Annotated in this window: 52 protein-coding genes (2 of these 52 cut by a window edge); 15 read left to right on the top strand and 37 right to left on the bottom strand. The window is 50.4% G+C overall.

What is annotated here, in order from left to right:
• From BM184_RS08520 to BM184_RS08510, 3 genes are all read right to left on the bottom strand, one after another.
• Window positions 1–502, bottom strand: the 5' portion of a protein-coding gene (locus tag BM184_RS08520; protein ID WP_086943340.1) for a LytTR family transcriptional regulator DNA-binding domain-containing protein. 233 nt of this gene lie to the left of the window's left edge; only the first 502 of its 735 coding nucleotides appear in the window; the start codon lies at window positions 500–502; its stop codon lies beyond the left edge, outside the window.
• 2 nt (window positions 503–504) lie between these two features.
• The gene (locus BM184_RS08515) at window positions 505–2,253 is read right to left on the bottom strand and encodes a sensor histidine kinase (RefSeq protein ID WP_086943339.1); all 1,749 of its coding nucleotides are present in this window, start codon (window positions 2,251–2,253) and stop codon (window positions 505–507) included.
• A 116-nt stretch (window positions 2,254–2,369) separates the two neighbouring features.
• A complete protein-coding gene (locus BM184_RS08510; protein ID WP_245830745.1) occupies window positions 2,370–2,708 on the bottom strand; it encodes a thioredoxin family protein in 339 nt (112 codons plus the stop codon).
• Between the two features lie 177 nt (window positions 2,709–2,885).
• Here BM184_RS08510 and BM184_RS08505 point away from each other — a divergent pair, with 177 nt between their 5' ends.
• Window positions 2,886–3,440, top strand: a complete 555-nt coding sequence (locus BM184_RS08505; protein ID WP_143091129.1) for a plasmid pRiA4b ORF-3 family protein — start codon at window positions 2,886–2,888, stop codon at window positions 3,438–3,440.
• Window positions 3,441–3,499: 59 nt separating this feature from the next.
• On the opposite strand, the gene BM184_RS08500 is transcribed toward BM184_RS08505, so the two are convergent.
• The 3 genes from BM184_RS08500 to BM184_RS08490 all read right to left on the bottom strand — a co-directional run bounded on the left by BM184_RS08500 (window position 3,500) and on the right by BM184_RS08490 (window position 7,552).
• On the bottom strand, window positions 3,500–4,732 hold the full coding sequence (locus tag BM184_RS08500; protein WP_086943336.1) for an L-lactate MFS transporter: 1,233 nt from the start codon (window positions 4,730–4,732) through the stop codon (window positions 3,500–3,502).
• 13 nt (window positions 4,733–4,745) lie between these two features.
• Window positions 4,746–6,314, bottom strand: a complete 1,569-nt coding sequence (locus tag BM184_RS08495; protein ID WP_086943335.1) for an acyl CoA:acetate/3-ketoacid CoA transferase — start codon at window positions 6,312–6,314, stop codon at window positions 4,746–4,748.
• A gap of 302 nt (window positions 6,315–6,616) precedes the next feature.
• Complete coding sequence (locus tag BM184_RS08490) at window positions 6,617–7,552, bottom strand: nitronate monooxygenase (RefSeq protein WP_086943334.1); 936 nt, start codon at window positions 7,550–7,552, stop codon at window positions 6,617–6,619.
• Window positions 7,553–7,974: 422 nt separating this feature from the next.
• Here BM184_RS08490 and BM184_RS08485 point away from each other — a divergent pair, with 422 nt between their 5' ends.
• Complete coding sequence (locus tag BM184_RS08485) at window positions 7,975–8,904, top strand: LysR family transcriptional regulator (protein ID WP_086943333.1); 930 nt, start codon at window positions 7,975–7,977, stop codon at window positions 8,902–8,904.
• A gap of 156 nt (window positions 8,905–9,060) precedes the next feature.
• Window positions 9,061–9,294 carry a hypothetical protein gene (locus tag BM184_RS08480; protein ID WP_086943332.1) on the top strand — a complete coding sequence of 78 codons (234 nt, stop codon included), beginning with the start codon at window positions 9,061–9,063 and terminating at the stop codon, window positions 9,292–9,294.
• Window positions 9,295–9,388: 94 nt separating this feature from the next.
• Here the strand turns inward: BM184_RS08480 and BM184_RS08475 are convergent, their stop codons facing one another.
• On the bottom strand, window positions 9,389–9,736 hold the full coding sequence (locus BM184_RS08475; protein WP_086943331.1) for a hypothetical protein: 348 nt from the start codon (window positions 9,734–9,736) through the stop codon (window positions 9,389–9,391).
• Window positions 9,737–10,027: 291 nt separating this feature from the next.
• Between BM184_RS08475 and BM184_RS08470 the strand changes: the two genes are divergently transcribed.
• The gene (locus BM184_RS08470; RefSeq protein WP_086943330.1) at window positions 10,028–10,483 is read left to right on the top strand and encodes an OsmC family protein; all 456 of its coding nucleotides are present in this window, start codon (window positions 10,028–10,030) and stop codon (window positions 10,481–10,483) included.
• 398 nt (window positions 10,484–10,881) lie between these two features.
• Here BM184_RS08470 and BM184_RS08465 read toward each other — a convergent pair whose 3' ends face one another.
• Window positions 10,882–11,265: a MerR family transcriptional regulator gene (locus tag BM184_RS08465; RefSeq protein ID WP_177187609.1), complete on the bottom strand. Its 384-nt coding sequence runs from the start codon at window positions 11,263–11,265 to the stop codon at window positions 10,882–10,884.
• A gap of 130 nt (window positions 11,266–11,395) precedes the next feature.
• On the bottom strand, window positions 11,396–12,199 hold the full coding sequence (locus BM184_RS08460) for an HAD-IIB family hydrolase (RefSeq protein ID WP_086943328.1): 804 nt from the start codon (window positions 12,197–12,199) through the stop codon (window positions 11,396–11,398).
• 159 nt (window positions 12,200–12,358) lie between these two features.
• Between BM184_RS08460 and corA the strand changes: the two genes are divergently transcribed.
• Window positions 12,359–13,312, top strand: a complete 954-nt coding sequence (corA, locus tag BM184_RS08455) for a magnesium/cobalt transporter CorA (protein ID WP_086943327.1) — start codon at window positions 12,359–12,361, stop codon at window positions 13,310–13,312.
• Here the strand turns inward: corA and BM184_RS08450 are convergent, their stop codons facing one another.
• Complete coding sequence (locus tag BM184_RS08450) at window positions 13,313–13,615, bottom strand: hypothetical protein (protein WP_068561521.1); 303 nt, start codon at window positions 13,613–13,615, stop codon at window positions 13,313–13,315.
• Between the two features lie 33 nt (window positions 13,616–13,648).
• Window positions 13,649–13,891 (bottom strand): hypothetical protein, encoded by a 243-nt coding sequence (locus BM184_RS08445; protein WP_086943326.1) that lies wholly within the window; start codon window positions 13,889–13,891, stop codon window positions 13,649–13,651.
• A 201-nt stretch (window positions 13,892–14,092) separates the two neighbouring features.
• Between BM184_RS08445 and BM184_RS08440 the strand changes: the two genes are divergently transcribed.
• The gene (locus tag BM184_RS08440; protein ID WP_086943325.1) at window positions 14,093–14,896 is read left to right on the top strand and encodes a Cof-type HAD-IIB family hydrolase; all 804 of its coding nucleotides are present in this window, start codon (window positions 14,093–14,095) and stop codon (window positions 14,894–14,896) included.
• Between the two features lie 67 nt (window positions 14,897–14,963).
• Here the strand turns inward: BM184_RS08440 and BM184_RS08435 are convergent, their stop codons facing one another.
• Entirely contained in the window at window positions 14,964–15,257 is a 294-nt protein-coding gene (locus tag BM184_RS08435; RefSeq protein ID WP_086943324.1) for a helix-turn-helix domain-containing protein, read from the bottom strand.
• A gap of 230 nt (window positions 15,258–15,487) precedes the next feature.
• Here BM184_RS08435 and BM184_RS08430 point away from each other — a divergent pair, with 230 nt between their 5' ends.
• Window positions 15,488–16,927, top strand: a complete 1,440-nt coding sequence (locus BM184_RS08430; RefSeq protein ID WP_086943323.1) for a SulP family inorganic anion transporter — start codon at window positions 15,488–15,490, stop codon at window positions 16,925–16,927.
• Window positions 16,928–17,189: 262 nt separating this feature from the next.
• Here BM184_RS08430 and BM184_RS08425 read toward each other — a convergent pair whose 3' ends face one another.
• Window positions 17,190–17,876, bottom strand: coding sequence for a CBS domain-containing protein (locus BM184_RS08425; protein WP_086943322.1), 687 nt, complete (start codon window positions 17,874–17,876; stop codon window positions 17,190–17,192).
• A 179-nt stretch (window positions 17,877–18,055) separates the two neighbouring features.
• Between BM184_RS08425 and BM184_RS08420 the strand changes: the two genes are divergently transcribed.
• Window positions 18,056–18,424 (top strand): VOC family protein, encoded by a 369-nt coding sequence (locus BM184_RS08420; RefSeq protein WP_086943321.1) that lies wholly within the window; start codon window positions 18,056–18,058, stop codon window positions 18,422–18,424.
• A 104-nt stretch (window positions 18,425–18,528) separates the two neighbouring features.
• On the opposite strand, the gene BM184_RS08415 is transcribed toward BM184_RS08420, so the two are convergent.
• The 5 genes from BM184_RS08415 to chvE all read right to left on the bottom strand — a co-directional run bounded on the left by BM184_RS08415 (window position 18,529) and on the right by chvE (window position 23,841).
• A complete protein-coding gene (locus tag BM184_RS08415; RefSeq protein ID WP_086943320.1) occupies window positions 18,529–19,251 on the bottom strand; it encodes a dihydrofolate reductase family protein in 723 nt (240 codons plus the stop codon).
• 367 nt (window positions 19,252–19,618) lie between these two features.
• Window positions 19,619–19,942: a PTS sugar transporter subunit IIB gene (locus BM184_RS08410; RefSeq protein ID WP_086943319.1), complete on the bottom strand. Its 324-nt coding sequence runs from the start codon at window positions 19,940–19,942 to the stop codon at window positions 19,619–19,621.
• 12 nt (window positions 19,943–19,954) lie between these two features.
• Entirely contained in the window at window positions 19,955–21,154 is a 1,200-nt protein-coding gene (mmsB, locus tag BM184_RS08405; RefSeq protein WP_086943318.1) for a multiple monosaccharide ABC transporter permease, read from the bottom strand.
• The gene (mmsA, locus tag BM184_RS08400; RefSeq protein WP_086943317.1) at window positions 21,155–22,687 is read right to left on the bottom strand and encodes a multiple monosaccharide ABC transporter ATP-binding protein; all 1,533 of its coding nucleotides are present in this window, start codon (window positions 22,685–22,687) and stop codon (window positions 21,155–21,157) included.
• A gap of 65 nt (window positions 22,688–22,752) precedes the next feature.
• Window positions 22,753–23,841 carry a multiple monosaccharide ABC transporter substrate-binding protein gene (chvE, locus tag BM184_RS08395; protein ID WP_086943316.1) on the bottom strand — a complete coding sequence of 363 codons (1,089 nt, stop codon included), beginning with the start codon at window positions 23,839–23,841 and terminating at the stop codon, window positions 22,753–22,755.
• Window positions 23,842–24,071: 230 nt separating this feature from the next.
• Between chvE and BM184_RS08385 the strand changes: the two genes are divergently transcribed.
• Genes BM184_RS08385 through BM184_RS08375 form a run of 3 tightly spaced genes read left to right on the top strand, consistent with a single transcriptional unit; the run spans window position 24,072 to window position 28,067 of the window.
• Window positions 24,072–25,040: an ABC transporter substrate-binding protein gene (locus BM184_RS08385; protein ID WP_086943314.1), complete on the top strand. Its 969-nt coding sequence runs from the start codon at window positions 24,072–24,074 to the stop codon at window positions 25,038–25,040.
• 12 nt (window positions 25,041–25,052) lie between these two features.
• On the top strand, window positions 25,053–26,477 hold the full coding sequence (locus tag BM184_RS08380) for a sensor histidine kinase (RefSeq protein WP_086943313.1): 1,425 nt from the start codon (window positions 25,053–25,055) through the stop codon (window positions 26,475–26,477).
• Window positions 26,478–26,492: 15 nt separating this feature from the next.
• Entirely contained in the window at window positions 26,493–28,067 is a 1,575-nt protein-coding gene (locus tag BM184_RS08375; protein WP_086943312.1) for a response regulator transcription factor, read from the top strand.
• 387 nt (window positions 28,068–28,454) lie between these two features.
• Here the strand turns inward: BM184_RS08375 and BM184_RS08365 are convergent, their stop codons facing one another.
• Window positions 28,455–29,294, bottom strand: a complete 840-nt coding sequence (locus tag BM184_RS08365) for an AraC family transcriptional regulator (protein ID WP_086943310.1) — start codon at window positions 29,292–29,294, stop codon at window positions 28,455–28,457.
• Window positions 29,295–29,416: 122 nt separating this feature from the next.
• On the opposite strand from BM184_RS08365, the gene BM184_RS08360 reads away from it, so the two are divergent.
• Both BM184_RS08360 and BM184_RS08355 read left to right on the top strand, forming a co-directional pair.
• Window positions 29,417–31,174: an ABC transporter ATP-binding protein gene (locus BM184_RS08360; protein ID WP_086943309.1), complete on the top strand. Its 1,758-nt coding sequence runs from the start codon at window positions 29,417–29,419 to the stop codon at window positions 31,172–31,174.
• Window positions 31,155–32,936 (top strand): ABC transporter ATP-binding protein, encoded by a 1,782-nt coding sequence (locus tag BM184_RS08355; protein WP_086943308.1) that lies wholly within the window; start codon window positions 31,155–31,157, stop codon window positions 32,934–32,936. Before BM184_RS08360 ends, BM184_RS08355 begins: the two co-directional genes overlap by 20 nt.
• Window positions 32,937–33,269: 333 nt before the next feature.
• Here BM184_RS08355 and BM184_RS08350 read toward each other — a convergent pair whose 3' ends face one another.
• The 9 genes from BM184_RS08350 to BM184_RS08310 all read right to left on the bottom strand — a co-directional run bounded on the left by BM184_RS08350 (window position 33,270) and on the right by BM184_RS08310 (window position 46,533).
• On the bottom strand, window positions 33,270–35,675 hold the full coding sequence (locus BM184_RS08350) for a phosphoketolase family protein (RefSeq protein WP_086943307.1): 2,406 nt from the start codon (window positions 35,673–35,675) through the stop codon (window positions 33,270–33,272).
• A gap of 108 nt (window positions 35,676–35,783) precedes the next feature.
• The gene (gene araA / locus BM184_RS08345) at window positions 35,784–37,208 is read right to left on the bottom strand and encodes an L-arabinose isomerase (protein WP_086943306.1); all 1,425 of its coding nucleotides are present in this window, start codon (window positions 37,206–37,208) and stop codon (window positions 35,784–35,786) included.
• A 13-nt stretch (window positions 37,209–37,221) separates the two neighbouring features.
• Window positions 37,222–37,920 carry an L-ribulose-5-phosphate 4-epimerase gene (locus BM184_RS08340; protein ID WP_086943305.1) on the bottom strand — a complete coding sequence of 233 codons (699 nt, stop codon included), beginning with the start codon at window positions 37,918–37,920 and terminating at the stop codon, window positions 37,222–37,224.
• Between the two features lie 16 nt (window positions 37,921–37,936).
• A complete protein-coding gene (locus tag BM184_RS08335) occupies window positions 37,937–39,547 on the bottom strand; it encodes a xylulokinase (RefSeq protein ID WP_086943304.1) in 1,611 nt (536 codons plus the stop codon).
• Between the two features lie 252 nt (window positions 39,548–39,799).
• Window positions 39,800–40,876, bottom strand: a complete 1,077-nt coding sequence (locus BM184_RS08330) for a GntR family transcriptional regulator (RefSeq protein WP_086943303.1) — start codon at window positions 40,874–40,876, stop codon at window positions 39,800–39,802.
• 131 nt (window positions 40,877–41,007) lie between these two features.
• Window positions 41,008–42,120 (bottom strand): alanine dehydrogenase, encoded by a 1,113-nt coding sequence (ald, locus tag BM184_RS08325; RefSeq protein ID WP_086943302.1) that lies wholly within the window; start codon window positions 42,118–42,120, stop codon window positions 41,008–41,010.
• A 5-nt stretch (window positions 42,121–42,125) separates the two neighbouring features.
• Window positions 42,126–43,214, bottom strand: coding sequence for a glycerol dehydrogenase (locus BM184_RS08320; protein WP_086943301.1), 1,089 nt, complete (start codon window positions 43,212–43,214; stop codon window positions 42,126–42,128).
• 132 nt (window positions 43,215–43,346) lie between these two features.
• Window positions 43,347–46,007 carry a lipocalin-like domain-containing protein gene (locus tag BM184_RS08315; protein WP_218151010.1) on the bottom strand — a complete coding sequence of 887 codons (2,661 nt, stop codon included), beginning with the start codon at window positions 46,005–46,007 and terminating at the stop codon, window positions 43,347–43,349.
• A gap of 187 nt (window positions 46,008–46,194) precedes the next feature.
• A complete protein-coding gene (locus BM184_RS08310) occupies window positions 46,195–46,533 on the bottom strand; it encodes a winged helix-turn-helix transcriptional regulator (protein WP_083546523.1) in 339 nt (112 codons plus the stop codon).
• A 123-nt stretch (window positions 46,534–46,656) separates the two neighbouring features.
• Here BM184_RS08310 and BM184_RS08305 point away from each other — a divergent pair, with 123 nt between their 5' ends.
• Window positions 46,657–47,772, top strand: a complete 1,116-nt coding sequence (locus BM184_RS08305) for an S-(hydroxymethyl)glutathione dehydrogenase/class III alcohol dehydrogenase (protein WP_086943358.1) — start codon at window positions 46,657–46,659, stop codon at window positions 47,770–47,772.
• 4 nt (window positions 47,773–47,776) lie between these two features.
• The gene (fghA, locus tag BM184_RS08300; RefSeq protein WP_086943300.1) at window positions 47,777–48,607 is read left to right on the top strand and encodes an S-formylglutathione hydrolase; all 831 of its coding nucleotides are present in this window, start codon (window positions 47,777–47,779) and stop codon (window positions 48,605–48,607) included.
• A 98-nt stretch (window positions 48,608–48,705) separates the two neighbouring features.
• Here fghA and BM184_RS08295 read toward each other — a convergent pair whose 3' ends face one another.
• The 9 genes from BM184_RS08295 to BM184_RS08255 all read right to left on the bottom strand — a co-directional run.
• Entirely contained in the window at window positions 48,706–49,662 is a 957-nt protein-coding gene (locus BM184_RS08295; RefSeq protein ID WP_086943299.1) for a hypothetical protein, read from the bottom strand.
• 37 nt (window positions 49,663–49,699) lie between these two features.
• Window positions 49,700–50,992 (bottom strand): peptidase T, encoded by a 1,293-nt coding sequence (gene pepT / locus BM184_RS08290; protein ID WP_086943298.1) that lies wholly within the window; start codon window positions 50,990–50,992, stop codon window positions 49,700–49,702.
• A gap of 130 nt (window positions 50,993–51,122) precedes the next feature.
• Window positions 51,123–52,790 (bottom strand): peptide ABC transporter substrate-binding protein, encoded by a 1,668-nt coding sequence (locus BM184_RS08285; RefSeq protein ID WP_086943297.1) that lies wholly within the window; start codon window positions 52,788–52,790, stop codon window positions 51,123–51,125.
• Between the two features lie 216 nt (window positions 52,791–53,006).
• Complete coding sequence (locus BM184_RS08280) at window positions 53,007–53,747, bottom strand: amino acid ABC transporter ATP-binding protein (RefSeq protein WP_086943296.1); 741 nt, start codon at window positions 53,745–53,747, stop codon at window positions 53,007–53,009.
• The gene (locus BM184_RS08275; protein WP_375152990.1) at window positions 53,722–54,513 is read right to left on the bottom strand and encodes an amino acid ABC transporter permease; all 792 of its coding nucleotides are present in this window, start codon (window positions 54,511–54,513) and stop codon (window positions 53,722–53,724) included. Before BM184_RS08275 ends, BM184_RS08280 begins: the two co-directional genes overlap by 26 nt.
• Window positions 54,514–54,537: 24 nt before the next feature.
• The gene (locus tag BM184_RS08270) at window positions 54,538–55,248 is read right to left on the bottom strand and encodes an amino acid ABC transporter permease (RefSeq protein WP_086943294.1); all 711 of its coding nucleotides are present in this window, start codon (window positions 55,246–55,248) and stop codon (window positions 54,538–54,540) included.
• 51 nt (window positions 55,249–55,299) lie between these two features.
• The gene (locus tag BM184_RS08265) at window positions 55,300–56,172 is read right to left on the bottom strand and encodes a transporter substrate-binding domain-containing protein (protein ID WP_086943293.1); all 873 of its coding nucleotides are present in this window, start codon (window positions 56,170–56,172) and stop codon (window positions 55,300–55,302) included.
• A gap of 33 nt (window positions 56,173–56,205) precedes the next feature.
• Complete coding sequence (locus BM184_RS08260) at window positions 56,206–57,309, bottom strand: uroporphyrinogen decarboxylase family protein (protein ID WP_177208602.1); 1,104 nt, start codon at window positions 57,307–57,309, stop codon at window positions 56,206–56,208.
• A 1-nt stretch (window position 57,310) separates the two neighbouring features.
• Window positions 57,311–57,671, bottom strand: partial view of a Gfo/Idh/MocA family protein gene (locus BM184_RS08255; RefSeq protein WP_086943291.1) — the end only. It continues 680 nt past the right edge of the window; 361 of the gene's 1,041 nt are visible here — the last part of the coding sequence; the start codon falls outside the window, past its right edge — the gene reads right to left on this strand; its stop codon occupies window positions 57,311–57,313.

Raw genomic sequence — 57,671 nt, 5'->3', positions numbered from 1 at the left:
TGGTCGTTTCGCCGTTCTCGACTCCGATTGCGATGATTTCCGGGACCTGCAGCATATAGATACGTTCATCCATCTGGATGGGCAAGACCTGCAGTCCTATATCCTTCTGCTTCGGTACTTCCACTTCTCCGACCTGTTGCTTGCGGTACTGTCCGTAGGCTTTTTTGACCGCTTGCTGGATCCGCTCCATTTCAAAAGGCTTCAGGACGTAATCGGTCGCATTCAGTTCAAACGCTTTGACGGCATAATCATCATAGGCCGTAGCAAAAATGATCATCGGCGGTTTCTTCAGTTTATTGATTTTGCCAGCCAACGATAGGCCGCTCTCATTAGTCAGGTGAATGTCCAAAAAGATCAGATCCACAGGGTCCTCAAGCATCGCTCCCAGCGCTTCTTCGATCGAATCCGCTTGGGCGATGGCGCTCACGCCTTCGCATTTCCCAAGCAGGTAAGCCAGTTCATCCCTTGCCAATGGTTCGTCATCCACAATCAATACCCGCATACTCATCCCTGCCTTTCTTGATAAGGTACCGTGCAGTACACGGTCGTCCCTGTTGGTGAAGATACAAAATGCAGTTTGGCTGATTCGCCGAAAAGGCTGATCAGCCGTTTATTCAAGTTCTCCAATGCCGATCCTGTGCCTTCCTGGGACGGTACTGCTTCTTTTCCCAATTTCTCCAGACGCTCGGAATCGATGCCTTCCCCATTATCCCGGACGGAAATGAAGACCCCATCGGGACTGCTTCTCACGTCGATCCATACCCGATTGTCGGTTTTCCTGCTGCCGAAAGCATGCTTGAACGCATTCTCCAACAGAATCTGGATCAGGAAGGGCGGCAACAGCACTTCCTCCATGCCTTCCTCGACGGAAATGTCGACTTGGTAGCGATCAGGGAAACGGGCCTGCTCCAACGAACGGTAGGCTTCCACTTGCGCGAGTTCCTTCATCAACGGAATCAAGTTGGTGCGGGCCCCCTGCAGATTGGCACGGAAAAAGTTGCTGAGCTGGATCAGCAGCCTGCGCGCCTTCTCGCTGTCGACCCGGATCAAAGCAGAGACCGTATTAATGGCATTGAAGAAGAAATGCGGATTCACTTGCGCCTGCAAGGACTTGATTTCGGCATCCTGGAGCAGTTTGCTCTGAAGTTCGATTTCGCCCAATTCGATCTGGCTGGAGAAAATATTGCCTAACCCTTCCGCCAGCTGCCTTTCAACAAAGGTCAGCTTCGTGGCATCCGTGAAGTACAATTTCAAGGTACCGATCGTTTTTCCCTGAGCTTTCAACGGAATGACAAGCGCCGCTTCCAAGGGACAGCCCGGATGGTTGCAGCCGATTTCGTCGTGGGAATGGACTTCCCTGATTTCACCAGTCCGCAGCACTTCTTTGGACAATTCGGTCAATATTTCATTCGAAGCGATGTGGTGGTCGCTGGCCGCGCCGACATAGGCCAAAATCCGATCGGTGTTCGTGATGCTGACAGCGGACACTTTCATCAATTGTTGGATGATTTTTGCCGCTTCCGTGCACGAAGCTTCGTTCATGCCGGAACGGAAATAAGGCATCGTTCGGTTCGCCAATTGGAGCACATCATGCGTCTGCACCGCTTTCGTCTGTTCGACTTGACGCAGCGTGGAGCCGATGATGGAAAGGAAAATGCCGGTCCCCATGCTGTTGACGAGAATCATCGGAAACGCAATGAATGTCACCAGATCCCAAGCAGCCTGAAGATCGCGGCTCAAGACCAGGATGCTGAGCATTTGGACTCCTTCCGTTATGGCTCCTATCATAAAGCCTTCTTTAATCGTCGGATAGGTATTTTTCCGCATCGTTTTGGCGCCGTACAGGCCGGAAATGAGCCCGATCAAGATCGAAGAAATGACGTAAATATAAGCCTCTTCCCCGCCTTGGAAGAAGCGGATGATGCCCGAGATGATGCCGACAGATGTGCCGACCAACGGCCCGCCGATCAAGCCGGCGACGCCGATCGTGAGCACCCGCGTGTTCGCCAAGGATGCGCCTTCCGAAAGCTTCATCAGCACCTGATCGGATACGATGCGGTCCTGGCTGATCTCAACGCCTGTGTAGTTCGAGATGACGGCGAAGATGCCGAATACGACTATCAGCGTCAATTTGGTGCTCAAGCGTTGGCGTTCGCCCAATTCGTCCCTGAAATAATGGACATTCATCAGAAGATAGGCCAAAATGATGATCAGTCCGACCCGCTCCAATATCAAAATGAATAAATTAAACATGGCCGCTCCTCTCCGAAAAATGGTTATCTTCAGTTTACACCAGAAACAACTGATTTGCGCACAAAAAACGATAGCCCAGGCTTTGCGCTTCGGGCTATCGTTCCTTTATCAAGCTGTCAGAAATTATCCGCGATCCGCTGGAATTGGCGATGCAGCTCGTCCATCACCACAAAGCGTGCTTCACGGATCATCTCTTTGCCTTCAACGAACAACAGCAATGCCGGAACGGTGAAGACGGTGAATTCGCCCGCTACTTCCGGGATGTCATCGGCGTTCGCTTGGATCGCTTTGATTGCCGGGAATTCTTCCAGCATTTCCTGCACTTGCGGTTGGACCGCATGGCAGACGCCACAGTTCGTCCTGGAAATATAAACAAACGCCAATTTGTTAGCAGCGATGAAGTGACGGATTTCTTCTATCGAAGTTGCTTGTTGAAAATTATTTGGATAAAACACAGATTGACCTTCTTCCTCTTTCATTTTTTGTCATTATAGCACGTGAATCGGAATAAGTCCGTTTTGCGGATTTTACAGCACTGTCGGAAGAAAATCCCTTTGCGCTTCGGATACCCTTCTTATTTGAACTTGCTCTATGAAAACGTTATACTGAAAACAAAAAAGGTGGTTTTTCAGATGATGTTCGAACTCAGAATTACGCTTTTGGATGTCGGCACACCGGTTTGGCGGGATATACAATTGGATGACGACACCACTTTCTCCGATTTGCATTTCATTCTTCAAAGTGCATTCAATTGGTCCGATCTCCACCCTCATACTTTCAGGTTTGCCTCGCCGCATAAAGATGAATTGGCAGAAACCGATCGTCTTCGGGACCACATTCAAGGAAAAGACGATAAAATCATCTACACGTATAACATGGAAGAAAACTGGGAACATGAAATCGTCCTGCAAAAAGCATTTGAAGCGAAGGCGGACGTGCTCTATCCCCGTTGCGCGCGCGCAGAGAATCTGGCGCCTGAGGAAGACCATACCCGGTTGGACATCACGGACGGCACATTGGACCTTGCGTATACAGATTCCGGGGAAATCGCAAAAGCAATCAATGAAGAATTGGCCTACCTGAACGTCAGCGGCCTTGGCGAAGGACTGCCGGGGCTCGATGAAGATGAATGGATAGCTTTGGATGATGACGAAGATGAATGGGAAGATGACGGCGGCCATCTGTGAGAAGCAAAAAAAGCATCTCCTACGCTCGAATATGAGCGCAGGAGATGCTTTTTTTGTGTTTATTGAGCAGTTTCTGTGATCGACTTGGTTGCTGTTTTTTTCTTATAGACAAGATCCAGGATCAGACCTGCAGCCGCAACCACAATCGCGACATAGAAAGCTTTGGTGAAGTCACCGTTGTTTGCAGCAGCGATACCCGCTGTTACTTTAGGTGCAACGAAAGCGGATGTCGAGTAACCGATGAACACGATACCGTAGTTGACGCCTTGGAATCTCGGTCCGAAGTTATCCATGACTAATGAAGGGAACACGCCCATCACACCGCCGAAGCATAGGCCTAAACCAACGATTCCTAGTGTAAAACCGAAAATCGATTTGACGAAAATAAGGATCAAGAAAGTAAGAATGATGACACTGTACATAATGCTGATAGTCGTTGGTTGGCCAAGTTTGTCCGAAACAGCTCCCCAGATAATACGACCCATCGTATTACTTAACGAATACACGCTGACATATACTGCTGCCGCTGCTGCGGATAGGCCGAACATGGATTGTCCGATCGGTGAAGCATTTGAAGCGATCATCAAGCCTGAGAAAGCTCCCATCGCGAACATCAGGATGATCAGATAGAATTTTGGATCCTGCAGCATTTCTTTCCAGTTCTTGTTTACGACCGGTTTATTCGCTGCTGCAGTAGCCGCTGCGTTCATATTTTTTGGCATGTAATCTTTCGGTGCAACCTTGATGAAGAGGCTGCAAGTAAAGCTGATGATGGCATAGGCGATACCCATCCGCACGAAAGTGTCGGCAACACCAATACTTTGGATCAATTGGTTCGCGATCGGAGCTGCGATGATGGCCGCTCCGCCCATACCTGCTGTGATCAATCCGGAAGCCAAACCTTTTTTATCCGGGAAGAAACGGATCGTGTTGCTTAGGCAGCCTGAGTAAGCGAAACCTTGTCCGAAACCGGCCATCAAACCATAGTAGACGTACAATTCAGTCAAAGTTGTTGCTGTACCCGCCAAAGCAAAACCAACACCGAACAATACCGCTCCGGCCATCGTGCTCCATTTTGACCAACCTTTGTCAGTCAAGAAGCCGCCCAAGATCATCGGAATCGGCCCTAAAGCCGCGTTGATCGCGAAGGCCACCATGACCTCAGCCATTGTCCAACCTCTTGCAGCAGACAACGGTCCTGCCAATACGCTGAAAGCATAAACTGCACCCGTACACATCAAGATACCCATAGAGCTGATCAAGACAGCCCAACGATTAATTTCCTTTTTCATCAATAACACTCCCTTATTTTCCATTCGCCATGACGATGTTTTTTAGTTCTCCCCAATTTTCGCGGAACATGCCTTCGTTCATCACTTTCAGATCATCGGCAATGACCGGTTTGAAGCCCATTTGTCCCAAAATATCTTTTTCAAGATCGACACCAGGAGCGATTTCGATCAAGCGCAATTTGCCTTTCTCAAGGTCGAATACCGCACGTTCAGTCACATACAATACTTCCTGCTCCACTTCGGACGCATACTCCCCGCTGAAAGTCACTTGTTCGACTTCAGATACGAATTTCTTCGCTTTGCCTTCCTGGATGATCGTCAGACGGCCATCTTTGACCTCCTGCTGCAAACCGCCGGCAGTAAAGGTTCCTGCGAACACCAATTTTTTGGCAGCTTGGGAAATATTGATGAATCCGCCGCAACCAGCGACACGGTTTCCGAACTTGGATACATTCACGTTTCCGCAGGCATCGGTCTGGGCCAGTCCCAACACGGATAAGTCCAAGCCGCCACCATCATAGAAGTCGAATTGCGCATGATGATCCATGATTGCTTCACTGTTGAAGGCATGTCCGAAATCCCGCAATCCTGCCGGAACGCCGCCGATCGAACCTGCTTCGGTCGTCAACACCAATTGATCGCTGATGCCTTCTTCGGCACCGACTGTCGCGACATTAACCGGAATCCCTACGCCAAGGTTCAGGACAGCGGAAGGAACCAACTCCATCGCTGCACGACGGGCGATAACTTTACGGGCATCCAACGGAAGTGCCGTTACAGCATCCAATGGTACTTTTGTGTCTCCGGAGAAAGCTGGATTGTACTCAGTGTTTTCTGTTTGGAATTGATTGCCTGGCTGTGCCACGACAATGTAGTCGACCATGATGCCCGGTACTTTTACGTCTTTAGGATGCAGCGTGCCTGCAGCCGCCAACGTTTCAACCTGAGCGATCACGATCCCGCCTGAGTTTTTGACTGCTTGAGCTACCGGAAGGACTTCCATGTGCAAGCCTTCTTTTTCAAGCGTCAAGTTGCCTTTTTCATCGGCTACCGTTCCGCGGATCAGGCCGACATTGATAGGGAAAGTCGGGTAGAATAACCATTCTTCGTTTTCGATTTCAACCACTTTGACGATATCCTCGGTCGTGCGCGGCGAAAGCTTGCCGCCTTCCAGACGCGGATCAACGAAGGTGCGCATGCCGACTTTAGTGAACAAGCCCGGACGTTTTGCGGCGATTTCACGGTACAATTGGGTGATAACCCCTTGCGGAAGGTTGTAGGCTTCGCATTTGTTCTCGACGATCAAATCACTGATCTGCGGAGAAGCACTGACGATCCCGCCGATCCAACGTTTGATCAGACCTTCGTGCGCCAAATGGCTCATCCCTTTCGTGCGGCGATCCCCTACAGCACTCGCATGGATGACTGTCAGATTGTTCGGATGGCCTTCCGCTTTAAAGCGATCTTCGATGGAAATAGCCATTTCTTCATTTACACAGGCCAAACCGAATCCGGTCAACGCCACTGTGCTGTTGTCTTTGATCAATTTTGCCGCTTCCGCAGCTGTGATTACTTTTGTCATAAGTGTACCCTCCTGTTTGCTCGTTCATTCACATAAGTAAGTAAGAAAAGCGGGACAAGCCCGCTCTGCCTCGAAAGAAATTTAGGAAATCTGGCCCTGAATGAGCATCGTAGAGCGCAATGGGTCAGATTTATCTAATTTCCGAGAGGCAGGCTTGGACCGCTAGCCATTATTTTAGATGCATAAAACATTTTACAAATCCGTGAAACACCTACGGTGATGCACTTTTATATTGAAAATATTTTATATTTCCTAATATTTAAGAAAAAAGCTCAGTCTTACTCTGAGCTTTTCAGTTTTGATTAATAAGCGATCTTCAATGATCCTGCGATTGCTTCAGCATCCTTGAATAAAGTTTCGATGATTTCTTTAGCAGGACGGATATCACGGACCATACCGGTGATTTGGCCGGCCATAACCGATCCGTTCTCGACATCGCCTTCATAGACGGCTTTGCTCAATGAGCCCAAAGATAATTCTTCCAATTCATCACGGGATGCATTGTTGTTTTCCAGTTCCTGGAATTTCGCAAGCATCTTGTTTTTGATGGAACGGACAGGCGCTCCATTGCGGCGTCCAGTGACGACCGTAGCTGTATCATCAGCATCCAATACCGCTTGTTTGAATGTAGCTGGAACCGGGCATTCTTCAGCAGATAAGAAAAGTGTCCCCACTTGGATTCCTTGAGCACCCATTGCATACATCGCAACGACCCCACGGCCGTCACCGACTCCGCCGGCTCCCAACACAGGGATATTGACCGCGCTGACTACTTGCGGCACTAAGCACATGGTTGTTGTTTCGCCGACGTGTCCGCCCGCTTCTGTTCCTTCAGCTACGATTGCATCCGCGCCCAAAGCTTCCATTTTTTGTGCATGTTTCACGGAAGCGACTACCGGAATGACTTTGATGCCGGCTTCTTTGAATTTCGGCATGAATGGTTTCGGTGTGCCCGCTCCAGTCGTCACGACTTTGACGCCTTCTTCAATCACGACATCAACCAATTCCGGACAATTGCGCATCATCAGCATCAAGTTGACGGCAAACGGCTTGTCCGTCATCGTTTTGCATTTTTGGATCTCTGCACGCAATTGCTCTGCTGTCATCCCGCCTGAAGCGATGATGCCGAGTCCGCCTGCATTTGAAACGGCAGAAGCGATATCAGCCGTTGCGATCCGGGCCATTGCTCCTTGAAAAATAGGATATTTTATTCCTAGCATTTCGCATAATGTTGTCATCTTGTTTTTCCTTCTTCCTTGAATTGTGAGTGATGAGTCTGTAGGCTTGGCTGAAATTGCCGTTCCGTTTGCTCACCTTTTCTCTTTATGATTGCATTATAGAATTTATCTGAACTATTGTGAAATAGTAATCTTCAATGGTTTATCATAACCGTTTGGTTATATAAAATAGTTTGATCCGGAATATAAAGCTCGTTATTATTGATTTTACGAACAAACATAATACACCTCCTTTTTGAGATAATGTATTTTTTTCATATCTTTTTTGTTCTGAATAGATATCATTTTCATAACCTATATATTATAATTGTGATTATTTTATCTTTCACAATCATAAAGTGAGGTACAATAACGCTTGCAATTATTAATCGTTTTCCAGTATAACCAACAGTAGAACATCGCGATCGAAAGGATGACAAAAAATGATGCAACAGACCACTATCATTGCCTATCTGGATGCCATCGTCAGTGAAGGGACCTTCACTCAGGCGGCAAAGTCTCTATATATTTCCCAGCCTTACCTCAGCAAAACCATCACAAAATTGGAAGAGGAACTGCAAACCAAATTGGTCGAGCGCAATCGGACTCCGATGGAATTGACCTATGCCGGTGAAAGGTTCCTGACGCATATGAAAAAGATGCAGAACCAGTACGAGGATATGGTCAACGAATTGACCATGATCACCAATCTGAAGTACGGCCGCATCCGTATCGGCGTCCATCCGATCATGGGTTCTTTTCTGCTTCCTTTGATTCTGCCGAAGTTCCATGAAAAATATCCAGGCATCGTCCTGAAAATCATGGAACAGGACGCCAAAACGACGGAAATGGATCTGCTGGAAAACAAAGTCGATCTGTATCTGGGCATGATGCCGATCCATAATGAACAGCTTTCCTACACGATGCTCGCGGAAGACAAATGGTGCGTCATCGTTCCGGACACAAGCCCGCTGTATCAGCCCGGCTTGAAGGAAATCGAAAAATTCCCTTATCCTTTGAACTTGCTGAAGAACGAAAAGTATGTGCTGACTACTTCCCAATCCGGGATCCGTAAACAGGCCAACGAATTCCTGAAGCATCTGGACATCAAGGCTGATATCGTCATGGAAACGCAGAACATTTCAACCGCAGCGGCTCTTGCAAGGAAGGGCATGGGACTGACCTTTTTGCCGAAGAGTGCGCTCAACAACAGCGAATTGATGGACAGCTACAATATTTTCTATATCGAAACCAGCATTGTCCGCACCCGTTATTTCATCGCCTACAGCAAAGAAAAAACCCTTTCCTCAGTCGACCTGGCTATGATCGATATGGCAAAGGAACTTATGAAAGCCTACAGCGACAGCATTTGATCATTGCCGTCTGCATCAGCGAAAAGACGCCTCTTATTCTGTTCGGAACCATATCATTTGGCCTTCAGCAACAGAAGTTGTATCATCAAAGTGAGCAAAGAAGATTTTCCACACTTTGCGCTCAAGAGCGGATACTTACCCATAGGAGGGGTTATCATGGATAAATTATCAAAAGATGACAATCATTCTATCGATGCCACTTGGTTGACCGAAGAACCCTATCTTGATATCATTCCCGAAGATCCCCCTCAAGAAACCGAAATCCTTTACTGCCAATGCAAGAAGCCATCGAGCGTTTATCAGGAAAGCAACGATCTTGGCCACTGGCTGAAATGCGGAGACTGCAATCGCGTCATCAAAGGTTCGTTCGAAGCGGCAAAGCCTTATTGACCCAAACAAAAAAATCAAAAAGGAGCAAGGGAATGCGGAATGCCGCACTCACTTGCTCCTTTTTGATTCCTGACATGAAAAAAAACACCAGAGATCAGTCTGGTGTTCCGGCGTTTGTTGCTTTCAAGTTCTTGATATCCAAAAACTTTTGGCAGAGTTTATCCAATTCCTGCTCCATCACAGCACTCGTCTCAGGTGAATAACTGAGCATTTTTGCTGGATTGGATACCAGATCCAGAACGGAATCGGGAACCACTTTGTCGCCTTCGACATGGACAGCGATTTGTGGGTAGTAGTTCGTTGTTCCGCAGCATGCTGAGACAAGATAGGCGATTTCGTAATGCTCGTTGCCCTTGTCGCGGATACGGAAATAGCCATCGCCGATGAATTCCTTTTCCGGTCCAAAATTAGCCAATATCAGTTCCAAATCCTTCTTTTCCATTGAGAAAACCCCTTTTCTTCGTGAATCAACCAAAATGATCATTTGCTTAAAAAACGTGAACACAGGCCTGTACTTCAACACTTGCCCGCACTTTTTCCTTCAAGGATAGTATACCACTCCATGACAGTTTTGCACATCCGCCGTGAAATAGATGAAACCTATATTTCTGGTATTTTCCCAAGCCCCCTTCCTCGTTTGGAGGGAGTGCTTCTGTTAAGACTAACCCAAGTTGCTATGATAAAATAAACTTGTAAGCGCTGACTGAATAAAAACAGAAACGGGGTATTCCAGATGACAGAAACAAAATTATCGAAATTGAGGATCACTGGCCAATCACACCAAGGCATCACCACTACGGTGAAGGTCCGTAACCTGCCTGAATTTTTCGTAGACGAATCGGAACGGATGGGCGGCGACAACAAAGGGCCGAATCCGTTGGAATATCTTTTAAGTTCGCTGGCAGGCTGCACCTCGATCATTGCCTATTATGTAGCCGAACAACAAGGGCTCTCTTACAGAGGTCTGACGTTTACCGTCGAAGGCACCTTTGATCCGCGCGGTTTTGCCGGGGAAGATGATATCCGGACCTACTTCCAGGAAGTCACGCTCATCAACCATATCGAGACCGATGAGACCGATGAAGCCATCGAGAAACTGGCGGCTGAAGTCGAAAGAAGATGCCCCGTTTACAACCTCATGCTGGATGCGGGCGTCGACATGTCAACCCAGTGGATCCGGACCAATTAAAAAAATCAGAAAAGCGGAACGGGTTCATTCAGCCCTGAAAGAAATTTAGGAAATCGAGCCATGCAACGTTTCCTACGGTCACCTTGTACTGGGACTCTAAGGGATGAATCCCTAAGACTCCCATGCAACTGAGCATCGTAGAGCGCAATATGCTGAGAGACTTCCTGCATCAGCAGGTTAGTCGAATAGTATCCTTGGCTCGCAGAGACAAGGGGTTCCTTTCTCCTTTCCGAAGGGCTTACCCGTGAAGCTAGCCATCTAACTTGATTGCATGAAACATTTTGCGAATCTATTAAACAACTACGGTGACGCACTTTCGGATTCAAAATATTATATATTATGAAAAAATCCCATCAGCCTGCCAAACAAGGCCTGATGGGATTTTTTTGTCGTTACATCTACTTGAATTCTCTCAGCTTGTTTTCACTCGGAACCATGTGGCTCGTATAATTTTCGATTTTGAACGTCAGCCGTTCCATCGCCTGCTGCATCACATCGATCCGTTCCTGCAGTTCATGCTGTTGTTCGACCAACAGATCCATCCTTGCCGGAACAGTCTCTTCTCCGCTGCGGAAGAGTGCGAGATATTCGATCAAGGATTCGATCGATAAGCCCGCATTGCGCATCTGGCGACTGAAGGCGATCCACTTCAGATCTTCTTCATCGAATTCACGGACCCCGTTTTCATTTCTTTTTATCGGCGGAATCAGACCGATCCTCTCATAGTAGCGGATCGTATCGGCCGATACACCCGTTTCCTCGCTGGCTTTCTTTATGTTTATCATCTCGTCCATCCTTTCGGCATCAAAACCTGTCCTGACTGTTACCCTCAGTTATATCCTACACCTTGGAGTGGGCTCCAAGTCAAATGGAATTTCCAGGCAAATGGGCGGGGCCCGCCTCGACAAGCTTTCAGCCTTGCAACGCAAGCAACTGCAGGATTGTATGCGACACCGCGTCCTCATCATTCGACCTTCCCGTGGTGAATGCCGCAGTATCCTTGATGATTGGATAAGCGTTCCGCACAGCGAAGCTGTACCTGCCGCTCTTCATCATTTCGACATCATTCATCCCGTCACCGAACACCATCGTTTCTTCCGGGGTGACCTGCAGCAGCTCCTGCAGATGGGCTACCGTACTCCCTTTATGCACGTTCAAGTCGGTGATGTCCAGCCAAGCTTTCTCCGAAGCAACGATATGCGCGCGGTCACGAAAAGCAGCCAATTTTTCAGCAGTCCCGATGCACCGTTCTTGCATATCACGGACCGTGATTTTTATGAAATCATCCTCGATGGCTCCGAAATCCGCTACCGTGATCACTTTCTTGTAGGATCTCCTGACAGCCGCGGATTCTTCAGGCGACAGATCATTTTTGATCATGGCGGCTTCCTTCGTGCAGGCGATCAGCGTATGCCCAAGCTGCATCTCCTCCAATTCGCGCAGGATGGCCAGGCCTGTCGTATTCTCCAACAACGATTCGTAGACGACTGTGCCGTTGCGTTTGATCCGGGAAGCACTGTCCCCGAGAATCCAAAAATCAGCAGCATCCTCGCCGAATATTTCTTCGACACGCTCACTCTGCTTGCCCGTACAAGGCGCGAAAACGACTCCTTTTTCCGCCATCATCTGCTTGACCTGCTTGAAAAGTTCCCTGTTGAAATCCCCTTGGCTGTTCAAAAAAGTACCATCCATATCCGTCAAAATCAACTTGATCATCCAGTGTCCTCCGTTCCGATAAATTTCTCCCTCCATTATCGCATACTTTCCGGTCCACAACAGTCCGTATGCTGAAGCGCAGAAAATCTTCCGGATGGCGCCGCTTGTGCGATTCCCGTATAATGAAGCTTGAAATCATAATAGAGAAGGTGCAAAAACATGATAACGGCCACCGGCATCACGACTGAAAATCAAATCAAAACAGACCTCGATCTGAATACGGCAGATCTCTCCGCCTACAAATGGACCTGGATCGACTTCGAAAATCCAACAACCGAGGAAGTGCAGCATCTCAAGGATACTTTCCACTTCCATCCGTTGGCGATTGAAGACTGCCTCCAGCTGTTGCAGCGTCCGAAGCTGGATTATTACGAAGGCTATACCTTCTACGTCACCCATCATGTCCATACGGAACAGAAAAAAATCGTCAAGGAAGAACTGGACTTTTTTGTCGCGGAAAATTTCATCGTGACTTTCCACTATGCCTCTTCAAAAGAGGTGCAGTACATCCGCGAGCGTCTGATTTCGCAGCAGAATCCTGAAAAGTGGGATCCCCACTACGTGTTCTATCAAGTGCTCGACAAAATCGTGGACAATTATTTCCCTTTGCTGCATGACGTTGAAGACGAACTGATCCGCATCGAGGACAGCACCCAAAACAGGCGCTCACCCGATCAGATGCCGCAGCTGATCGATATCCGCCACCTGTTGTTGAGTCTGATGCAGACCGTCAATCCGATGCGGGATCTGCTTTATCGGATGCTGAATTCTCAGCATCTCGAGGGCGTCCGCAAAAGACGGAGTTATTTTTCGGATATCCACGATGACCTGCTGAAGGTATCCGAGATGATTACCTCGAACCGCGAGGTGACGACGGATATGCGCGACAGCTATCTGTCGCTCAATTCCCATCAAACCAACAATGTAATGAAGATCCTCACCATCATCACCTCGATCTTCTCGCCGCTGACCTTGATCGCCGGAATCTATGGGATGAATTTCGAACACATGCCGGAGTTGACTTGGAGATACGGCTATTTTCTGGCTATCGGCCTGATGCTCCTGATTGGCATCTCTATGTATCGTTGGTTCAAGAAAAACGGCTGGTTCTGATTACCGGCCGTTTCTCTTGTAATAGGTGGCGACAGGATGCTTCAATTCCCCTGTTTCCAGATAAATGCGGAAATCATTCACCGCGAACAGATCGCCTGGCTCCAGCAAAATGAAATAGAGACGGGTTGGATAACGTTTGCTTTTTGCCAAAATATGATTGTTTCCACCATAGGCATACCACCAAATTTCAAACAGCTCCTCCCTGACGGAAAGCTTATCCTCCAACAGTGTGAACTCATAGCAGCCTTTTCGTTCCAACAGATCAGCGACATCCAACTTTTTTCTCCAGATTCCTTTTTGCATCAACCTCATTTTCCTCACCCTATCCATCAGCCATCATTTTTGATTTACATGATATTTCTGCACCACGACTTGATTGCGCTTGTTCTTCCTGCCATAGATCACGATTGCGTTTCCTTCGGTGACCTGATACAAAAAATCCAACGAATGCGCGCGGATCAGGCAATTCTGCTTCTCTTGCTTGTCCACTGTCAGTGTGAAACGGATCAGCGGCGTTTCCTCCAGTTTGAGGATTTTTATTTTTTCCACTGAACCTTTCAGGCAAATCCCATTTTCCATATCAGTCACATCCTTTAACATCATAATACGAACACACGTTCTTTTTGTCAACTGTTTCCTTCTCGGAAAAACCGCTGAAGGCATTCTTTTCCTCTTGGGAATAGTAAGGAAACGTGTTAAGATGTTGTAAACATAAGTGGATGCTCAAAACTGGCGGTTCCAGCTGGAAGACTTTTGCATCCTACGAAAGGAAGATTCGCCATGCCCATCAAACTGATCGCCGTCGATATGGACGGAACTTTCCTGGACAGCCGGAAGGAATTCAACAAGGAGCGCTTCGCTGCCCTATACAAACGCATGCTCGAAAAGGATATCCGTTTTGTCGTGGCCAGCGGAAACCAATACTACCAACTGCGTTCTTTTTTTCCTGAAATACAGGATAATATTGCTTTTGTGGCGGAAAATGGCGCTTTCGTCGTGGATTGCAACAAAGAGCTGTCCGTCGGTGAGATGACACAGGAGACGATTGACAAGGTGCTCTGGATCTTCAAGGAGTTGGATGCCTATTCAAAATTGGTCGTTTGCGGCAAAAACAGTGCCTATGTCAACAGTTCCGTTTCCGATCACTTTTACCAAAATACGAAACGCTTCTATCATCGCTTGAAGCGGGTGGATTCTTTTTCCGAAATAGATGACATCATCTTCAAATTTGCATCAGGCTTCTCAGAAGAGGAAGTCCCTGCCCTCTTGGAACACTTCATACGCGAAGTAGGCGATGTCGTCTCCCCTGTACCGACCGGCCATGGCTCCATCGACCTCATCATTCCCGGCATGCATAAGGCTTCCGGCATCCAACTGCTGCAGAAGCTATGGGGCATCTCCGATGGGGAGACCGCCGCATTCGGCGACAGCGGGAATGACATCGAGATGCTGGAGCATGTGGCCTACAGTTTCGCGATGGCGAACGCAGCCGATGACGTCAAAAAAGCCGCCAAATATCAGGCCCTTTCGAACAACGAAGAAGGTGTACTGGCCGCAATCGAGCAGCTGCTTGAAATGGAATGAACGAAAAAAAGGAAGACGCCCCCAGCCTCATAATTGAAGCGGGATGCAACTTCCTTTTTTTATGTCGCTATGAAATCAGGCCTGTCAGGAAGGCCAATAATTCGTACTTTTTCTCTTCCGGCATTTTTTTGATTTGAGCGGTAAGTTTCTTTTCCACAGGGCTCATTTCTGAATTGAAGAATTCCGCCAAGGTAACCCCAAGCACCTCGCAGATATGGTTGAGCGTCTTCAGGGACAACTTAGTCGAATTGTGTTCAATTGCCGAAATGAAGGAAGGCGAGACGTCAATCTGCTCAGCCAATTCTTTCGCCGTTATTTTGTTCAGTTTGCGCAATTCCTGAATGCGACTGCCTACTTCCATCCTGATCCGCTCCTTTGTTCCTGGATTCAACTTTGCTTTTTTACATACTAACACACCCTCGCTCAAAACATAAGATTTTTCATCCTTTTTGAACTTACTGTTCAAATTGTGCACTTATGGCTAAATTTTTAGAGTCTATGATTCAGTTATGTGTTAATATGTATTGTTATAAACAAGTTAAATAATTTTGAAATTCAATTAATCACTATTTTTCAAGAAGGAGGATATCTATGCAACAATACAAAAACGAATGGTTCGGCAATATCAGGGGGGACATTCTGGCAGGCATCGTCGTGTGTCTGGCCCTTTTCCCGGAAGTCATCGGATTCATGATTGCCGCAGGAGTGGCACCGATCGTCGGCGTTTACGCCACTTTCTTCATCACTGCAACGGCTGCCTTTTTCGGCTCCAGCAAGGGCATGATTTCAGCGGCGGCAGGTTCCGTAGCATTGGTTTTGGCCCATCTGGTCGCCGAACATGGCGTACAATATCTATTCGCCACAACGATATTTGCGGGGGTATTGCAGGTCATCCTGGGAATCTTCAAAGTCGGTTCCTTGATGCGCTACATCCCGAAGCCCGTCATGACAGGATTCGTCAATGGTTTGGGACTCATGATGTTCACTTCGCAGCTTGACCATTTCAATGGTGGCCTGGTTCTGCCGATCCTGGGGCTTTTGGGCATTGCGATCATTTTCCTGTTCCCGAAAGTCACGAAGAAAATCCCTGCACCCATCGTTGCGATCCTCGTCATCACGGCGATCGTGCTCGGCTTTGGTCTGGATGTGAAAACATTGGGCGATATGGGATCGATCTCCACCGCTTTGCCGCGCTTCGGCATCCCGGCTGTTCCGCTGACGCTGGAAACGCTGCGGATCATTTTCCCTACCGCGCTTTCCGTTGCCATCGTTGGTCTGGTTGAATCATTGCTGACTGCTCAACTTGTCGACGATATCACAGAAGACAAAAGCGACAAAAATCAGGAAACCTTGAGTCAGGGTCTGGGCAATATCCTTTCCGGTTTCTTCGGAGGCATCGCTGGTTGCGGCATGATCGGCCAGACGATCATCAACCTGAATTACGGCGGCATCGGCCGATTGGCGACTTTCTTGTCCGGTTCCTTGATGCTGTTGTCGGTTGTTCTTTTGAACGGCGCCGTCGTCCAGATCCCTATCATCGCGCTGGCGGCTGTGATGGTCGTGGTTTCCTTTGAAACGATCAATTGGGATTCGATCAAGCGTCTGCGCACCAATCCCAAAAACGAAAGCTTCGCCATGCTCCTTACCGTCGCCATCGTTGTCGGAACCCACAACTTGGCTTACGGTGTCGTAGCCGGCACTTTGGTCAGCGCCGTCTTCACCACTTTCAAGATGGCCCATCTCCAAGTTGAAGCCGGAACAACCGATGATGACCACCACTACAAAGTGAACGGTCACCTTTACTTCGCTTCAGCAGAAAAATTCCTGGAATTCTTCGCCGAAGAGATCGAACACGAAGAGGAAGTCGTCATCGACATCAGCGCCATGACGCTTTGGGATTCAACCGCTGTCGAAGCAATCGACAAGCTCATCACCCGCAACAAAAAGCGCGGCGTGAAGACGACCTTCACCGGCGCGAACCCACAAAGTTCGGCCCTCTTCAAACGGATCTCCATCCACACTGAAAAATAAGAATGCCCAAAGGCCGCCTCTCGAGGCGGCCCTTTATCGTCTTCCTCCTCCGGCGAGTGCAGTCTTCGACGGAGGACGGCTATCATTCCGAGTTGCGTTCTCCGACGAGCCCGCTTCAATCGGAGGTGAGGGCGATTAATACCATTGTCCTCCGGCGAAGGCGTCACTCACAGGAGCTGCGCGCGCATTTCGGCGCACTGCTCAAAAAAAGACAGGCTGTCCCATAAAAATGGGGCAGCCTGTCTTTATCATTAGTCTGTCGTTACACTTCCACCAAGTCGAATCGCGTGATGATGCCGAGCAGATTTTCTGTATTTTTGCCGCTGTCCGTCACCAACAGCGCATCGATCTTTTGGTTATCAAACTGTGCTTCGGCTTCATAGATGGTCGCATCCTTCTTGATGAAGGCAAAATTATTTTTGTTCTCGTCCAACAGAAGGATATCGCGCGCAAGCGTTCCGCCGATGGAAATGCTTGCCTCATGCGCATGTTGGGACAGCCAGTGGGTGATGCCGTTCTCCGTCAACAACCCAATCACTTTGCCGTTTCCGTCCTTGATCGGAAATTGGGTCAGATCGGTATTCCGGATTGTTTCAAGGACTGCGGAAAGCGGGGTTGTTTCCTTGAAGAATTTCACATCATCCGACTTGATGTCGAAAGTGGTCTTCGGTTTCAACAGTTGTTCGTGGATCGCTTTTATCAGATTCAGGGATGCCTCGTTGACGAGCACCAGATCGCTCTGGTTCCCGTGGCTCAGGAAATTGCGCAGATCCCCCAATATCTGGAAGTCATCCCGTTTCCTTTTCACATAGCTGTCATACCGCGAGGCGTTCTCCACCAACTCATAAAAGTTGTAGTAGGATTTCCCGCGGTCGGGCTTGTATTCCTTGTTGAAGAAACTTTCGATATCATTGAAATAATCCAGGAATGCCTCATTATTGCTGTTCAATCGCTTTCGCCCTCTCTCTAGTTGCTCCCTTTATACCTCTATTCTAACAATTCAAAGCGGGAAATACGAATCCAAAGCCTTTCATCCAAAAACACCTGCCGCGAAAGCCCTCTCGTTGGCCTCCGAATAATTCCCGGCGTATAATGAGCTTATGACCGAACAGAAACGGAGGAAATGAAATGACCACAGCGAATATCATGCTTTATGTAGCGGACGTGGAAGCGAATGCCGATTTTTGGAAACACTATCTTGAGTTCAAAGAAGTCGGCCGCTATGACTTTGGGGATTCCATCAGCATTGTGCTGGCGGTGAATCCGATGTGCAATCTGCAGCTTTTCAATATCGATTTCATCAGAAAGAATTCACCAGAAGTGGCCTCCAACAAGCCTTCCTTATTGTTCGACATCTCTGATTTCGATGGGCTGTACGCGCGCTTCAAGGAAAACAATGAGACGGTCGGCGAAATAATCGAAATGGGCGGCACCAGGACCTTCAACTTCCCCGACCGGGACGGCAACTACTACGCCGTCCGGGAGGCGGCTGAATAAGCGGACCAAGCGCTCTAAATCACGCCATCAACATAAAGAACCACCGGATTCGAGGGGAAAACGCCTTGGATCCGGTGGTTCTTTCGTTCTGCATGACCCTCGTTTCACTCCGAAAGATAATTCAGCCGGATGCCATCCGGACCGATCCGCTCGAATTTATCCAGTCTGAACTTCCGGATACGCTGATCGGAACTGCTCCCGAACTCGAACAGCGAAACGGAATCGGATACGCCTTCGACGAGCGGTGCGATAATCAGGCTGATTTCATCGATCAAACCTTCGCTTGCGAACGATCCATTCACAAACCCGCCGCCGACCAGCATGAAAGTTTCGATGCCAAAATATTTGTGAAGCTTATCCAAGGCAACCGTCATCGACAAAGGTTTGCTCTTCCCCGCAAAGATGTAGGAAACGCCCACTTTCCTGAGATGGGCCAGATACCGATCAGAGACCGCCTCGCTCAAAATCGTGACGATGTGATCGCCTCTTCGTTCCGGATACTCGTCGCCGATCACATTCGTTTGCCAGCCCAGTTTCCCTTCCGGATCGACCGCGATTGCGTAAGAGCTGAATGCAGCCGGGTTAATGTAATCTTCCCTTGGGATTGCTTCATCCGAGTAATCGGACAGATCCACTTTGTTGCCGAACGTGATGTGCTGCTCGAACGTGATCCGCCCGCAGATCCAATTGTCCGAACCGTAAGCTTGTAGCGTCTCCTCATAGGCTTTCCCGTACGGCCCGAATTCGGCTGCACTTAAATAGTGCCCCGCCGCACGCCCGTCTATCGACATCGCCATATGGCAAATCGTTCTGTAAGGTCTGTTCATTTCTTTTTCCTCCGTTCCGAATCTTAATTTCTGATTCCATCATAAACCCTTGATGTTAGTTTAAGTCAAGAAGGAACTATCAGCAAAATATGCTCAGACGCGCTCACTATCGAAGGACAATTCGGATTCTGATCACAGCTCCGGTGAGGCGCCCGCTCGCCGGAGGACATCGGTAACTATCGGAACCTTCTCCGGCGAAGGCATCCTCACCGGAGAACAACAAAAAATGCAAGCCGAACTCCGGCGAAGCCTCCGTTCACCGGAGCTGAGAGCCGAAAAACCGTTCGCAAATATTTTATCCGGCTTATAAAAGTTCCCAGCAAAAAGAGCCGCCTCAACTTGAGACGGCTCCCATACTTATTTGTGATTATTCCCCGATCAACGCGATGATCTCCTCCAGCACAGCTTCCCCGTCCAGGATCTCATAATTTTCCTTCGAGATCAGCTTGTAAGGCACTGCCTTATAGGTCAGGAAATCTTTCAACCGCGCGATTTCGTATTTGGATTGCGGGCCGATCATCAGGGCATCGATCGCTTGGCTTTGGATCGCCTGCTCCGCGATGATCGCCGGTGCGGAGTAGACATGGATGTCCAGTCCCCTCTCATCCGCCGCGTTCTGCACATTCTTCACCAGCAAGCCGGTCGTGATGCCTGCCGTACAAATCAATAAGGCTGTCTTTTGTTCGGTCATCTGCTCAACCCCTTACGCTGCTTTCTTTTTCTTGTTGTAGATATCCAGGACGACAGCCAACAAGAGGATCAAACCTTTGATTGCTTGCTGCCAGTCGACGCCGACACCGAGAATGGACATCCCGTTATTCAAGACACCCATAACCAAACCGCCGACGATCGTTCCCACGATGGTGCCGATCCCGCCTGAAGTGGAGGCTCCGCCGAAGTATACGGCTGCCATCGCATCCAATTCCATGGAAGTACCCGCTTGCGGTGTGGCCGCATTCAGACGCGCCGCCAAGATCAGGCCGGCCAACGCAGCCATCGCACCCATGTTCACGAATACCCAGAAAGTGATTTTTTTCGTTTTGATACCGGACAATTCCGCCGCTTTACGGTTTCCGCCTGTTGCATAGATTTGGCGTCCCGCAACGGTTTTGTTCGTCAAGAACGCATAGGCTGCTACGATGACTCCCAAGATTACCAAAATGACAGGATAACCTTGGTAAGAGGCGAAGATATAAGTAACCCCGATCATTACAACTGCTGTCATGACTGCTTTCACCATGAACGTATTCATTGATTCCACTTCGAAAAGATTATTTTTGCGTTTTTCGCGTGTGCGCCATTGTCCGAAAACAAGTGCCGCAGCGATGAGGACTCCCAGGATCATCGTCAGCAGATGGATACTGCTGTCAGTCAAATCAGGCAGGTAGCCTGTAGAGATTTTTTGGAATATTTCAGGGAAAGGCGCCAACGATTGCCCGCCCAACACAACCTGTGTCAGCCCGCGGAACATCAACAGCCCCGCCAAAGTGACGATGAAGGCCGGGATGCCGAAGTAGGCTACCCAGTAACCTTGCCAAGCGCCGATGATCGCTCCGATCGCGATGCAGATCGGCACCGCTAACCAAGGGCTGACGTTCCAGTTCACCATCAAAATACCGGAGATGGCACCCACGAAAGCCATCACCGAACCGACCGAAAGATCGACATGGCCCAACAGGACCACCAATAGCATACCAGCAGCCAGAACCAGAATGTGGCTGTTCTGCAGCACGATGTTGGTGATGTTCAGCGGCCGCCAGAAGATGCCGTCCGTCATCAGTTGAAATGCGATCAATAACCCAATCAGAATAATTACCATACTGTATTTGCTGAAAATATCAAGCGCCTTTGTTTTTAGATCCAGTGTTTGCTTTTCCTTTTTTACGCCGTTCGTCGTTTCCATCTATAACACACCCTCTTCTTCCCTAGTCATTAGATTCATCAGCGATTCTTGGTTCGCGTCTTTGCGTAAAACCTCACCTGTGAATTTGCCGTCATTCATTGTGTAAATGCGATCGCACATCCCCAATATCTCAGGCAATTCGGAAGAGATGATGCAGACACATTTGCCTGCAGCCGCCATCTCCTCGATGATCGTGTAGATTTCGTATTTGGCGCCGACGTCGATTCCGCGTGTCGGTTCATCCAGGAACAGCACATCAGGTTCCGTCATCAGCCATTTGGCAAGGACTACCTTTTGCTGGTTCCCGCCGCTGAGACTGCTGACTTTTTGGTAAATCGAGTTCGTCTTTGTCCGCATTTTTTTGCGGTATTCTTCGGCTATCTGGACTTCTTTTTCTTTGTCCAAGACGCCCTGCTTGCTGATTTTCCCTAAGCTTGCGATTGTCGTATTCTCACGGATATCCATCAAGAGGTTCAAACCCAGCGCTTTCCTGTCCTCGGATACATAAGCAAGCCCGTTTTCGATGGCTACAGGCACATCCTTGACCGAAATCTCCTGACCTTCTTTAAATACTTTGCCGGAGATGTTGCTGCCGTAGGAATGTCCGAAGACGCTCATCGCGAATTCGGTCCGGCCTGCCCCCATCAATCCGGCAATCCCGACGATTTCGCCTTTGCGGATATTGAAGTTGATCTTGTCGTTCATGATGCGGTGCGCATCAACCGGATGATGCACCGTCCAATCCTTCACTTCAAAGTAGACGTCGCCGAGGTTCGGATGGCGTTCAGGGTAACGGTTCGTCAAGTCCCTTCCGACCATGCCGCGGATGATGCGTTCTTCGTTGATGGCTTCTTTTTCCAACGTTTCAATCGTTTTTCCGTCGCGCAGGATGGTGATGCGGTCGGCCACATTGACGATCTCGTTCAACTTATGGGAAATGATGATGGAAGTGATGCCTTGCCTTCTGAATTCCTTGATCAGCTCCAATAAATTGGCACTCTCTTCCTCATTCAGTGCGGCTGTCGGTTCATCCAAAATCAACAGGCGTACCGATTTCGAGAAAGCTTTCGCGATTTCGACCAATTGCTGCTGCCCGACCCCAATCTGGGAAACGAGCGTATTGGGGTTCACTTTCAACCCGACCGTCTTCAATAAATTGGTTGTCTTCTTTTCCGTCAGGTCCCAATCGATGATGCCGCGCTTCGCCTGTTCATTTCCAAGAAAAATATTTTCACTTACGGACAGATACGGGCTGAGTGCCAACTCCTGGTGGATGATGACGATCCCTTTGTTTTCGCTGTCCTTCAGATCCTTGAATTTGCATGTCTCACCGTTATAGATGATGTCCCCCTCATAGCTGCCGTATGGATACAATCCGCTCAACACGTTCATCAGCGTGGATTTACCCGCGCCATTTTCGCCGCATAGGGCATGAATTTCCCCGCGTTCGATTTTCAGATTCACATCACTCAATGCCCGGATGCCAGAAAATTCTTTGACGATATTCCGCATCTCCAATATATAATCCGCCATGATACCCCTCCTCTATGGAAGAGACTTCCTTGGCGTCACAAAGGAAGTCTCCGTTATTCACATTTTTATAAGCCTAAATCTTCTTCAGAATAGTAGTCTGTATCGATCAGTTCCGCCTGGTAATTTTCTTTGTCCACTGAAACCGGATTAGCCAAGTAAGTCGGTACGACCTTCACGCCGTTGTCATACGTTTCTGTATCGTTTACAGGCACTTCTTCCTCGTTGAAGATTGCTTCGATCATCTCGATTGTGTTTTGAGCCAAAACGCGCGTATCTTTGAAGATCGTTTGTGTCTGTTCGCCGGCAATGATCGATTTCACGCCTGCCTGGGTTGCATCTTGACCAGTGATGACTGGTAATGGTTTTTCTGCTGAACCGTAACCTACGCCTTTCAAGGAAGAAATGATCCCCAAGCTGATTGGATCGTAAGGAGACAAGACAGCATCCAATGTTTTATCCGTGTAGTTTGCGCTCAGCAAGTTGTCCATCCGCGCTTGTGCAGTCGATCCGTCCCAACGCAGGGTTGCGATCTGGTTGAATTTCGTTTGTTCGGAAGGGATTACCAATTGGCCGCTGTCGACGTATTGTTGGAAGACGGACATGACGCCGTTGTAATTGATCAAGGCGTTGTTGTCATCAGGAGAGCCGCCGAACAATTCGATATTGTACGGGCCTTCGCCTTCACTCAAGTTCAATGCATCTTCAATGTAGGAAGCCTGCAGCACACCCACTCCGAAATTATCGAAAGTTGCATAGTAGTCCACGTGTTCGGAATTCATCAACAGGCGGTCGTAAGCGATGACTTCGATACCTTCGTCCGCTGCTTTTCCAAGTACATCCGTCAAGGCGGATCCGTCGATGGAAGCGATTACCAAAACGTCCACACCTTTTGTGATCATGTTTTCGATTTGGGCCACTTGGTTTTCTACTTTGTCCTCGCCGTATTGAAGGTCAGTCTTATAGCCCAGTTTTTCCAACTCAGTGACCATGTTGTTGCCGTCCGCAATCCATCTCTCGGCTGACTTCGTCGGCATCGCGATCCCGACATAGCCGGCATCCCCTGTGGATGCTTCGCCATCCCCGCAGGCACCTAGTGCTACTGCAGATACTAACGTTGCTGCTGTAAGAAAACTTTTCTTCCAATTGAATTTCATCCCTGATTCCTCCACTGCTGTTTTATTTGATATACGTATTGTACCTTTATCGGATACCGCTTACATTCACTATCTTTTCCAGTTTCTTGATATTCTTACTGATTTGTATCCGTTTCCATATGGATTTTTTCCGATTTTCTTTGTTTTTTTCCGAAGGCCTGATAAACTGTGCTAAACTATTCGATGGCAGCGTTTTAATTTCGATATATATAGGAAGGAAGTTTCCCGCCATGAAGTACCTATTGCATTTGCTCCTGTTGCTCTTTGTTGTCGGCGGCTGCGCGAACAGCCCTGATGCGGAAGAAGAGCCGGGGAACATCGTCATCGGATTCTCGCAATCCGGAACGGAGAGCAATTGGCGCAAGCGCCACACAGAATCAATAAGAGAAGAATTGGATAAAGAAGGCTACGAAGTGCTGTACCGGAACGGCTTCATGAACCAAGACCGCCAAATCCAGGACATGCGCACCTTCATTGCCTATAAAGTAGATATGATTGTCTTCACGCCGATCATGGAGGATGGTTGGGATGCTGTTTTGTTGGAAGCAAAAGCTGCGGGCATACCCGTTATCATTGTCGACCGGCATATCCGCACAGCGGAAGAGAATCTGTATTTGACGCACATCGGTTCCAGCTCCAAAGCTGAAGGAAACCGGGCGGGACTCTACATCACCAATCATTTCCAAAACAGCTCCCAGTCCTCCGTGAAGATCTTGGAAATGAAAGGGCTTGCGAATACTTCACCGACCAATTTCCGCAGCGAGGGGTTCATGGAAGTGATCAGCCGCGATTCGCGGATCAGCATCAAAGCCTCATTGGAAGGGGACTTTATCCGTTCCAAGGCGAAGGATGTCTTCCGGAAATACATCGAGGAGAACGGTTGGGAAGACATCGATGTCCTTTACAGCCATAACGACGAGATGACGCTGGGTATGCTGGAGGTCATGGAAGAAAACGGCATCGTCCCCGGTCAGGACATCCTCATCGTCACGATCGACGGCCAAGCGGAGATGATCGAAAACCTGCGCGCCGGCAAGGTCAATTGCGTCGTCGAATGCAATCCGAACGCCGGCTGGTATGTCCGCAACACCATCAAGCGTTATTTGAACGGCAATACCATCCCTGATGAAATTTACATGCCCGAAACGGTCTTCTCCGATAAAGGGAATCTCGACAGCATTCCGCCAAGGGAATATTAGGGAGGCAACGTGATGGAAAAAATAGCCAGCATCAAAGATATTTTCCAGCAGACCAATCGCCTGCTCTTCAGCATCACCCTGATACCCTTGCTGGTCATAAGCATCTTTTACACGCGCAATATCCTGATCTACCGCAGCGCACTGGCGAACGTCGAGGAAGCGAATGCCGTTTCGACAATCGTCCAGGAAAATGTTTTGGAGGAACTATGGGACCTGGTCTTCGGCCTCATCCAAGTCACCGATTACGAGTCCGGCAACGAGCTAGGAAAGGTGCGGCTGGCCATCGAAGAAATCCAGGCCAACACCACCACCGCCAAGGAAGCCGCCACACTGGATGTCGCTTTGCGGACCTTGGATACACTGGACAATTACATTTCCGAAATGGAAAGCAATATCGCCAACGGACGGCCGTTCGCTGAAAATGAAGCCATCATGGTCCAAGTCGATGCCGTCACGGTCCTGCTTTATGCTATCCTGCAGGACTTTGTGCGCGTCGAAATCGAACTTGCCGGGAAAACCAGCGATGACATGCTTGTATCGCTCTATTATCTGATCCTCTTTGAGCTCGTCATCGTCCTGATAATCGTCTATTATGCCCGGAAGAACAACCGCTTTTTGACGCAGCAGATCCAGGAGCCGTTGAACGATCTGATCGTCCTTTCCGAGGAACTGTCGCAAGGCCATCTGGATTACCGCGCAAAAGAGCCGGAAGTCGCTGAATTGCGCGTCGTTACGGAAAGCATGAATGACATGGCCCGGAATCTGCATGTGCTGATCGAAGAAAACGCCGTGAAGCAATTCGATCTGGCCCAGAGCGAACTGCGGGTCCTGCAGGCGCAGATTACGCCCCACTTCATCTACAATACCCTGGATGCCATCCTGTCCTTGGCTGAACAAGGCAACAGCGAGCAGGTGAAGACGATGACCTACGCCCTCTCCGACTTCCTGCGCATTTCCTTGAGCAAAGGCCAGGACTGGATCACGATCGAGAAAGAAATCCGCCACGTCGAAGATTATCTGACGATTCTGCAGATCCGCTACGGCGCCATGCTGACGTTCGCCATCGATATCCCCGAGGAAATCCTCCAGACGGAAGTGCTGAAAATGATCCTGCAGCCGTTGGTCGAAAATGCGGTCTACCACGGAACCAAGCATGTCCGCCGAGCCGGGAAAGTGACCGTCGCGGCGACCTATACAAATGACACAATCCAATTCTTCGTGGCGGACAACGGCATCGGTATGCAGGCGGAGCGTCTGCTCGAAATCCGGAAACGGCTAGATCAAGCCACTGTCGATGATTCCGGCGAAGGCGGTTATGGCCTTTACAACGTCCGGAAGCGTCTGTTGTTGTATTACGGCAACCATGCTTCTCTGGATATCGACAGCACCTACAGAAAAGGCACGACCGTCACAGTGACAGTACCTAAGATTACCTAAAAGGAGCGAACAAGCATGTATAAAGTTTTTATTGTCGAGGATGAGCACCTGATCCGCGACAGCCTGCGGAACCAACTGCTGTCCCTCGCCGAAACACACCCGCTGATATTTTCAGGGGAAGCCTCAGACGGAGAAATGGCCTTGGCTTCGATCATGGACGTCAAACCGGATATCCTGCTGACCGATATCCGGATGCCCTTCATGGACGGCCTCAGTCTGGCCAAGGAAGTCCGGAAGATCTTCCCCTGGATCCGCATCATCTTCATCAGCGGCTTCGATGACTTCGAATACGCGCGCACCGCCATCCAAGTCCAGGCGGATGCCTATCTGCTGAAGCCGATCAAAGACACCGAGCTGATCCAAACCCTCGAAAACGTCATCGCGGTATTGGACAAACAAAAAGAGCCTGTCATGGAACGGGATACGCATGCGGATAATTTCGTCTTCGAGCTGAAAAAAAATCATTTTCTGAACGGTATCTTCCGCGGTGATTTGTCGGTTCCGGAAGTGCTGCAGGAATCCGCCGCCTTGAAGCGCTCTGTGGTCGGGAAAAAGACCTGCGTCGTGTTGGCCACCAATCATTACGACAAAAATTTCGATGATTACTTCCGTTTCAGCAATTATCTGCATTTCCTTTTCGGAGCGGACGAGAGCATCATTTTCTCCAGCATCTCATCGCGCTTCATCAAGTTTCTGCTGATGGACAGCGATACGGACAGGCTGTTGGAAAAAAGTTACCAACTGGCTCAGACGCTCGTCCATGAACTGAAGGACGAAGAAGCGGAGGACCTGATCGTTTCGATCGGACCGATCGTCGAACGGCTCAGCGAAATTCCGCAGGCCTACCGCTACACGCAGAATATGCTCCAGACCTACGGCGTGCTGCGTACCGAACGGATCATCAGCTACGAGGACGACATCAAGGACGGCGAAGTTTCCCCGACGAATCCTTTCAAACTCGATCTGGCCCAGAAAATTGCCCAGACCGAAGCGGATGAATTGGAGGAACTGGTACTGGAGCTTCAGGGAACGCCCGGGGACACTGAAGAACGCAACCGCCTCTTCCGCTTTTTCGTGCTGACCGAATTGGGCAATCTTGTCCAAAAAAAGAAGCCCGGTTCGGAGCAGCCTTTGCTTGAAAAAATGAACGACCTTGATCAATTGGCGGCGGTGGCGGCCGATGCCGCGGAATATACCCAGATCATCGAAAAGCTGCTGGCTTTCCTGATGGCGGCCCACATCCACCCTTCCATGGTGAAGTATCAGAGCGTCATCCAAAAGGCCTTGGCATTCATAAAGGAGAACTTTACCGATCCGGATATCTCCCTGAATGTCGTGGCTGAGGCCGTAAACTTGAGCCCGTCGCATTTCAGTACCATTTTCTCGCAGTCCTTGGGGCAGACTTTCATCGACTTCCTGACCGAATGCCGACTGCAGCATGCGAAAGAGTTGTTGGTCGGGACGGATGACAAACTGTCCGCCATCGCGATGGACATCGGCTACAACGATCCCAATTATTTCAGCTACCTGTTCAAAAAGCGCGAAGGCGTCACTCCAAAAGAATTTCGCCGTACCCATACAAGAGCGTGATGAATCCCGCTCTAGAAATCGAGCACTAAGAGGACTAACACAAAGAGGACGCTTTTTGTCCTCGTGTGGTAGTCAGCTTAGGCGGAAATTTCTGGGATTCAGAACGCGTTTACAAGAGCGTGATGATTCGCGTTTAGGGGGTTAGGGCGTGAAATTCCCCGCTAAATTGTCTTTGAAGGGGAATATCGTGTTGTCTTCAGACGTTTTACCCCGCCTAATAGGTTTTGGCGGGGTATCTCGTGGTGCCCTTGGACATTTTTGCCCGCCAAATGGGTTTAGGCGGGTTATCTCTGAGCGTAAATTAAATTTCCATATAAAGAGGCTGTATCAAATCCAGAAAATTCTGTTCTGGTTCTGATACAGCCCTTTTCTTGTTGACGATACTTCCTACACCGTCCGCTGTTCCTTGGCGACTTGCGAAGGCGCGGTTCCGTAGTATTTCTTGAACAATTTGCTGAAGTGGTACGCGTCCTGGTAACCGACAGCCTGTGCCACTTCTTTGATGGTCCATTCTTCCTGCTTCAGCAGTTCCCTCGCATGCTTCAGGCGCACGTGGATCAGGTAATGGATCGGACTCAATCCGGTAGTTTCCTTGAAGATTTTTGAAAGATGGGCCGGGCTGACGAAGAGTTGCTGCGCCAATTGTTCCAATGTGATTTCTTCGGAATGGTGGTTTTCCAGATAATAGACAGCGTGATTCACCAGATGCTGTTGACGCACGGCCGTCTGCGAAAGTGCCAAAGGGATCGTATTGTCGGATCCGTCCTCCAGACTGCGCAGCAACAACCCCAGCATCTCCAATATCAGTCCTTTCCCCATCAGCTGATATTCGCTCCGCTGCTCGTTGAACTCCTTCGTCACCCGCCAGGCCTTCTCCATAAAGGCATCCGCATAACAGCCGAGATCCAGCAAAGCGCGCTTATTCGGGAAATGATTGCGCGGAAGCCCGTTCAGTGAAAGATTCGTCAAGCCGATATGCAATTGATGCGAAAACGTACCCTCTTTTTGTCGCTCCGCATGTTTCACGCCCGGGTTGAACAGCATGACGGTGCCGGTTCCCAAGTCCTGCCGTTCCCCGTCCACCAAGTAATCGGCCTCCCCTTCCAGCAGGATGCTGATTTCCAGAAAGTTATGGCTGTGCGTTTTGGAATAGTTTCCGGCTTCGTTCAACGGATCGAAAGCATACAGAATTTCAGGATTGAATGTTTGTACGTGTGTATAGGCCATCGCAAAAGTCCTTTCTGTTGAATACCCTTATATTGTACAGGAATCTGACGAAGAAAAGCCATTCTCATTCCTAAAAAAAACAGTAACCTGTTAACATACACTTTTTTGAGGAGGACTGTCTTATGAATCATTATCAATGGATTTGGCGCTACGCACGTGCATACAAATCCAAAAGCTTACTGGCTTTATTATTTGTTTTCCTGAATGCCCTCCTGATCATCGTCAATCCGCTCTTGGCGGGGGAATTGATCGACAAAGTCATCGATGGCGGGCAGGATAATTTATTGGTGCCGATTTTGGCATTGATGATCGGCATCACGCTCTTCCGGACGACCATCCGCTACAGCTACCAGATGCTGTTTGAGCGGATCGGCCAAAACACACTCTTTGTGCTGCGCCAGGATATGTACCGGAAACTGCAGGAGTTGGACTTCGACTTCTTCAACCATACCCGGGTCGGGGATATCATGGCCCGGATGACCGGGGATACCGATGCTATCCGTCACTTTGTTTCCTGGGTCACCTACAACATCCTGGAAAGCATCCTCTGGTTCGTGATGGCCGTCGCAGTCATGGGCACAATCCACCTTCCGCTGATGCTGGCTTTGGTGGCAGTCACACCGATCATCTTCATCCTGACGCAAAAGATGTCCCAGAAAGCCTTCCCGCTGTTTTTCCAGATCAGGGAAAGCTTCTCCCGCCTGAATTCGATGGTGGAAGAAAACATCGGCGGCAACCGCATCGTCAAAGCGTTCGCGAGGGAAGACCATGAAATCGAAAAATTCACGAAGCACAACGAGGACTTCAAGCGCCGCAATCTGGATTCCGCTTCCGTATCCCGCACGTATCTCCCTTGGCTCGACGGCTTTGCCGGGACACTGAACGCGATAGCTTTGGTGCTCGGCGGCTTGTACGTCATCCGCGGGGAAATGTCGATGGGGGACCTGGTCGCCTTCAATGGCTTCCTCTGGATGCTGAACATGCCGATGCGCATGAGCGGATGGCTCATCAACGATGTGCAACGCTTCTCCGCCGCCTGCGTCAAAATCCGTGACATGCTGGACACAGAGGCGCGGATTCCTGTAACGGCTGTCCAAGAGCACCAGCGGATCAAGGGGACCGTCACATTCGACGATGTCTCTTTCGCCTTCTCCGATGATCCCGGAACGGATATTCTGTCGCACGTCTCCTTTACGGTAGGTCCCGGACAGACGTTGGGGATCTTGGGCGAAACAGGCTCAGGCAAGACGACGCTTGTTAATCTGGTGGGAAGATTCTACGATCCCACTTCGGGAACCGTCCTTATCGACGGCAAAAATGCCAAGGACTATCCGGTCCGCCAGTTGCGGGAAAACATCGCCATGGTCATGCAGGATGTCTTCTTGTTTTCGGATACGATCGAGGATAACATCGCTTTCGGCAATCCGCAGGTGGACCGCTCCTATATCCAACAGATGGCCCGGATTGCCGATGCGGACGGCTTCATAACCAGCATGCCCCAAGGATACGCCACTATCATCGGCGAACGGGGAGTGGGCTTGTCGGGCGGTCAAAAACAACGCATTTCCTTGGCCCGGGCATTGGCGAAGGATCCGGCCATCCTGATTTTGGACGACACCACTTCGGCGGTCGACATGGAAACCGAATCGAAGATCCAGCAGGAATTGCTTGGCTTGACGGAAAACAAAACGACCTTCATCATCGCCCACCGGATTTCGTCGGTGCGGGATGCGGATCTGATCCTGATGATGGAAAAAGGCCAAGTCGTCGAACAAGGAACCCATGCGGAACTGTTGGCGAAGCGCGGCAAATACTATGACGTTTACTGCAAACAACTCGGATTGACGGGAGGGGAAACCAATGGCACGCAATACGTATGATGTCGATGAAAGTTTAGAGCAAGAATTCAACTGGGGCCATTACCGGCGCTTGGCCGGCTACATCAAGCCCTACAAAAAACCAATTTCAAAAATATTGGCTACCATCATTTTGGCGAACATCGCCGGCATGGCGGGACCTTACTTCACAAAAATCGCAATCGATGACCTGATACCCGCAGGAAACGTGCAACAGTTGCTGGGACTGGGCGGCATCTTCATCCTTTCCCTTGTCCTGATCGGCGGGTGCATGCGCTACCGGATCTACGCCATCACCGAAGTCGGCCAGGATATTCTGAAGGACATGCGCTACGATATTTTTGCTCATCTGCAGCGCTTGCCGTTCGCTTACTTCGACAACAGGCCCCACGGCAAAATCCTGATCCGCGTAGTCAATTACATCAATACGCTGAGCGACCTGTTGAGTAACGGTCTCATCAATCTGATTTCGGACCTTTTCAACGTAGTGATCACATTAGGCTTCATGCTCCTCATCGATGTGCGATTGACCTTATACAGTATGGCCTTACTGCCGGTACTGTTCGGATTGGTGCTGTTCATCAAGAAGCGCCAGCGGATAGCTTTTCAGATTTTGAGCAACAAACAGTCCAATCTCAATGCCTATATCCACGAAAGCATTTCGGGAATCAAAATCACCCAATCGTTTGCCCGCGAACAGGTCAATTATGACATCTTCAATGAAGTCAGCGAGGAATACCGGACTTCATGGATGAAAGCCGTCAAAATCCAATTCCTGATGTGGCCGGGTGTACTGAATATTTCAGTACTGACGACCTGTCTGATCTATTTTGTGGGCATCCGTCAGATTGGTGTATCCGTTTCGACCGGAACATTGATTGCCTTCATCGGCTACATCAATAATTTCTGGAATCCCGTCATCAATATCGGGAACTTCTATAATTCCTTGATCACTGCCACGGCCTATTTGGAGCGCATCTTTGAAACACTGGACGAGGTGCCTTCCATCCAGGATGCGCCGGACGCCTATGAGTTGCCTCCTGTCAAAGGTGCAGTCGATTTCGAGAATGTCACCTTCCGTTATGAAGAAGGCAAAGATATTCTGCACAAGGTCAACTTCCATATCGAACCTGGCCAGAGCATCGCTTTGGTCGGGCCAACGGGTGCGGGCAAAACAACCGTCATCAATCTGCTGAGCCGGTTCTACGACATCAATGAAGGCAGCGTCAAAATCGATGGTCACGATGTCCGCGATGTCACGCTCGGCTCTTTGCGCAGCCAAATGGGCGTCATGCTGCAGGATACTTTCATCTTTTCCGGTACGATTCTGGAAAATATCCGCTACGGCAAGCTGGATGCCACCGAGGAGGAAGTGATCGCAGCGGCGAAGGTTGTGCGCGCACATGACTTCATCCAACACCTGAAGGACGGCTACCATACAGTTGTGGAGGAGCGCGGCAGCACCCTTTCGGCCGGCCAACGGCAGTTGCTTTCCTTTGCGCGGGCCTTGCTTGCCGATCCGAAAATCCTGATTCTCGACGAAGCGACCGCCAGCATCGACACCCGGACAGAGGAACTGCTGCAGGAAGGTCTCCAGAAATTGCTGAAAGACCGGACTTCCTTCATCATCGCCCATAGACTATCGACGATCAAAAACAGCTCCCGTATCTTCTACGTGGCAGGCGGCAACATCGCCGAAGCCGGCACCCACGAAGAGCTGATGGCCCAAAAAGGCCTGTATCACCATCTCTACCAATCCCAATACGACCTGCTGCAGGCCGTGTGAATGACGGTAGCCGCATAGCTGAACGCACTGTCTGATCAGGTTGTCCGATAACGCAATCGAATCGGACAACCACCATGCTTCGGCTGATCGGATTGTCCGATTAATCCATAGAATCGGACATCCAACTTGTTTCAGTAGTCCGCGTTGTCCGATAACCCGATTGAATCGGACAACCTGACCGCAACGCGGTCCCACTAACATGATTATTGCCGTATTTCCCGGCAGCTTCTCCATTTACAAAAAATATCCGAAAAAGATGCGCTGCCGACCGTTGGAGCAACTGCTCCAAGGCCGGAAACGCATCTTTTTGATTGTTTAACAGTCTTTCTTACGTCAGTCCGCTTTGTTTGCGACCAGCTCTTTGGTTGCTGCAGCACCTTCCAAAGCTTCCCATTTCCATTCCATGACTTCCGCAATGTCCTCGCCGTTCTCGCGGATGAACTGGTGATGGAAGTCCACTGTTTCCGTCATCCGTTGCGAAAAGTCTGCCGCTTCTTCGCCATAGACGGCGTTGGCCGCATCCTGCGCCAGGTGGAAGCGGTCCATCTCAGACAATACCCGCATGTCGAACGGTGTCGTGATGTCCCCGTTCTCACGGTAGCCGTGGATGTGCAGGTTATGGTTGTTGCGATCGAAGAAGATGTCGCGGATCAAGCCTTCAAAGCCGTGGAAGGCAAAGACGATAGGTTTGTCGGCCGTGAAATAGGCGTCGAATTCTTCGTCGCTCAAACCACGCGGATCCACGTCCGGATGGCGCAGTTTCAACAGGTCCACGATGTTGATGAAACGGATCTTCAATGCCGGGAACTGTTTGTGCAGGATCGTGACTGCCGCAAGTGCCTCCAGGTTCGGTTCCGTTCCTGCTGCCGCGATCACGACATCCGGTTCTTCGCCTCCGCAAGTCGAAGCCCAGTCGATCACTTTCAGGCCATCCTTCACCAATACTTCTGCTTCTTCAGCCGAGTAGAATTGCGGACGCGGGTGTTTCGAAGACACGATCAGGTTGATCTGTTCCTCGGAAGCCATCGTTTCCGCCATCACGGCCATCAAGGAGTTCGCATCTGCCGGCAAGTATTCGCGGATGAATTCCGGTTTCTTCTCAGCCAAGTGCGTCAACAGACCCGGATCTTGGTGGGTGTAGCCATTGTGGTCCTGTTGGAACACGGTAGAAGTCGCGATCAGGTTCAAGGACGGATAGCGTTTGCGCCACGTCTGTTCTTTGGCTTTGCGCAACCATTTGAAATGTTGGGTGATCATCGAATCGACCACGCGCAGGAAGGCTTCGTAACTTGCGAAGAAACCATGGCGACCGGTCAGGACATAGCCTTCCAGGAAACCTTCCGCCTGGTGTTCGGACAACTGCGAGTCGATGACACGGCCGGATGGAGAAAGCCATTCATCATAAGCAGGATCGATCGCTTCCATCCAGACGCGGTTCGTCACTTCGAAGACTTTGTTCAGACGGTTCGATTTGGTTTCATCCGGTCCGAAGATGCGGAAATTATCCGGATTATCCACGATCAGATCGCGTGCGAAGTTGCCGAATTCGATCATGTCCTGGGCAATGACTGCGCCCGGTACGGTCGTGTCGACAGCATACTGCTTCCAATCCGGAATGATGAGCGGTTTCGGATTGATCCCGCCGTTCGTGATCGGATTCGTAGCCATCCGTCGGTCGCCTTTCGGTGCCATTTCTTTCAATTCAGCCACCAGTTGGCCATCCGCAGTGAACAGTTCTTCCGGACGGTAGGACTGCATCCAGTCCACCAGCGCATCGATGTGTTCCATATGGTGCGCATCCACCGGAATCGGCACTTGGTGGGCACGGAAGCCGCCTTCGATCGGTTCGCCGTCCCAAGTTTGCGGACCCGTCCAGCCTTTCGGTGTGCGGAAAATGATGACCGGCCAAACCGGCATCTTCGCTTCGGCAGCGGCGCCTTTGCGGGCTTCCGTTTGGATCGCTTTGATTTTTTCAACAGCCGTATCCAACACTTGCGCCATGATCGGATGCACCGCTTCCGGTTCGGTTCCTTCCACGAACAACGCCTCCCAGCCCATGCCGCCAAAGTACTGCGTCAGTTCTTCGTTCGATTTGCGGTCGAGGATGGTCGGGTTGGAGATTTTGCCGCCATTCAAATACAGGATCGGCAAGACAGCCCCGTCCGTGACCGGGTTGATGAACACATTGGAGAACCAACCTGCCGCCAACGGGCCGGTTTCGGCTTCCCCATCGCCAACGACAGTCGCTGCGATCACTTCCGGATTGTCGAAGATGGCTCCTGTTGCATGTGAAAGCGAATAGCCGAGTTCGCCGCCTTCATGGATCGATCCGGGTGTTTCCGGTGCCGCATGGGAAGCGACCCCGCCGGGGAAGGAGAATTGTTTGTAGAGTTTCGTCAAGCCTTCCAGATCCTCGGTGATGTCCGGATAGATTTCCGTATAGGAACCGTCCAGATAGGAGTTCGAAACCATGACCTGGCCGCCATGCCCCGGACCTTCGACGTAGAACATATTCAGGTCATATTTGTTGATGACGCGGTTCAAGTGGGCATAGATGAAGTTCTGTCCGGAAATGGTTCCCCAGTGGCCGATCGGATGCAGCTTCACATCGGTCGCCTCGATCGGGCGTTGCAGCAAGGGATTGTCCTTCAGGTACAGTTGTCCCACGGAGATGAAATTAGCGGCGCGCCAGAAGGCATCCACCTTGTCCAGATACTCTTTTGAATCAAATGCAGTCATTTTTGTTGCTCCTTTTCAGTTTTATTATTGAAAACGCTTGCGAACACTTTCACAAATATCCTCCAAAAAATCGGTTTGACGATTTCCTGTCAAACCGATCGAAAAAAACTATTTGATTAAAGCTACCTCAAGACCGACCAGTTTTGCCCAAGCCAGAATCTGATCTGTGCTCAAACTCAATGAAACGACAGTGTGGTGACCGCCGCCAGCTTCGATCCAAGCGCGGATGCCGTCATGGAAATTCGGTTTCACTTCCCAAAGGACGCGTGCGACAGGGAGGTTCGGAGCTGCCTCAGACGGTTCAAAAGCAAGAACTTCATTCACCAACAACTTGTAGTGCGTTCCGAAGTCAGCCATCGAAACGACAACGCCGTCCCCTGCTTTACCATCGAAGACAAGGCGGGCAGGCTCTTCACGGTTACCCATCGATAATGGTGCGATCAGAATTTTCGGTTTGTTGACTGCCAGACCTGGATCGACTTCCAACATATGCGACTGCAGAATCGCTTCTCTGCCTTCAGCCATTTCATACGTGTAGTCTTCCATGAAGCCAGTGTCGATGTTGTGGGACATTATTTTCATCAAGCGGTCGATTGCTGCTGTTTTCCAGTCGCCTTCGCCTGCGAATCCGTAGCCTTCTGCCATCAGACGTTGCACAGCCAAACCAGGCAGCTGTTGCAGACCATGCAGATCTTCGAAGTTTGAAGTAAAGGCAGTGTATCCGCCCGCTTCCAAGAAACGACGGATGCCGATTTCTTGACGTGCCTGTACTTTTACGTGCGCTTCCCATTTGCCTTGCTCATAGTCGCCGTAGTCGAAATCATACAAATCTTTGTATTCATTGAACAAAGCATCGACTTCTGCATCTTCGACCGCATCTACATAGTCCACTAAATCCCTGATACCGTAGTAATCGACTGTCCAGCCGAATTGGATTTGTGCTTCCACTTTATCGCCTTCGGTCACGGCAACGTTACGCATGTTATCGCCGAAACGCGCCACTTTGATGGAGAAGCTTTCATTGTAAGCTACCGCAACGTCCATCCATTCTGCGATTTGGGTTTGGACATTTTCACGTTCCCAATAGCCGACAACGACTTTGTTGTTCTTTTTCAGGCGCGCGTTGATGAAGCCGTACTCGCGGTCGCCATGTGCTGCTTGGTTCAGGTTCATGAAATCCATATCGATCGTTGCCCATGGAATGCTTTCGTTGAATTGAGTCGCCAGATGCAACAACGGTTTTTGCAACAATTTCGTGCCGCGGATCCACATTTTGGCTGGCGAGAAGGTATGCATCCAAGTGATGACACCTGCCACATCATCACGGTAATTCACTTCTTTCATGATTTTCGTGATTGTATCGGGCGTTACCGCCAATTCTTGCAGCACAAGCGGATAAGGCAGTTTGCCGCTGTTGTTCAGGCTTTCCACGATGACCGCTGCATTGTTTTTTACTGTTTGCAAAGCTTCCTCACCGTATAAATGTTGTGAACCGACTACGAACCAAAATTCTTTTTTTCCTACTTCTAACATATTTTCAGCTCCCCTATTTTTTTTGCCCGTAATAGGCGTTTTCTCCGTGTTTTCGCAAATAATGTTTATCCAGAATGCGTTGCGGCAGTTCTTCCGCGAAGACGTTCAATTGACGGGCGAACAGATTGGTTTTGCAGACTTCATCCAATACGACCGCATTCAATACTGCCCCTTTGGCGTCTTTGGCCCAAGTGAAGGGTCCATGCCCATGTAGCAACACGCCAGGAACTTCCATCGGTTTGATGCCGCGTTCGCGGAACGTTTCCACGATTGCGTTTCCCGTCTCTTCCTCGTAACCCCTGTCGATTTCGGCTTGCGTCAAGAAACGGGCGCAGGGGACCGTGCCGTAAAAGGTATCGGCGTGGGTCGTGCCCATGGCCGGCACATCCAATCCAGCTTGCGCCCAAATCGTTGCCCAAGTCGAATGCGTGTGCACAACTGCACCGATTTCCGGGAATTCTTTGTACAGGACAGCATGGGTCGGCATATCGGATGACGGGTTCAGATCCCCTTCGATGACGTTGCCTTCAAAGTCGCAGACAACCATATCGCTCGCCTGCATGTCGTCATAGCCGACACCGCTGGGCTTGATGACGAACAAGCCTTTTTCTCGGTCGACCGCACTGACGTTTCCCCACGTGTATTTAATCAGTCCCCGTTCCGGCAATTCCAGATTGGCTTGAAAAACTTCTTCTTTTAATTGTTCCAGCAAGATGTTTCCTTCCCTTCTATCTCAAACTCAAATGCTCGACTGCAGCCTGTTCGATCGCCAATCCTTTTTGGTAACGTTCGATGAAGGTTCCGAAACCTTCTACATCGCGCGCATCGGGAGCGATCGTGATGCCTTCATCGGCACCGAATACTTTCTTGTCCAAAAATGCATCCAAAGTCTCTGACGGTTCTTTGCGGTCAGTGTAGGCAGCCAGCAATGCGATGCCCCATGCGCCGCCTTCTCCGGCCGTCTCCATTACGGTGACTGGTGCGTCCATGACAGCAGCCAACACTTTCTGTCCGACTTCAGGGGTTTTGAAGATGCCGCCATGGCCGACGATCTTGTCGATTGCGACATGTTCCTGCTTCAGGATGTTCATGCCGATCTTCATTGCCCCGAAAGCTGTGAAGAGGTGCACGCGCATGAAGTTGGCCAAGTTGAAGTTGCTTTCCGGTGTGCGGACAAACAACGGCCGGCCCTCCGCCAAGTGAGTGATGTTCTCGCCTGAGTAATAACCATACGAGAGCAATCCGCCGCAATCGGCATCGCCTTCAAGCGCTTTGTTAAACAGAGTGGCGAATAATTTGTCCGTATCAATCGCGAAACCGGCAGCCTCGCTGAACTCCCGGAAAAGCTTGACCCAGGCGTTGATGTCGGATGAACAGTTATTGGTATGGACCATTGCGACCAGACTGCCTGACGGTGTCGTCACGAGATCGATTTCCGGATGCACTTCGTTCAAGTCCTGCTCCAAGACGATCATCGCAAATGCCGAGGTCCCTGCGGAAACATTTCCGGTGCGTTCCGCCACGCTGTTCGTGGCGACCATACCGGTTCCGGCGTCCCCTTCCGGCGCACACAACGGGATGCCCGCTTCGAGTGTGCCTGTCGGATCGAGCAGTTTGGCTCCCGCTTCCGTCAGCTTCCCGGCCGCATCCCCTGCCAACAATACTTCCGGCAGCAGATCCGCCAATTTCCAAGTCGCGCCTTTTTCTGCGACTAATGCATCAAACTGATCAATCATCCTTCCGTCATAATTTTTCTTCTCGACATCGATCGGGAACATCCCGGATGCATCACCGATCCCCAAAACTTTCTTGCCTGTCAGTTGCCAATGGATGTAGCCTGCCAAAGTCGTAAAGAAAGCGACTTCATTTGTATGCTCTTCCTTATTCAAAACCGCTTGATACAGGTGGGCAATGCTCCAGCGCTGCGGGATATTGTATTTGAACAGTGCGGTCAATTCCTTTTCGGCATCAGCCGTAGTCGCATTGCGCCAAGTCCGGAACGGCACCAATAACTCATTTTCCTGATTGAACGCCATGTAACCGTGCATCATCGCGCTGAAACCGATCGATCCGACCGCGGTCAGGGTCACGCCGTATTTCTCTTTGACCTCGCGCGTCAATTCTGCGTAGCTTGTTTGAAGGCCCTTCCAAATCTGGTCCAATGAATACGTCCAGATGCCGTCCACCAATTGGTTTTCCCATTCGTAGCTGCCGGATGCGATCGGAGCGAAGCGGGAGTCGATCAGTACCGCCTTGATGCGGGTGGAGCCGAATTCGATTCCGATGCTCGTCTGCCGCGATTCGATATCAGTGACTATCGCTTGTAACTTCTCAGTCAAAATATTTCCTCCTCTTTGCGGTGCACCCTTTCCGGATGCTGTCCGTTCTTCTTAGCCATATTATATTCTATATGTCCGTACATGTAAAGAGATAAATCGGATATTTGTCCGAACACAAAAAAATAATGCACAAGCGACTTCCTGTCGTTTGTGCATCGCTCACTTCCGAAACGCAGCCCCAAGATCGGTCAAAAACCTGATACAGCAATAAAAAAGAAGCCATCCCGATTCAAGGGATAGCTTCTTTTTTAGTTATTGGATCCGTTTGACCGAATCGCGGATGATCAGTTCCGGCTCGAATATTTTATTGCCTGTCACTTCTTGCTGTACGGCCAACATGATCCACTCGGCAGCGGCCGCTCCCAACTCCTCTTTCGGATGGGATAGTGTCGTCAGCTTGATGCTGCCTGCCGTGCTCAAGAACGAGTCATCATTGCCGATCACCGAATAATCTTCCGGCACCCGTTTGCCCATGTCAGCAAGCGCTTGGATCAAGCCCTGCGCCACTTCATCGTTGTAGCAGACGATGCCGGTGACTTCCTGATCGCTCGCCAGCTTCTCCCGAATCGTCTGGAACACTTGCCCTTTGGTTTCGGTCGTGTATGTATACACATTTTTCGGATCGAAATTTGTACGCATCTCTTCGTGGGCTTTGATGAAGCCTTTCATCCGGTACTTCCCTTGCAGGTCGTCGATCTTCGTGATCAGCGCCAAATGCTGATGGCCCTGCTCGAATAGATGTTTCGTGGCAAGGTAGCCCGCTTTCGTGTCATTGACGCAAATGAATGGGACCGAAAGTTCTTCGTAATAGGCATTGATCATGACGACCGGTATGCCGCGTTCCTTGAAGGAAAGGTAATAAGCCAAATTCGGATTGTATTGGTTACTTTTTGTCGGTTCCACGATCAGCCCCGAAACGCCTTGGCTGAGCATCTGTTCCAGACACTCCCGCTCCTGATCGACGTCGTTGTTCGTGCTCGCCAGCAGCAAAGAGTAGCCATTCTCCCGCAACTTCTGCTCGATGCCGCGGATGATAGATGGGAAAATATAGTCCGACAGATAAGTCGTGATGACGCCGATCGTTTTGCTGGATGACACCCCGTCACCACGCCTCTGATACGTATCGTCGACATAGGTCCCGGAACCTTTCTCCTTGCGCAAAAAGCCTTCATTCACCAGCAAGGCGATCGCTTCCCGGACGGTATGGCGGCTGACCCCATAATCCTTCTGCAGCTGCAGTTCGGGCGGAATGACTTTGCCTACCACAAATTCGTTCGAAAGTATTTTTGAGCGTATCTCATCGGCAATCACCTGGTATTTTGTTTTCATGGCATGTTCTCCCTCTGTATATGTCCGTACAAATAGTATAGTAAACCAACCGGAAAAATACAAGTGCGCGTTGACGAATTCTATGCAAAAACCGGACTTCCTGTTTGATATCTCAGGAAATCCGGTGCCTTTTACAACAAAGTTTCGATTGGGGTATAGACTGCGCCGATTGATTCGGCGACATCTTTGTTCGTCAACTTGCCTCTGTGCACGTTGAATCCGGTCAGGATGGTCGGATTTTTTGCCGCCGCTTGCCGCGCGCCTTGACTCGCGATTTCCACTGCATAAGGCAACGTGACATTCGTCAACGCAATCGTAGCAGTGCGCGGAACGGCGCCTGGCATGTTCGGCACCGCATAATGCAGGACGCCATGCCGTTCATAAACCGGATCATCATGTGTGGTCGTGCGGTCTTCGGTTTCAAAGATACCGCCCTGATCCACCGCGATATCAACGATCACGGAACCCGGCTGCATACTTTTGACCATTTCTTCGGTCACTAACGTCGGCGCTTTCCGGCCGGGAATCAGGACAGCCCCGATGACGACGTCAGCATCCTTGATGGCGTGGGCAATGTTCCACTCGTTCGAAAGCAGGGTGATGACCGCGTTCCCGTACAAATTCTCGATTTCCGTCAAGATCTCCGGTCTGACGTCCAGGATTGTGCAATGGGCGCCGAGTCCCAATGCGATCTGCAACGCGTTGCGCCCGGCCACACCGCCGCCGATGATGACGACTTTCCCGTTCGCTACACCCGGAACGCCGCTCAACAGAACGCCTTTGCCACCGTATGGTTTTTCCAGGAACTGCGCGCCGATTTGGACGGAAAGACGGCCCGCGATAACGCTCATCGGTGTGAGCAACGGTAAATCACCTTTTTTGCCGACCATCGTTTCGTAGCCGATCGCGGTCATGCCCGCTTGCAGCATCGCCTTCGTCAACTCCGGTGCGGCCGCCAAATGCAGGTACGTGAACAGAATCAGGTCCTCGCGGAGGTATGGGTACTCCGATTCCAAAGGCTCTTTCACTTTGATGATCAGTTCGGCGGCCCAGACTTTGGCTGCGTCTTCCAACACCGTCGCCCCTGCCTTTTCGTACTGTTTGTCTTCGAATCCCGATCCGACACCGCAGCCGGATTGGACCCAGACTTGGTGGCCGTTCTGGACCAGCAATTGCACGCCTGCAGGCACCACACCCACCCGGTTTTCGTTATTTTTTATTTCCTTCGGCACTCCGATGATCATCCCGATCATTCCTTTCCGACAAGTCCGTCCACCGCCAAAATGGCATCGGCGACTTGCTCAGCCGTTATGTTTTTGTTTAGATTTCTCATTGTGTTGCTTGGCGCCACCGCAAGTTTTCCGACTTTAACGAGTTCTTCATGCGTGGCTCCGGTCAGATGCATCTCGGACAAAGTCGTCGGCATGCCGATCGCCGCCAAGAAACGGCTGTATTTTTGGAATTCTTCATAAGGGCGCTCTTCCAGCACGAGTTGGACCAACAGGCAAAAGCCGACTATTTCCCCGTGCGTCAAGCGATGGACCTCGCCTTTGATGGCCGTGAAGCCATTATGGATGGCATGTGCTGCCGCCAAGCCGCCGTTCTCAAAGCCCAGTCCCGACAGCAGCGTATTCGCCTCGACAATCGCCTCAACAGCCGGCGTCACCAAGCCCTTTTGGACATCAGCGAACGCGCTGAGGCCGTCACGGAATAAGGTTTCCTCGCAAGCCTGCGCAATGGCAGTGCCGGCGATGGTAGGCAATCCCCCGGCCAATGCATTTTCCCCGGAAGCTTTCGTTGCCAATGCTTCTGCACATGTCGCCAAGGCATCCGCCATCCCGCTTGCGAAGAATCGGATCGGCGCTTGGGTGACAATCTGCGTATCTACGAGCACCAGATCAGGGCTCTTCGCATAGAAACGATAATGGTCGAACAACCCGTCCTGCGTATAGAGCACCGAAATCGCGCTGGTCGGTGCATCTGTGGAAACAGTGGTGGGGACAATAACGACCGGCAATTCGCATGCAGCTGCAATGCCTTTCGCAACGTCGATGATTTTGCCTCCTCCAAGTCCAATGATCACATCCGCCGTTGCATCGGCGACCGCGTCAGCCAAACGGACCATTTCTTCCAGCGAGGCTTCGCCAGTGAATGCTTCATAATGATAGGGAAAACCCTCCAGAGCCCGTTCCACTTTTTCCTGAAGCAACCCCCATACGAAATCGTCCGTGAGCAGGAACGCCTTCTTCCCGTAGACGTCCGCTTCCTTCCCTAATACGTCAATAGCGCCTGTTCCTTGAATATACCGACTAGGCGACCGAAAAACACGATAAGCCATATGTGCGCCCCTTTTCCATTTGTGATTTATTTATTATGTGTTTATTTTACCACAGCTGATCCGATCAAAATAAAAAAATCAGGGTCTAAAACTCCTAAAGAGCCCTCCCCTGATTTTTATCCTTGCTACAGTCTATTCATCTGATTTTTTTCGGTAGTGCATCGGCACTCTTGCAATTGCCACAGCTCCGAATGCAAGTGCGCCATACAATAAGGTCGATTGACTGACGGATTCTTCGGCGATGGCCGCATCCGGATTTTCTGCGGCGCCCTCATCGTACAGTGCTTTGATTTCATCGGCCGGAAGGACGATGCCGTCTTGAATGTACAGTTCATCAATCAACCCGGTGAACGGTTGATCCCAGTAGTTGACACCCAGACTGAACGACGCTGCCGAACCTTCGAAGATGTTCGGGAATGCCTCTCCTGTGAACTTTTCCTCGCCGTTGACATAGACGGCGATCTTACCGGCATCCACAGTGAAGGCAAGGTGGGTCCATGCACCAGTTGGAATGGTGGAACCAATCGGCGCATCATACCATTGCTGACCGGACCAGAGCATTGTCTGATTGGCCGGCCCTACAGGCGTCAGGCTGATCCAACTTTGCTCTGTTGCCGCTCCGAAGAAGGCGGTCGTGAACTGATTCAGCTCGGCTGGATTGATCCAGAAAGCTACGGTATAAGCATTCTGAGTGATCAAGCCCTTTCCAAGCGACAGTCCGGATTTGCCGTCGAACGAAGCGGCTTGTCCTTTTATACCCTCCACAAACGGTACAGTCCCACCTGTGTTGTTGATCCGGTCTCCCGTCACTTGCGCATCGGTCTGGTCGCCTGCCGCATTCTGGTACGTCTCATCAAAGGAATAGTACGCCGAGAGCTTGCCGGCTTCCTTCAGATCGACTTGGATTTCGAAGCTGACTTGCTCTGATTGCAACGCGTTTTGGATGAGTGCCGTCAACGTCACGATCGCTGCCGGTTCGCCAGCTTCGGGACGTGTGACAATGCCATCTTCCGAAATGACCGCAGGATTGGAGGAAGTCCATTGGATAGTGGTTCCACCCGCAGCGGTAGTCGGCAACTCGATGTTCTTCACGACGGATTCCGGCATGGAAGCTGAAAGTTCCGCTTTGATTTTCTCCATCTGTTCCGAGTCCGTTGCCGTGCTCGTTTGACTTCCCCAGATGACATGCCCGTTCTCGGACATACCGCTGAAAGTCATGACCCACGCTTCTGTCGTCGGATCCCACTGGCTGATGAAGACCCCATCATAGGTGCCGTCCGCCAGTGTAAGCTCGGCCTGGTAGCCATCGTAAAGCCGCCATGTGCCTTCCTGCGCACCCGCGACCGTGCCGTTTTCCTGCAGCTCCACAAACGTGGATTCCGTCAATTGGCCGGTGATCTGGTTGCCGTGGTTGATGAACTTGTAAGTGCCGGTGACCTCTTCCTGTGTCACTTCCGTTATCGTTTCGCCAGCATAGCGATACGGTGTCGGAACCGGCCAGTCATAGCTGTTCTTGAACGTTTGGTGGACACGCACTTCATGCGTCTCGCCTTTGTTCGGGAAGCGGGTATGGAACACGAGAAATTCCTTATCAGCTTTGGCATCGATGTAATAGGAATTGTGTCCCGCCGACAGATACCCGACGCCGTCCCCGGTTCCGTCCTCACCCAATTCGCGGGTGAACAGGAAGTTCCCGATCAGTTTGTTGCCGATATCCTGATGGTCATTGACTCCGGGGAAATTGCCTACACCTTTGTCGAAGGACTCAGGATACACGGCTTCATTGCCTGCAGCATCCACATACGGACCCGTAATCGACTCCGAACGGAACTGACGCATCTGGTAACCGCCGTCCGAAGCCAACCCACCATAGGTCAAGTAAAGATAATAATAGCCGGCCTTTTTGTCGTAGACGGCATAGGTTCCTTCAGAAGAACGCCCGTAACCGGCGGCGATCTTGGTTCCGAAATAACGGTCGATCATTCGGCCATCCTTAGTCACGCCGTCTTCGCCCGGGTAAAGCGGAATGCCCGTCTTTTTGTCCAATTCAAGAATGAAGGTCCCGCCCGACCACGAACCATACGTCATCCACAGTTTCCCTTGCTTGTCGTACAGGACATTGGCATCGATGGCGTTCGTGTATTCCGCATTGTTGTAGACACCGTTTTCCGTGAACCACTCTGGATTAGGCTCTTCCAGTACGCCCTCTTCGATCAGCTCATCGATATTTGTGCTCTCCCATTGCTTGTTGACGTCACTGTTCGCATCATACGTTTCTTCCTCCGTGAATCCGGAATAGATGATCGTATCGACATATGTGTAGGGTCCTTCGATATTCTTGGACACAGCCAGGCCGATTGCCGAGCGGATATAGGTGGAGGAGACGCTGTAGTACAGCATGTAGGCGCCTTTGCTGCCGTCCGCATTTCTGTACTGCTTGTTCCAGATGACATCCGGCGCCCAGACCGCATAACCGCCTTTGCTGTCAGCATCATCTTCCCCGGCCCAAGCGAAGGATTCGGAAAGGTTTCCGCTCAGGTCACCGTAAATCGTGTTGTCCGTACTGGTGTAGCCGTTGGTGAAATTCTGCCAATTGATCAGATCCGGCGATTTCGCGGCTGCGATATGCGAGCCGAATACGTAATACATCCCGGATTTCTGATCTTGGATGATGGAAGGATCGTGGACCGATGCATTCGAGAAAGTTATAGGCTCATCTGATTCTGCCGCGTGCACCTGTGACTTGGACTGGACCGTTGCAGCCATGCTGATGGCCATACCGCAAAGCAACAACTTGGATATTCTTGACCTGGTAATGATAAAAAACGCCTCCTTTATAATTGCAACCGCTAACATTTGATTCCGCACAAAATAGATGTACTTACAAATTAAGATATCACATTTAATTTGTTCGTACAACTATTATGGTGGTCGGAGGTTACTTTTTCATTTTGAGGAGTTCCCTAATGCGCTGAAGCGTCTATTCTTCCGTTATCACTTTCAGATATTGGTCTCCCCAATCGCAGATGGATTGGACGACAGGCGCCAATTCCTTGCCGATGTCGGTCAGATGATACTCGACTTTTGGGGGAACAACAGGATAGACCGTCCTTGCGATGATCAGGTCGCGCTCCAGCTCCCGCAACTGCCGGATCAGCATCCGTTGGTTGATGTCAGGAAGGATCTTGTTGAACTCGCTCAGCCGCAGTGTGCCGTTGTGGAGCAAGGACCAGATGATGGCAATTTTCCATCTTCCACCTACAACAGATAAGGCTAAATCTTTTGTATTATAAAATTCTTTCTCTTGGTATTGGATCATTAGATTGCCTCTTTTCATAAAATTTATCATAGTGACAATTATGTCAGTATTCACACAAGAGTCATTATATAGTATTCTGAAATGGAAAGAAATACCATTTTCAAGAAAGAAGGAAATAAAATTATGAAAAGTAGAGCAGCTGTCGCTTTTGGACCAGGCAAACCGTTGGAAATCGTGGAAATAGATGTGGCAGAGCCAAACGCCAAAGAAGTATTGGTGAAAATTCTTTACACTTCCGTCTGTCATACCGATGCGTTCACTTTGTCGGGTGAAGATCCGGAAGGTGTTTTCCCTGCCGTGTTGGGCCATGAGGGTGCCGGTGTGGTCGTTGCCGTGGGTGATGAAGTCACTTCCGTGAAGCCCGGGGACCATGTCATTCCTCTTTACACGCCGGAATGTGGGGAATGCGAATTCTGTCTGTCCGGCAAAACAAATCTGTGTTCAGCCGTCCGCGAAACCCAAGGCAAGGGCTTGATGCCGGATGGAACGACCCGTTTCTCTTACAACGGAGAGCCGATTTATCACTATATGGGGACAAGCACTTTCAGTGAATACACCGTTGTGAATGAAATCAACCTAGTCAACATCGATAAAGAGGCGCCATTGGATAAAGTTGCTTTGTTCGGTTGCGGCGTGACGACCGGCCTCGGGGCTGTCGAAAACACAGCAAAAGTCGAAGAAGGCGCAGTGACTGCAGTCTTCGGACTTGGAGCGATCGGACTGGCTGTTATCCAAGGTTTGAAAAAAGCCAAAGCCAAGCGCATCATCGCTATTGATATGAATCCCGACAAATGGGAACTGGCCAAAAAAATGGGCGCCACTGATTTCGTCAACCCAAGCGAACATGATCGTCCGATCCAGGAAGTCCTGATCGAAATGACCAACGGCGGCGTGGATTACAGTTTTGAATGCATCGGAAATGTCGAAGTCATGAAAGCCGCTTTGGAAGCTTGCCACAAAGGCTGGGGCGAAAGCATCATCATCGGTGTCGCGGGAGCCGGCAAAGAGATCCATACCCGTCCGTTCCAATTGGTGACAGGACGCGTCTGGAGAGGTTCTGCATTCGGCGGTGTCAAAGGCCGCACGGAACTGCCCGGAATGGTTGAGGATTTCATGAACGGCGAAATCGACTTGGACAGCTTCATCACGCATCACCTGAATTTCACCGACATCAATGAAGCCTTCGACCTGTTGCACAAAGGCGAGTCGATCCGCACGATTTTGACCTATGGAGAATAAGGACATGACAACAACTCTGATCGAAACGCATAAAGCGTTCGGGGGCGAACAAAGAAAATACCGCCACTATTCTGAAACACTGGATTGCGATATGGTTTTCAGTCTATTCCTGCCCCAACAAACGGACAATAAGCCGACAGATTTAATCTGGTGGCTTTCAGGCTTGACGTGCACCGACGACAACTTCAGCCAAAAAGGCGCCTTCCAAAAATACGCAAACCAGCACCACATGGCGGTCGTCATGCCCGACACCTCCCCACGCGGAACGGCTGTGGCGGATGATGAAGGTTGGGACTTAGGCCAAGGCGCCGGTTTCTATCTGAATGCCACCCAGGAACCGTGGGCAAAAAATTATCGGATGTATGCTTATTTGACGGAAGAATTGCCTCAACTTGTCTATGCTCTGATTCCGAATTTTTCAGGAAAAGAGAGCATCATGGGACACTCGATGGGTGGCCACGGCACGTTGGTCATCGGCTTGAAGAATCCGGAACGCTTCCGCTCCATTTCGGCATTTGCACCGATCCTGAATCCGTCACAGGTTCCCTGGGGCCAAAAAGCCTTCACCGCCTACCTGGGGACTGATGAAACAAATTGGGCGGAGTGGGACGCGACCAGCTTGATCGCGGAAAGCCCTGCAGCTCCGCCCATCCTTATTTCGCAAGGGACAGCTGACAATTTTTATGATGTCCAACTGAACGAGGAAGCCTTCCTGCAAGCCGCTGAAGGCAAGAAAGTGCGCTACGAAAAACTGGACGGTTACGATCACAGTTACTTTACGATCGCTACCTTCATCGAAGACCATCTGCAATTCCATAAAGACTGTTTGAAGTAGAAAGCAGCAACCATAAGCACACAAAAAGCCGATAAGGTCACGGATATTCCGTTTCCTTATCGGCTTTTTTACCGAGCTTTTGTCAAACACCAAGGCAACTATTTTTTCTTCTGGATCCATTTCTTAGATGGCTTAGTCGGTTTAGATGAAGGCGGTTTGATTAGATTTTTCTTCAGCCAGTTGAAATAGTACATATCCGGCACGACCGCAAAGTCGGTCATTACATTGGAAATCGCGATGTAGAGTTCTTCTTCGCTGTCCGCAAGATAATCAACAGCATCGATTGCTTCCACCATGCTCTCCAGATCAACCTCCCGCCGGCCAAAAACTTTTTTGCAGCTTTTGTTTTCTTTCTGTAGATCTTTGTAATAGCGTTTCGCGCTCAACTCGTCATCGTATTTCAATGAAAGCAGAATCAGCGGCAACAGCATCTGAGCGGATGCTTCAGGGAAGCGCTGGTAAAGCTCTTTGGCTTTTTCCATTTGTTCCAACTGACAGTAGATACCCATCAGAATGTAGCGGATCCCCATATTGTCAGCTTCGTTCAACCGCAAAATATCTTCATACTCCCTCACGGAAGCCGTCAACATCCGGCGTTTCTGCAATTCATCCGCATACAGCGCCTTGATGCGCAAGTATGTCCTGGTTTCGACGATTCCCCAATAGTTTCCGATGGACTCCTCATCATCCAGACCGCGCTTTTGCATCACTGCCTTTCCGAGTGTCTCCAGTTTCTTGAGTTCATGAATGAATTCGAGTGATTCAGGATCCAGTTTAAATAGCCGGGCTTCCAAATTATCCGGATCCAACTTCAAGGCACGCTCCAAAATCGCTGCGTATTCGCGTTCGGAAGCCGCGAACTCCAGCTTCTCCAGCTCTTCAGTCGCTTTTTCCTCGTTTGTCATTTCTCCGATTACGAACGTTTCGCCCTTGGCACTGGCCTCGTTGGAAAGCTTCGTGAATGCTTCAACTGCTTCATCCACAGAGTCGTAATCCTCGACGTGATTCAAAATGAATTTGTTCAACTGTTTCAATACTTTTTCCGTTTCTTTCATGCAATTCATCCTCCCCAATTGCAGTTTGCTAAGTATATTATACCCGATTTTTGACGGCTTGCGTTAAGGAGAAGATACCTTCCAGCTGAAAAGTTTTACTCAGTACGGCACTCTGTTCGACGATCGCCATGATGACGTCGACGGATTTCGCCATCGTTTCCAGCGTAACGAATTCGTATTTGCCGTGGCCGTTTTCAGTGCCGGAGAACAGATTCGGGGTCGGCAAGCCTTTGTGCGAGATGATGCAGCCGTCCGTTCCGCCGCGCATCGGTTTAAAGACCGGCGTGATGCCGCAGGATTCATAAGCCTGCACAGCCAGATCCACGACGACCGGATGCTGCTCGATGATGTCGCGCATATTGTAGTATTGATCGAACAACGTCAAGGAAATCCGCGGTTCGGCAAACTGGGCATTCAACGCCGCCACCCGTTCGGTGAAGAAATGCTTGCGGGCAGCGAAGTGTTCCCGGTCATGATCGCGGATGTAGTAGGTCTGTTTGACTTCATCGACGGTCCCGCTCTGGCTAGTCAGGAAGTAGTAGCCTTCGTAGCCGCTGGTGCGTTCCGGAGTCTCCTCTTGAGGCAAAGCCGTCGCAAATTGACTGGCGACCAGCAAAGCGTTGACCATCGTATCCTTCGCGGAACCGGGATGGACGCTCGTGCCGCGGATGGTGAGTTCCGCTTGGGCTGCATTGAAGTTGTCGTAAGTCAGATTTCCGATCGGTCCGCCATCGATTGTGTAGGCGAAGTCGGCTGCGAAATGGTCCACATCGAATAGCTTCGCCCCGCGAGCTCCCAGTTCTTCGTCGGGTCCGAAAGCGAGGCGGATCTTCCCGTGTTTCCGTTCCGGATGCGCGAGGAATTGCTCGCAGGCAGTCACGATCGAGGCAATGCCGGCTTTGTCGTCGGCGCCCAACAAGGTCGTGCCGTCCGTCGTGATGACCGTCTCACCGATATAGTTACGCAAGCGCGGGAATTCCTTCGGCGAAAGGATGATCTGTTCAGCCTCGTTCAAGACGATATCGCCGCCATCATAAGCACAATGGACCTGTGGATGGATATTGACTGAGTTGAAATCGGCCGTGTCCAGATGCGCAATGAAACCGATGACCGGCACTGCTTCTGCCGTATTGCTTGGCAGGGTCGCGGTCAGAAAGCCGTTCGTTTCATTATATTCGACCTCCTCCAGACCGATTCTGATCAGTTCCTTTGCCAACTCCAAGGCAAATGTCACCTGGTTATGCGTTGACGGCACCGTGTAGCTGCTGTCATCCGAACGCGTGTCGACCTTTGCGTATGCGATGAATCTTTCCAATAAATTTTCGTACATATACCTCATCCGCCTTTCTTTGACGCTTTTCATATCAATATAAGGAAATATCCGACTAACGGTCGCCTTCTGAAGGCAAGTCCGTTAAGCGGATATTTTCTCAAGTGCTTGTTTTCAGTCTATTGTCCGTTTACTCTTCCACGTAAGCCGTTCGGAAATACATCGCTGCGCCCACTGGTTGGATCTGCACATCCTTCAAGGACGGATCGACCAAGTTGGCGTTGGCGCCTTGATAGATCGGCGCATTCACGGCGTTCTCGGCAATCAAGGTTTCTTCCGCCGCCAATAGTGTTTCCCAACGTTGTTCCGCATCGTTCGCATACGTGCTTCTGGTGTCGTCCAACAAGGCATCGTAACCTTCATCCGCAAAGCGCGAACTGTTCAGGCCGCTTGTGGATTCATACATCTCCAGAAAGGCAATCGGATCGGCGTAACTCGGGGTATACGTTCCGTAGGCGATGTCGTAATCACCGTTCGTGGTCGATTCCATCCGGCTCTTCAATGGTACATTGCGGATCGTGATCGTCAAACCGGGCAAGTTCTGTTGCCATTGTGATTGCAGAAATTCGGCAGTCGTCTTGGAAGTTTCGGTATCGGAAGTCAGCAATTCGATCGACAATGTTTCGATTCCGAGCTCTTCCTTCGCGGTTTCCCACTCGGCCTGTGCCGTTTCCAGATCGTAGACTGCCAAATCGCCGCTCTCTTCGCGGAAATCTTCATCGGTTTCAGGATTGTACGCGTAATTGGAAGGCACAAAACCATTCGAAGGCACGGAACCGTCATTCAAAACGGTATCCACATACGCTTCCTTGTCGAACGAAGTAGAAAGAGCTTTCCGCAGATGGACATTGGCTGTGCTCGTGCGGCCTTGGTTAAACCAGACATAGCCGGACAGAGCTTTCGGTTCCGTCACCAAAGCGTCGGATCCTGCATATTGTTCAATGTAAGGATTGCTGATCTGCGTCAACTGGACTTCACCGGATTCGAACAAGTTGATGTTCGTGGCGATTTCTTTGCTGACTTCCCAGTTAATCTGATCCAATTGGACGTTTTCCGCGTCCCAATAAGCTTCGTTTGGAACCATCGACCAGTTCAGATCCGTGCCTTCCCAACCTTCCACGACGAAAGGTCCATTGTACACAGTGTTTTCACTGTTCGTTCCGTAGGCGCTGCCCAACTCGCTCGCCACTTGGTGATTCTGCGGCAAGTAGGAAGACGTCCCCAACAAATCCTTGAAATAAGCGGTCGGATTGCCCAAAGTGAACTTCACGGTCTTCTCATCGATCGCTTCGACTCCCAGTTCCGCTTTGTCCAACTCCCCGTTGTTGATCGCTTCGGCGTTCTTCAACGGGTACAGTTTATTGATGTTTGGGGAAGCCGTCGCCGGATCGACGATTTTTTGGTAGGTATAGACGAAATCCTGCGCAGTCACCGGATCACCGTTCGACCAATTCGCATCTTCCCTGATCTTGAAGATATATTCCAGCCCGTCCTCGCTGACAACAGGCTCTTCGGCTGCGATACCCAATTCAAACGCGCCATCGTCCCCGACGCGGTAAAGACCTTCATTTGCGTTCTCAAGCACCACCAGGCTGGAATTGTCGGCGGAAACGGCATTGTCCAAGGAAGCCAATTCCCCCGTATTCGTGATTGTGATGATTTGCTCGGCTGCGGCGGGTGTGGATGAAGCTGTTGCTCCTTCGCTGCTTTCTGTGTTTGCGGCATCCCCGGTCGAACAGCCCGCCAACACCAAACTTATCGCTAGCGTTGTCGTGATGACCCATTTATCTTTTAACATACTGTTCCTCCTGACGATTCTCATTATTTTTATCCCTATGTTGGAATTCATTTCTTTGATATGTATGTACAAGTAGCTTACCATCACAGGATGCTTTAGGATAATTCCGATTTCCGAACAACTGTGATAGGCAACGCCGATACTTCCAATGAAAACAAAAAGCTCGCCCCCGTTGCGAACGGTAGGACGAGCTAAATAAGGGAGCTGCCAGTTAGATCAAGCGCGGGCCAAAATCCGCTGCAGGAACCCTCTGGTGCGGGCTTCTTTCGGATTGCCGAAAATAGCTTCAGGGGCGCCTTCCTCCACAATGACCCCCTGATCCATGAAGATGACGCGGTTGGCCACTTCCTTGGCGAAGGTCATTTCATGCGTGACAATGACCATAGTGGTGCCTTCCTCCGCCAGTTTGCGGATCACATGCAGCACTTCGCCCACAAGTTCCGGATCCAAAGCCGAAGTGGGCTCGTCGAACAGGATGACGTCCGGGTTGACCGCGAGGGCGCGGGCGATGCCCACCCGTTGCTGTTGGCCTCCGGATAGTTGCGAAGGATAGTAGGCCAAGCGGTCGCTCAGCCCGACCTTTTCCAAGGCGCGGATGGCCGCTTCGATGGCTTCTTTTTTGGGAATTTTGCGTCCGACGATCAGGCCTTCAGTGACGTTATCCAATACCGTCTTGTTGTCGAACAGGCCGTAATTCTGGAAAACGAATGCAGATTTTTTCCGCACCGCATTGATGTCCTTCTTGCTTGCTTTCGAGAAATCGGTCTGGATTTCGTCGAAATGCAAGGAGCCTTCGTCGGCGCGCTCCAGAAAGTTGATGCAGCGCAGCAATGTCGTCTTGCCCGAGCCGCTTGGGCCCAGAATCACGACGATATCGCCTTTTTCGACTGCGATATCCACACCTTTCAAGACTTCCAGTTCGCCGAATTTTTTATGAATATTCCTCAATGCCAGCATGGTATCGCTCCTTTCGTGCGTCTTCAAAATACTCCGGTTGCTTATCATTTTCTGATTTCACCGTAATTTTACGTCCGCGCTTGTAGAGGGACAAACGCTGCTCCAGCAATTGGAAAACCACCTGAACGAGCGAACAAAGGACGATGTACACAATGAAAATCACAAGGTAAGACTCCAGATAGTTGTAGCCGAATGCTGCTTCAGTCTTGGCGATGGCCGTGATGTCCTGAACCGACATCAGAAAGGCCAGCGAGGTCGATTTCAGCAGATTGACGGTGCTGTTGCACAAGTTCGGCGTTGCCGCCACCAGCGCTTGCGGAATCACGATCCGACGGTATGCCTGAATCGGCAGCAGGCCGATTGAAAGAGCCGCCTCAAGTTGGCGTTTGTCGACCGTTTCGAGGGCCGAACGGAAAACCTCCGACAGGATCGCGACCGTATTCAACGTAAAAACGATATAGGCATAATAGATCGGATTAATGCCGAAAACGTCGTAATCGAGCCCCCGACTTTTCACGAGAGCGTTCAACAGACTCGGGAAAAGGCTGTACATCACCAGAATCTGGACGATCAAGGGCGTCCCTCTGATGAAGGACACGTAAATTTGGGATAAACGGGCCAGCCCCTTGACGTTCCGCTGTCTCGCCACCGCGATCAGGAAAGCGAACGGCAGCGCGATGAGCAATGGGATGAAGGTCAAGCGCAGCGTTGTCGGAATACCCTTCAACACAAGGATCAGAATTTCCTGCACATAAGGTAAATCAATGGTCATGCGTCTCGCTCCTCTCTCTTATGCCGCACGCAACGGTTGTTTTCCTGCCGACAATTTGTCTTCCGCCAGCTTGAATGTCTTCTCGATCGCCAGTGTCAGCAGCCAATAGATGCCCGCCAATGCGATGTAGGTCTCGATCGAATAACCGCCGAGATTGCGCGCGATGATCAGTTGGCCTTTGCCCATGATGTCGACGATGCCGATCGTGTAGGCCAAAGCCCCCTCCTTCATCAACAGAATGAACGAATTGCCGAGGTTCGGCAACGCACTCACAAGAGCCTGGGGCAAAACAATCCTTCTGAACGCTTGCGCTTCGGTGAGGCCGATACTGAGGGCAGCCTCACGCTGCACTTTAGCGACTGCCAAGTAAGCCGAACGCATGATTTCCGAACAAGGCGCCGAAAACAGGAGCGACAGGGCGATGACGACAAAGTTGAGGCGATTCCAACTGTTGATATCGACATCGAAGACACCCAACAGCACCTCCGGCAAGCCGTAAAAGACCAAGAACATCATGACGATCGAAGGCGTGCAGCGGATGATCCAGATGTAGCTATGGACGATTGCCCGCAGCCATTTCGGACCGCTGAGCCTTGCCCAGGTCGCCAGGAAGCCCAAAAGCCCCCCGATCACGATCGTACCGATCAAAAATTGCAGCGTTACGCCCAAACCGGATAGAATTTCTGGCACTGCCTTCCAAATATAAGTGATGTCGAATGGACGATTCATCTTTTAGCCTCCTCCTTGTCTGTCTTGTCATCCTCCGTGGCGCTCCTGTTGTTATTCCTTCACGTATTGGAATGTGTTTTCGCCAAGGAACTCGATCATCAAATCATCGATTGTACCGTCCTCTTCCAATTGCAGGAAGGCTTCATCGTATGCATCGGCCAGTTCCTGCTGTTCTTTGTTGAACAACGGCCAAGTCGGCAGCGCTTCGTAGACAAAGTAAGAGAAATCATCCTTATATTGGCTGTACGGCGCGCCTTCCGCCAGCACGTTCACTTCATAAGCGGTCTTGACGGCGAAGTAGCCATCATAGCGTCCTTCCAACAACCAAGTATAGGCATCGGAAATTTCGAATACATCTGCTGCAGTCAGTTCAATCGGCGTATCCGGATGCTCCGCGTTGAAGTCCTCGATCACGTTGTACTGGGCATTATTCGGCGAAATCGGAACCAGGCTCTTGCCCGCAGCCGCAAACGACTCCAAATCGGTGATTTCTTCGGCATCTTCCGAACGGATCAGCACGCCGATGCTGCTGGCGCCGATATAATTCTCAGGGAAAATGAACTTTTGAGCGCGTTCCTCTGTATACCAAGCGCCTTTCGTTCCGACATCGTACTTGCCGGATTCGATCCCAATCAGCAGATCCTCGTCGGAAGTCGGCACATATTCAAATTCATACTGCGGCAACAGCTCGTCGATGGCCTTCAAAACGCTGACTTCATAGCCAGTGGATTCGCCGTTTTCATCCACATAATTCATCGGTGCGGAACTTTGCGTATGCGCCACTGTCACTGTTGTCACTTCCACCGCCTCAGCTGCGGAACTGCTCGTTGCCTCACTCGTTGTTTCCGCATCCGTCTGGCCGCAGCCGGCCAAAAAGGCTGCCCCCAATAAACTTACTGTCGTCAATAATCTTCTTTTCTTCATATGATTTACTCCTCCTGTATGTTTACGATTCGTTTAATGGTTCGTTGCGTTTATGGTTGTCGCGCTCACTTTTTGGGCGGCGGCGTTGATGCGTTGATAAAAATCCGGGTTAGCATCCAATGAAATTGCGCAGCCCGGTGCAAATACGATGCCCGTATCACCTGTTTCGGCGAGGACGTCCGCCAATCGATCGACCAGCAAGTCCTCGACTTCCTGGGCATTGTTCGAAAACGTCAGATCGGTTTTCGGCGAGATACCGCCGATCAGCAGCTTGTCCGTCAGTGCCCGCAGCTTCCGGAAACTCAAACGGGTCGGGTCCTCAGCGTGATCGCTTCCGTCTTCCCAGTTTATTGCCTGAACATCGTAATCAATGAACCGTTCCACAGCCAGATCGACATGCCCGTGTGCATGCAGGATGTTGAACCACGTGCGGTCGTTGATGTAAGCCAAAAGGTCATCCGTATAAGGTTTGGCGAAAGCTGCGTAGTCCGCTTCGGAGATATCGCCGCGTTGGCTGTACTGCTCGGCGATGAAGAAGCCGTCCACGCCGGCAGCGATCAATTCGTCCACAAATACTTTATTCGAGGCATGCAGCACATCGAGCGCTGTCTTCAATTCCTCACGGTGGTGCTCCAGAAAATCTGCGATTGGGCTTTCTTCAGGTCCGTCGACGATATGCGCGATCGAATCGTTACCTGGCGCAAATTGCTTCACCCATGACAAGGGCGAGAACACGGTGCCGACGACCACTTTTTCGCCTTTGTAGTGCTCCACGATTTTCTTGGCAAAAGCGGCTTCGCGCTGGATCACCGGATTGTCCGCCTTGAGAGGCACCAAACGGGTCAAATCTTCCGCGCTCCGGATCGGATAGTCCAGTATTTTGCCTGCCCATTCTTTCGCATCCGTCGAGAAGGTGATTGGCGTTCCGTAGGCTTCAGCGAAGAATTGGCCTTGCGACATCAGCTTGATCAGGTCCCAATCATTCTCATCCGTGAAGGCGATCGTCGCTTCGGCGAACGCCTCAACATCCCGATCCACCAACGGCATGTGACGCCAACCGGAAATGGCCGGTCTGTCCAATGGTTGCTTCTTGAGTGCCGCTTCTATTCGTTTTCTTCCATTAAATGTTTCTGTCATGTTATGCATCCTCCTGTTCGATGGGTATCCATGTCTGTATTGCTTGCGAGCGGTAAGCGGCGGCCAGAATACGCAATGCCGTTATCCCCTGTTCCGCTGTCACGAAGGGAACTGTATCCTGTTCGATGCTTTCGACAAACTTGTCGACGATCGGTGTCAATGGTTCTGTATAGAAACCGTCTTGCGAGGGATCATCCAGGTAGGTCTTTCCCCCGTTCTTCCGGTAAAGTGCCACCGGATGCCCGTCCGCATAAGTTACGGCCGTGGCCTTTTCGCCGTAGATGACGGTCTGCCTTTCGTTCGAATAATCAAACCAGTGGGTCAGCAAGGTTCCTTGGATGCCCGAGCGATGTTGGAGTTGC

This window comes from Trichococcus pasteurii (genome assembly GCF_900112935.1).
Classification (GTDB): domain Bacteria; phylum Bacillota; class Bacilli; order Lactobacillales; family Aerococcaceae; genus Trichococcus; species Trichococcus pasteurii.
This window is presented reverse-complemented; position numbering and strand designations above follow the sequence as displayed.

Coding starts and splice junctions, on each gene's coding strand:
- BM184_RS08515 (WP_086943339.1), bottom strand. CDS start 2,253: ATGTTTAATTTATTCATTTTGATATTGGAGCGGGTCGGACTGATCATC.
- BM184_RS08505 (WP_143091129.1), top strand. CDS start 2,886: ATGATGTTCGAACTCAGAATTACGCTTTTGGATGTCGGCACACCGGTT.
- BM184_RS08500 (WP_086943336.1), bottom strand. CDS start 4,732: ATGAAAAAGGAAATTAATCGTTGGGCTGTCTTGATCAGCTCTATGGGT.
- BM184_RS08495 (WP_086943335.1), bottom strand. CDS start 6,314: ATGACAAAAGTAATCACAGCTGCGGAAGCGGCAAAATTGATCAAAGAC.
- BM184_RS08490 (WP_086943334.1), bottom strand. CDS start 7,552: ATGACAACATTATGCGAAATGCTAGGAATAAAATATCCTATTTTTCAA.
- BM184_RS08485 (WP_086943333.1), top strand. CDS start 7,975: ATGATGCAACAGACCACTATCATTGCCTATCTGGATGCCATCGTCAGT.
- BM184_RS08480 (WP_086943332.1), top strand. CDS start 9,061: ATGGATAAATTATCAAAAGATGACAATCATTCTATCGATGCCACTTGG.
- BM184_RS08475 (WP_086943331.1), bottom strand. CDS start 9,736: ATGGAAAAGAAGGATTTGGAACTGATATTGGCTAATTTTGGACCGGAA.
- BM184_RS08470 (WP_086943330.1), top strand. CDS start 10,028: ATGACAGAAACAAAATTATCGAAATTGAGGATCACTGGCCAATCACAC.
- BM184_RS08460 (WP_086943328.1), bottom strand. CDS start 12,199: ATGATCAAGTTGATTTTGACGGATATGGATGGTACTTTTTTGAACAGC.
- corA (WP_086943327.1), top strand. CDS start 12,359: ATGATAACGGCCACCGGCATCACGACTGAAAATCAAATCAAAACAGAC.
- BM184_RS08450 (WP_068561521.1), bottom strand. CDS start 13,615: ATGCAAAAAGGAATCTGGAGAAAAAAGTTGGATGTCGCTGATCTGTTG.
- BM184_RS08445 (WP_086943326.1), bottom strand. CDS start 13,891: ATGGAAAATGGGATTTGCCTGAAAGGTTCAGTGGAAAAAATAAAAATC.
- BM184_RS08440 (WP_086943325.1), top strand. CDS start 14,093: ATGCCCATCAAACTGATCGCCGTCGATATGGACGGAACTTTCCTGGAC.
- BM184_RS08435 (WP_086943324.1), bottom strand. CDS start 15,257: ATGGAAGTAGGCAGTCGCATTCAGGAATTGCGCAAACTGAACAAAATA.
- BM184_RS08430 (WP_086943323.1), top strand. CDS start 15,488: ATGCAACAATACAAAAACGAATGGTTCGGCAATATCAGGGGGGACATT.
- BM184_RS08420 (WP_086943321.1), top strand. CDS start 18,056: ATGACCACAGCGAATATCATGCTTTATGTAGCGGACGTGGAAGCGAAT.
- BM184_RS08415 (WP_086943320.1), bottom strand. CDS start 19,251: ATGAACAGACCTTACAGAACGATTTGCCATATGGCGATGTCGATAGAC.
- BM184_RS08410 (WP_086943319.1), bottom strand. CDS start 19,942: ATGACCGAACAAAAGACAGCCTTATTGATTTGTACGGCAGGCATCACG.
- mmsB (WP_086943318.1), bottom strand. CDS start 21,154: ATGGAAACGACGAACGGCGTAAAAAAGGAAAAGCAAACACTGGATCTA.
- mmsA (WP_086943317.1), bottom strand. CDS start 22,687: ATGGCGGATTATATATTGGAGATGCGGAATATCGTCAAAGAATTTTCT.
- chvE (WP_086943316.1), bottom strand. CDS start 23,841: ATGAAATTCAATTGGAAGAAAAGTTTTCTTACAGCAGCAACGTTAGTA.
- BM184_RS08385 (WP_086943314.1), top strand. CDS start 24,072: ATGAAGTACCTATTGCATTTGCTCCTGTTGCTCTTTGTTGTCGGCGGC.
- BM184_RS08380 (WP_086943313.1), top strand. CDS start 25,053: ATGGAAAAAATAGCCAGCATCAAAGATATTTTCCAGCAGACCAATCGC.
- BM184_RS08375 (WP_086943312.1), top strand. CDS start 26,493: ATGTATAAAGTTTTTATTGTCGAGGATGAGCACCTGATCCGCGACAGC.
- BM184_RS08365 (WP_086943310.1), bottom strand. CDS start 29,294: ATGGCCTATACACACGTACAAACATTCAATCCTGAAATTCTGTATGCT.
- BM184_RS08360 (WP_086943309.1), top strand. CDS start 29,417: ATGAATCATTATCAATGGATTTGGCGCTACGCACGTGCATACAAATCC.
- BM184_RS08355 (WP_086943308.1), top strand. CDS start 31,155: ATGGCACGCAATACGTATGATGTCGATGAAAGTTTAGAGCAAGAATTC.
- BM184_RS08350 (WP_086943307.1), bottom strand. CDS start 35,675: ATGACTGCATTTGATTCAAAAGAGTATCTGGACAAGGTGGATGCCTTC.
- araA (WP_086943306.1), bottom strand. CDS start 37,208: ATGTTAGAAGTAGGAAAAAAAGAATTTTGGTTCGTAGTCGGTTCACAA.
- BM184_RS08330 (WP_086943303.1), bottom strand. CDS start 40,876: ATGAAAACAAAATACCAGGTGATTGCCGATGAGATACGCTCAAAAATA.
- ald (WP_086943302.1), bottom strand. CDS start 42,120: ATGATCATCGGAGTGCCGAAGGAAATAAAAAATAACGAAAACCGGGTG.
- BM184_RS08320 (WP_086943301.1), bottom strand. CDS start 43,214: ATGGCTTATCGTGTTTTTCGGTCGCCTAGTCGGTATATTCAAGGAACA.
- BM184_RS08310 (WP_083546523.1), bottom strand. CDS start 46,533: ATGATCCAATACCAAGAGAAAGAATTTTATAATACAAAAGATTTAGCC.
- BM184_RS08305 (WP_086943358.1), top strand. CDS start 46,657: ATGAAAAGTAGAGCAGCTGTCGCTTTTGGACCAGGCAAACCGTTGGAA.
- fghA (WP_086943300.1), top strand. CDS start 47,777: ATGACAACAACTCTGATCGAAACGCATAAAGCGTTCGGGGGCGAACAA.
- BM184_RS08295 (WP_086943299.1), bottom strand. CDS start 49,662: ATGAAAGAAACGGAAAAAGTATTGAAACAGTTGAACAAATTCATTTTG.
- pepT (WP_086943298.1), bottom strand. CDS start 50,992: ATGTACGAAAATTTATTGGAAAGATTCATCGCATACGCAAAGGTCGAC.
- BM184_RS08285 (WP_086943297.1), bottom strand. CDS start 52,790: ATGTTAAAAGATAAATGGGTCATCACGACAACGCTAGCGATAAGTTTG.
- BM184_RS08280 (WP_086943296.1), bottom strand. CDS start 53,747: ATGCTGGCATTGAGGAATATTCATAAAAAATTCGGCGAACTGGAAGTC.
- BM184_RS08270 (WP_086943294.1), bottom strand. CDS start 55,248: ATGAATCGTCCATTCGACATCACTTATATTTGGAAGGCAGTGCCAGAA.
- BM184_RS08265 (WP_086943293.1), bottom strand. CDS start 56,172: ATGAAGAAAAGAAGATTATTGACGACAGTAAGTTTATTGGGGGCAGCC.
- BM184_RS08260 (WP_177208602.1), bottom strand. CDS start 57,309: ATGACAGAAACATTTAATGGAAGAAAACGAATAGAAGCGGCACTCAAG.